General features: G+C 71.5%; 58 protein-coding genes and 1 pseudogene (1 of these 59 cut by a window edge). 36 read left to right on the top strand and 23 right to left on the bottom strand.

The window, feature by feature from the left end; translation table 11 throughout:
* The 3 genes from IE257_RS31105 to IE257_RS31095 all read left to right on the top strand — a co-directional run.
* On the top strand, window positions 1-1,341 hold the 3' portion of the coding sequence (locus tag IE257_RS31105; protein WP_189973183.1) for a serine/threonine-protein kinase. Its footprint begins 345 nt before the window's first position; 1,341 of the gene's 1,686 nt are visible here — the last part of the coding sequence; its start codon lies beyond the left edge, outside the window; its stop codon occupies window positions 1,339-1,341.
* A gap of 58 nt (window positions 1,342-1,399) precedes the next feature.
* On the top strand, window positions 1,400-2,416 hold the full coding sequence (locus IE257_RS31100) for a C40 family peptidase (RefSeq protein ID WP_189973182.1): 1,017 nt from the start codon (window positions 1,400-1,402) through the stop codon (window positions 2,414-2,416).
* A 202-nt stretch (window positions 2,417-2,618) separates the two neighbouring features.
* The gene (locus IE257_RS31095; RefSeq protein ID WP_189973181.1) at window positions 2,619-3,347 is read left to right on the top strand and encodes a phosphatase PAP2 family protein; all 729 of its coding nucleotides are present in this window, start codon (window positions 2,619-2,621) and stop codon (window positions 3,345-3,347) included.
* Window positions 3,348-3,535: 188 nt separating this feature from the next.
* Here IE257_RS31095 and IE257_RS31090 read toward each other — a convergent pair whose 3' ends face one another.
* A complete protein-coding gene (locus IE257_RS31090; protein ID WP_189973180.1) occupies window positions 3,536-3,748 on the bottom strand; it encodes a hypothetical protein in 213 nt (70 codons plus the stop codon).
* Window positions 3,749-3,824: 76 nt separating this feature from the next.
* Window positions 3,825-4,040: a hypothetical protein gene (locus IE257_RS31085; RefSeq protein ID WP_189973212.1), complete on the bottom strand. Its 216-nt coding sequence runs from the start codon at window positions 4,038-4,040 to the stop codon at window positions 3,825-3,827.
* Between the two features lie 131 nt (window positions 4,041-4,171).
* On the opposite strand from IE257_RS31085, the gene IE257_RS31080 reads away from it, so the two are divergent.
* Complete coding sequence (locus IE257_RS31080) at window positions 4,172-5,017, top strand: SCO4651 family lipoprotein (RefSeq protein ID WP_189973179.1); 846 nt, start codon at window positions 4,172-4,174, stop codon at window positions 5,015-5,017.
* Window positions 5,018-5,197: 180 nt separating this feature from the next.
* A complete protein-coding gene (locus IE257_RS31075; protein WP_189973211.1) occupies window positions 5,198-5,344 on the top strand; it encodes a hypothetical protein in 147 nt (48 codons plus the stop codon).
* A 114-nt stretch (window positions 5,345-5,458) separates the two neighbouring features.
* On the opposite strand, the gene IE257_RS31070 is transcribed toward IE257_RS31075, so the two are convergent.
* Window positions 5,459-5,785 (bottom strand): metal-sensitive transcriptional regulator, encoded by a 327-nt coding sequence (locus IE257_RS31070; protein WP_030387239.1) that lies wholly within the window; start codon window positions 5,783-5,785, stop codon window positions 5,459-5,461.
* 194 nt (window positions 5,786-5,979) lie between these two features.
* On the opposite strand from IE257_RS31070, the gene IE257_RS31065 reads away from it, so the two are divergent.
* Both IE257_RS31065 and IE257_RS31060 read left to right on the top strand, forming a co-directional pair.
* Window positions 5,980-6,600: a DUF47 domain-containing protein gene (locus tag IE257_RS31065; RefSeq protein WP_008742369.1), complete on the top strand. Its 621-nt coding sequence runs from the start codon at window positions 5,980-5,982 to the stop codon at window positions 6,598-6,600.
* Between the two features lie 5 nt (window positions 6,601-6,605).
* Entirely contained in the window at window positions 6,606-7,604 is a 999-nt protein-coding gene (locus IE257_RS31060) for an inorganic phosphate transporter (protein ID WP_189973178.1), read from the top strand.
* Between the two features lie 144 nt (window positions 7,605-7,748).
* Here IE257_RS31060 and pstB read toward each other — a convergent pair whose 3' ends face one another.
* From pstB to mshD, 7 genes are all read right to left on the bottom strand, one after another.
* Complete coding sequence (gene pstB, locus IE257_RS31055) at window positions 7,749-8,525, bottom strand: phosphate ABC transporter ATP-binding protein PstB (RefSeq protein WP_030387241.1); 777 nt, start codon at window positions 8,523-8,525, stop codon at window positions 7,749-7,751.
* A 30-nt stretch (window positions 8,526-8,555) separates the two neighbouring features.
* Window positions 8,556-9,638 carry a phosphate ABC transporter permease PstA gene (gene pstA / locus IE257_RS31050; RefSeq protein ID WP_189973177.1) on the bottom strand — a complete coding sequence of 361 codons (1,083 nt, stop codon included), beginning with the start codon at window positions 9,636-9,638 and terminating at the stop codon, window positions 8,556-8,558.
* Complete coding sequence (gene pstC / locus IE257_RS31045; protein ID WP_030387243.1) at window positions 9,638-10,627, bottom strand: phosphate ABC transporter permease subunit PstC; 990 nt, start codon at window positions 10,625-10,627, stop codon at window positions 9,638-9,640. The genes pstA and pstC overlap by 1 nt, the downstream gene beginning before the upstream one ends.
* A gap of 129 nt (window positions 10,628-10,756) precedes the next feature.
* Window positions 10,757-11,893: a phosphate ABC transporter substrate-binding protein PstS gene (gene pstS, locus IE257_RS31040; RefSeq protein WP_189973176.1), complete on the bottom strand. Its 1,137-nt coding sequence runs from the start codon at window positions 11,891-11,893 to the stop codon at window positions 10,757-10,759.
* Between the two features lie 247 nt (window positions 11,894-12,140).
* Window positions 12,141-13,115 (bottom strand): CHAD domain-containing protein, encoded by a 975-nt coding sequence (locus IE257_RS31035; RefSeq protein ID WP_189973175.1) that lies wholly within the window; start codon window positions 13,113-13,115, stop codon window positions 12,141-12,143.
* Window positions 13,096-15,375 carry an RNA degradosome polyphosphate kinase gene (locus tag IE257_RS31030; protein ID WP_189973174.1) on the bottom strand — a complete coding sequence of 760 codons (2,280 nt, stop codon included), beginning with the start codon at window positions 15,373-15,375 and terminating at the stop codon, window positions 13,096-13,098. Before IE257_RS31030 ends, IE257_RS31035 begins: the two co-directional genes overlap by 20 nt.
* 268 nt (window positions 15,376-15,643) lie before the next feature.
* Window positions 15,644-16,570 (bottom strand): mycothiol synthase, encoded by a 927-nt coding sequence (gene mshD, locus IE257_RS31025; RefSeq protein WP_189973173.1) that lies wholly within the window; start codon window positions 16,568-16,570, stop codon window positions 15,644-15,646.
* 170 nt (window positions 16,571-16,740) lie between these two features.
* On the opposite strand from mshD, the gene IE257_RS31020 reads away from it, so the two are divergent.
* Window positions 16,741-18,558 (top strand): bifunctional metallophosphatase/5'-nucleotidase, encoded by a 1,818-nt coding sequence (locus IE257_RS31020; RefSeq protein WP_189973172.1) that lies wholly within the window; start codon window positions 16,741-16,743, stop codon window positions 18,556-18,558.
* A gap of 89 nt (window positions 18,559-18,647) precedes the next feature.
* Here the strand turns inward: IE257_RS31020 and IE257_RS31015 are convergent, their stop codons facing one another.
* On the bottom strand, window positions 18,648-19,433 hold the full coding sequence (locus IE257_RS31015) for an alpha/beta fold hydrolase (protein ID WP_189973171.1): 786 nt from the start codon (window positions 19,431-19,433) through the stop codon (window positions 18,648-18,650).
* A 122-nt stretch (window positions 19,434-19,555) separates the two neighbouring features.
* Between IE257_RS31015 and IE257_RS31010 the strand changes: the two genes are divergently transcribed.
* Together IE257_RS31010 and IE257_RS31005 are read left to right on the top strand one after the other, a co-directional pair.
* Window positions 19,556-20,125, top strand: coding sequence for a TetR/AcrR family transcriptional regulator (locus IE257_RS31010; protein ID WP_189973170.1), 570 nt, complete (start codon window positions 19,556-19,558; stop codon window positions 20,123-20,125).
* A 75-nt stretch (window positions 20,126-20,200) separates the two neighbouring features.
* The gene (locus IE257_RS31005; RefSeq protein WP_229920759.1) at window positions 20,201-21,097 is read left to right on the top strand and encodes a phosphatidylinositol-specific phospholipase C; all 897 of its coding nucleotides are present in this window, start codon (window positions 20,201-20,203) and stop codon (window positions 21,095-21,097) included.
* Here the strand turns inward: IE257_RS31005 and IE257_RS31000 are convergent.
* The 3 genes from IE257_RS31000 to IE257_RS30990 all read right to left on the bottom strand — a co-directional run bounded on the left by IE257_RS31000 (window position 21,077) and on the right by IE257_RS30990 (window position 24,621).
* On the bottom strand, window positions 21,077-22,513 hold the full coding sequence (locus IE257_RS31000; protein WP_189973169.1) for a sensor histidine kinase: 1,437 nt from the start codon (window positions 22,511-22,513) through the stop codon (window positions 21,077-21,079). The genes IE257_RS31005 and IE257_RS31000 overlap by 21 nt on opposite strands.
* Window positions 22,510-23,241 carry a response regulator transcription factor gene (locus IE257_RS30995; protein ID WP_189973168.1) on the bottom strand — a complete coding sequence of 244 codons (732 nt, stop codon included), beginning with the start codon at window positions 23,239-23,241 and terminating at the stop codon, window positions 22,510-22,512. Before IE257_RS30995 ends, IE257_RS31000 begins: the two co-directional genes overlap by 4 nt.
* A gap of 123 nt (window positions 23,242-23,364) precedes the next feature.
* Window positions 23,365-24,621, bottom strand: a complete 1,257-nt coding sequence (locus tag IE257_RS30990; protein WP_189973167.1) for a S1C family serine protease — start codon at window positions 24,619-24,621, stop codon at window positions 23,365-23,367.
* Window positions 24,622-24,762: 141 nt separating this feature from the next.
* Between IE257_RS30990 and IE257_RS30985 the strand changes: the two genes are divergently transcribed.
* A complete protein-coding gene (locus IE257_RS30985) occupies window positions 24,763-25,860 on the top strand; it encodes a DNA polymerase III subunit beta family protein (protein WP_229920758.1) in 1,098 nt (365 codons plus the stop codon).
* A 79-nt stretch (window positions 25,861-25,939) separates the two neighbouring features.
* Here IE257_RS30985 and IE257_RS30980 read toward each other — a convergent pair whose 3' ends face one another.
* The gene (locus tag IE257_RS30980) at window positions 25,940-26,962 is read right to left on the bottom strand and encodes a LacI family DNA-binding transcriptional regulator (protein WP_030728501.1); all 1,023 of its coding nucleotides are present in this window, start codon (window positions 26,960-26,962) and stop codon (window positions 25,940-25,942) included.
* Window positions 26,963-26,986: 24 nt separating this feature from the next.
* Complete coding sequence (locus IE257_RS30975; protein ID WP_189973165.1) at window positions 26,987-27,814, bottom strand: response regulator transcription factor; 828 nt, start codon at window positions 27,812-27,814, stop codon at window positions 26,987-26,989.
* 469 nt (window positions 27,815-28,283) lie between these two features.
* Between IE257_RS30975 and IE257_RS30970 the strand changes: the two genes are divergently transcribed.
* The 13 genes from IE257_RS30970 to ygfZ all read left to right on the top strand — a co-directional run bounded on the left by IE257_RS30970 (window position 28,284) and on the right by ygfZ (window position 37,979).
* A complete protein-coding gene (locus IE257_RS30970; protein ID WP_030387258.1) occupies window positions 28,284-28,538 on the top strand; it encodes a MoaD/ThiS family protein in 255 nt (84 codons plus the stop codon).
* A 10-nt stretch (window positions 28,539-28,548) separates the two neighbouring features.
* Window positions 28,549-30,012, top strand: coding sequence for a hypothetical protein (locus IE257_RS30965; RefSeq protein WP_189973164.1), 1,464 nt, complete (start codon window positions 28,549-28,551; stop codon window positions 30,010-30,012).
* Between the two features lie 63 nt (window positions 30,013-30,075).
* Window positions 30,076-30,792 (top strand): LmeA family phospholipid-binding protein, encoded by a 717-nt coding sequence (locus tag IE257_RS30960; protein WP_189973163.1) that lies wholly within the window; start codon window positions 30,076-30,078, stop codon window positions 30,790-30,792.
* 155 nt (window positions 30,793-30,947) lie between these two features.
* Window positions 30,948-31,037 carry an Ms5788A family Cys-rich leader peptide gene (locus tag IE257_RS39545; RefSeq protein ID WP_350875872.1) on the top strand — a complete coding sequence of 30 codons (90 nt, stop codon included), beginning with the start codon at window positions 30,948-30,950 and terminating at the stop codon, window positions 31,035-31,037.
* A 176-nt stretch (window positions 31,038-31,213) separates the two neighbouring features.
* Window positions 31,214-32,059, top strand: coding sequence for a sulfurtransferase (locus IE257_RS30955; protein ID WP_189973162.1), 846 nt, complete (start codon window positions 31,214-31,216; stop codon window positions 32,057-32,059).
* Window positions 32,060-32,123: 64 nt separating this feature from the next.
* Window positions 32,124-32,414 (top strand): DUF1416 domain-containing protein, encoded by a 291-nt coding sequence (locus IE257_RS30950; protein WP_030011783.1) that lies wholly within the window; start codon window positions 32,124-32,126, stop codon window positions 32,412-32,414.
* Between the two features lie 113 nt (window positions 32,415-32,527).
* Complete coding sequence (locus tag IE257_RS30945) at window positions 32,528-32,791, top strand: DUF3099 domain-containing protein (protein ID WP_189973161.1); 264 nt, start codon at window positions 32,528-32,530, stop codon at window positions 32,789-32,791.
* Between the two features lie 113 nt (window positions 32,792-32,904).
* A complete protein-coding gene (locus tag IE257_RS30940) occupies window positions 32,905-33,696 on the top strand; it encodes a hypothetical protein (protein ID WP_229920757.1) in 792 nt (263 codons plus the stop codon).
* Window positions 33,693-34,604: a hypothetical protein gene (locus IE257_RS30935; protein WP_229920756.1), complete on the top strand. Its 912-nt coding sequence runs from the start codon at window positions 33,693-33,695 to the stop codon at window positions 34,602-34,604. Before IE257_RS30940 ends, IE257_RS30935 begins: the two co-directional genes overlap by 4 nt.
* Entirely contained in the window at window positions 34,601-35,611 is a 1,011-nt protein-coding gene (locus IE257_RS30930) for a hypothetical protein (protein ID WP_229920755.1), read from the top strand. Before IE257_RS30935 ends, IE257_RS30930 begins: the two co-directional genes overlap by 4 nt.
* Before the next feature lie 280 nt (window positions 35,612-35,891).
* Window positions 35,892-36,464, top strand: coding sequence for a heme-binding beta-barrel domain-containing protein (locus IE257_RS30925; RefSeq protein WP_189973160.1), 573 nt, complete (start codon window positions 35,892-35,894; stop codon window positions 36,462-36,464).
* A gap of 69 nt (window positions 36,465-36,533) precedes the next feature.
* On the top strand, window positions 36,534-36,989 hold the full coding sequence (locus IE257_RS30920) for a Fur family transcriptional regulator (RefSeq protein ID WP_229920754.1): 456 nt from the start codon (window positions 36,534-36,536) through the stop codon (window positions 36,987-36,989).
* Window positions 36,990-37,010: 21 nt separating this feature from the next.
* On the top strand, window positions 37,011-37,979 hold the full coding sequence (ygfZ, locus tag IE257_RS30915) for a CAF17-like 4Fe-4S cluster assembly/insertion protein YgfZ (protein WP_189973159.1): 969 nt from the start codon (window positions 37,011-37,013) through the stop codon (window positions 37,977-37,979).
* 23 nt (window positions 37,980-38,002) lie between these two features.
* Here ygfZ and dtd read toward each other — a convergent pair whose 3' ends face one another.
* On the bottom strand, window positions 38,003-38,428 hold the full coding sequence (gene dtd / locus IE257_RS30910; protein ID WP_189973158.1) for a D-aminoacyl-tRNA deacylase: 426 nt from the start codon (window positions 38,426-38,428) through the stop codon (window positions 38,003-38,005).
* A gap of 136 nt (window positions 38,429-38,564) precedes the next feature.
* On the opposite strand from dtd, the gene IE257_RS30905 reads away from it, so the two are divergent.
* The 7 genes from IE257_RS30905 to IE257_RS30875 all read left to right on the top strand — a co-directional run bounded on the left by IE257_RS30905 (window position 38,565) and on the right by IE257_RS30875 (window position 43,273).
* The gene (locus IE257_RS30905; RefSeq protein ID WP_189973157.1) at window positions 38,565-39,164 is read left to right on the top strand and encodes an RsiG family protein; all 600 of its coding nucleotides are present in this window, start codon (window positions 38,565-38,567) and stop codon (window positions 39,162-39,164) included.
* 45 nt (window positions 39,165-39,209) lie between these two features.
* Window positions 39,210-40,454 (top strand): GNAT family N-acetyltransferase, encoded by a 1,245-nt coding sequence (locus IE257_RS30900; protein WP_189973156.1) that lies wholly within the window; start codon window positions 39,210-39,212, stop codon window positions 40,452-40,454.
* Window positions 40,455-40,502: 48 nt separating this feature from the next.
* On the top strand, window positions 40,503-41,264 hold the full coding sequence (locus tag IE257_RS30895; protein WP_372453138.1) for a putative protein N(5)-glutamine methyltransferase: 762 nt from the start codon (window positions 40,503-40,505) through the stop codon (window positions 41,262-41,264).
* 130 nt (window positions 41,265-41,394) lie between these two features.
* On the top strand, window positions 41,395-41,742 hold the full coding sequence (locus IE257_RS30890) for a DoxX family protein (protein ID WP_189973155.1): 348 nt from the start codon (window positions 41,395-41,397) through the stop codon (window positions 41,740-41,742).
* Window positions 41,743-41,839: 97 nt separating this feature from the next.
* Window positions 41,840-42,223 carry a helix-turn-helix domain-containing protein gene (locus IE257_RS30885; protein ID WP_052875667.1) on the top strand — a complete coding sequence of 128 codons (384 nt, stop codon included), beginning with the start codon at window positions 41,840-41,842 and terminating at the stop codon, window positions 42,221-42,223.
* 24 nt (window positions 42,224-42,247) lie between these two features.
* Complete coding sequence (locus IE257_RS30880) at window positions 42,248-42,790, top strand: hypothetical protein (protein ID WP_189973154.1); 543 nt, start codon at window positions 42,248-42,250, stop codon at window positions 42,788-42,790.
* Window positions 42,791-42,931: 141 nt separating this feature from the next.
* Window positions 42,932-43,273: a DUF2516 family protein gene (locus IE257_RS30875; protein WP_189973153.1), complete on the top strand. Its 342-nt coding sequence runs from the start codon at window positions 42,932-42,934 to the stop codon at window positions 43,271-43,273.
* A gap of 23 nt (window positions 43,274-43,296) precedes the next feature.
* On the opposite strand, the gene IE257_RS30870 is transcribed toward IE257_RS30875, so the two are convergent.
* From IE257_RS30870 to IE257_RS30860, 3 genes are all read right to left on the bottom strand, one after another.
* A complete protein-coding gene (locus IE257_RS30870; protein ID WP_189973152.1) occupies window positions 43,297-44,724 on the bottom strand; it encodes a PP2C family protein-serine/threonine phosphatase in 1,428 nt (475 codons plus the stop codon).
* Window positions 44,725-45,115: 391 nt separating this feature from the next.
* A complete protein-coding gene (locus IE257_RS30865) occupies window positions 45,116-46,165 on the bottom strand; it encodes a C40 family peptidase (RefSeq protein WP_229920753.1) in 1,050 nt (349 codons plus the stop codon).
* Between the two features lie 263 nt (window positions 46,166-46,428).
* On the bottom strand, window positions 46,429-47,250 hold the full coding sequence (locus IE257_RS30860) for a class I SAM-dependent methyltransferase (protein ID WP_189973150.1): 822 nt from the start codon (window positions 47,248-47,250) through the stop codon (window positions 46,429-46,431).
* Between the two features lie 218 nt (window positions 47,251-47,468).
* Between IE257_RS30860 and mshA the strand changes: the two genes are divergently transcribed.
* Together mshA and IE257_RS30850 are read left to right on the top strand one after the other, a co-directional pair.
* Window positions 47,469-48,839 (top strand): D-inositol-3-phosphate glycosyltransferase, encoded by a 1,371-nt coding sequence (mshA, locus tag IE257_RS30855; protein WP_189973149.1) that lies wholly within the window; start codon window positions 47,469-47,471, stop codon window positions 48,837-48,839.
* A complete protein-coding gene (locus IE257_RS30850; protein ID WP_189973148.1) occupies window positions 48,832-49,317 on the top strand; it encodes a type III secretion system chaperone family protein in 486 nt (161 codons plus the stop codon). The genes mshA and IE257_RS30850 overlap by 8 nt, the downstream gene beginning before the upstream one ends.
* Window positions 49,318-49,378: 61 nt before the next feature.
* On the opposite strand, the gene IE257_RS30845 is transcribed toward IE257_RS30850, so the two are convergent.
* Complete coding sequence (locus IE257_RS30845) at window positions 49,379-50,674, bottom strand: MDR family MFS transporter (RefSeq protein WP_189973147.1); 1,296 nt, start codon at window positions 50,672-50,674, stop codon at window positions 49,379-49,381.
* A 161-nt stretch (window positions 50,675-50,835) separates the two neighbouring features.
* On the opposite strand from IE257_RS30845, the gene IE257_RS30840 reads away from it, so the two are divergent.
* A complete protein-coding gene (locus IE257_RS30840; protein ID WP_030012610.1) occupies window positions 50,836-51,597 on the top strand; it encodes a phosphoglyceromutase in 762 nt (253 codons plus the stop codon).
* A gap of 194 nt (window positions 51,598-51,791) precedes the next feature.
* Here the strand turns inward: IE257_RS30840 and IE257_RS30835 are convergent, their stop codons facing one another.
* Window positions 51,792-51,941: a hypothetical protein gene (locus IE257_RS30835; RefSeq protein ID WP_184791560.1), complete on the bottom strand. Its 150-nt coding sequence runs from the start codon at window positions 51,939-51,941 to the stop codon at window positions 51,792-51,794.
* A 127-nt stretch (window positions 51,942-52,068) separates the two neighbouring features.
* Window positions 52,069-52,746, bottom strand: coding sequence for a phosphate signaling complex protein PhoU (phoU, locus tag IE257_RS30830; protein WP_030387284.1), 678 nt, complete (start codon window positions 52,744-52,746; stop codon window positions 52,069-52,071).
* Window positions 52,747-52,971: 225 nt separating this feature from the next.
* On the opposite strand from phoU, the pseudogene phoR reads away from it, so the two are divergent.
* Window positions 52,972-54,141, top strand: a pseudogene (gene phoR / locus IE257_RS30825) (two-component system sensor histidine kinase PhoR); the annotation flags it as partial.
* An 80-nt stretch (window positions 54,142-54,221) separates the two neighbouring features.
* The gene (gene phoP / locus IE257_RS30820; RefSeq protein ID WP_465270294.1) at window positions 54,222-54,893 is read left to right on the top strand and encodes a two-component system response regulator PhoP; all 672 of its coding nucleotides are present in this window, start codon (window positions 54,222-54,224) and stop codon (window positions 54,891-54,893) included.
* Window positions 54,894-54,923 lie beyond the last annotated feature (30 nt).

The following is a 54,923-nucleotide window of genomic DNA, read 5'->3' as shown; positions in this document are numbered from 1 at the left end:
CGGCTGCTCGCGGCCCTCGCGGAGGGGCTGGCGAGCGTGCACGCGTACGGGGTGACGCACCGGGACCTCAAGCCGCAGAACGTCATCCTGGGCGCGCAGGGGCCGCAGCTCATCGACTTCGGCATCGCGCGGGGCGTGGGCGAGACGGCGCTCACGCAGGACGGGCAGGCTCCGGGGACGCCGGGGTACACGGCGCCGGAGGTGCTGCTGGGCGCGGAGGCCGGGGCCGCGGCGGACGTCTTCGCGCTGGGCGCGACGCTGGCGTACGCGGCGACGGGGCGGCCGCCGTTCGGGACGGGCGTGGCGGCGACGGTGAGCTACCGGGCGGTGCACGAGCCGATCGACGTGGCGGGGGTGGAGCCGGGGCTGGCGGGGCTGATCGAGGCGTGCGTGGCGAAGGATCCGGCGGTGCGGCCGGATCCGGCCGAGGTCATCCGGCGGTGCGGGGTGCGGGACGCGCTGATCGACGATGCGGTGTACCTCGGGCTCGGCGCGCTGGGTGAGGCCGTGCCGGTGCACGAGATGCGGACGCAGGGCCCCGGTCTGGTGCACGGCTACACCCCGACCCAGGGCCTGGTCACCGCCGCGTTGCCGAAGCGCCGGCGGACGGGGGCCCTGGTGGCCGCCGGGGTTGCGCTGGCTGTGGTGGGAGCCGTGGCGGTGTGGAAGCTGCCGCTGGGGGGTGAGGGAGGTCGGGAGGGCGCGGCCGGCCGGGCGGGCGGACAGACGCCTGCCGGACAGACGCCTGCCGGACAGACGCCTGCCGCGCAGACGCCTGCTCCCGGCGGTCAAAGCTCCGGCGCCCCGGCGGCGCAGTCGCCGACGGGTCCGCCAATGTTCATCAGGCAGACCGAGCCAAATCTTGACGACTACAACCCCATTCACCGCAGCTGCACCAGGGGCGAGGAGGAGCACGGCATCCTGGACTTGCAGACCGCGCTGCCCCGGTCCATGGACGACCCGCAGCTGAAGTCGGGCAAGGTGGAGATCGGGTACAGGGTCAAGAACGCGCTCCCCGACGTACCGCCGTACTACGTGGCCGTCGTCGTGAAGCCGCAGCACGAGGTCGACGAGAACGGCCGGTCCACCGACGTGACCGACAATCGCCAGCTCGGTTTCCTTGCCAAGGCCCGGGACCTGTACGAAGGTGACGAGGTGGAGTGGAAGTACGTCACGTACCCGGACGACTTCTCCATGCAGCTGAACGGCAGGACCGTCAAGGCGCCTCCGCTCTCGCAGGATCCCGGTGGCTGGACGGTGGTGTTCCGGCATGCCGTCTCGGATACGGAACACAGGAGCATTGCCTGCGAGGGCTTCGACAGCGGGCCGCAAAAGGGATAAATCCGACACGTAGCGGCGAATCCCGGTGAAAGACCGTTCGATGGGGGAGGGTTGACGGGTGCGCAGATTCTGGGTGATCAGCGGGATCAGCTTCGGAGCGTGTCTGTGCTTCGTCGCTCTCCTCGTGGTCGGCACGTACTCCGCCGCCGCGGGCATCGCGACCGGTGGCGGCCGCCCCGTTGGGCTGGCCCAGGGAGCGGTACCCGGGAAGTACCAGGCGCTGGTGCAGAAGTGGGGCGTTCTCTGCCCGACCCTGAGCCCGGCCGTCCTGGCCGCCCAGCTCTACTCCGAGAGCGGCTGGGACCCGCACATCGTCAGTCCCGCCGATGCGCGCGGCATCGCCCAGTTCATCCCCGGCACCTGGGCCACGCACGGGATCGACGGGGACGGCGACGGCGACCGTGACATCTGGGACCCGAACGACGCCATTCCCTCGGCCGCTTCGTACGACTGCGAACTCGCGCGCTACGTGAGGAGGGTTCCCGGAGACCCCGTCACGAACATGCTGGCCGCCTACAACGCGGGGCCCGGTGCGGTGATGCAGCACCAAGGGGTACCTCCGTTCCGCGAGACCCAGGGGTACGTGAAGGCCATTACCACTCTGGCCAAGAGTTTCGAGCGGCCCGTCGGGCGGGTGGCGCCCTCGCAACAGGCGGCCGGGGCCATCTACTTCGCGCAGAAGCAGCTCGGGACGCCCTACCTGTGGGGCGGGAACGGGACGCCCGATCAGGACGGGCGGTTCGACTGTTCCGGGTTGACCAAGGCCGCGTACGAGACCGTGGGGATCGAGTTGCCGCGGGTGGCGAACGACCAGTACAACGCCGGGCCGCATCCCTCGCGCGATCAACTCCTGCCCGGTGATCTCGTCTTCTTCTCCGACGATCTGACGAACTCCCGGGAGATCCGGCACGTCGGGCTGTACGTGGGCGGCGGTTACATGATCAACGCCCCTTATACCGGTGCCGTCATCCGCTTCGACAAGATCGACACCCCCGACTACTTCGGTGCGACGCGTGTCACCAAGGATGGTGCGGAGGCCCTTCCGGCGCGTCCCGCCACCGGTCGGGCATCGTAGTAACTCACCGTAAGGCAAAGGCCCTGAGCTGCGACGATGAGTCACTCTTCGATAACGTTGGAGTGATCATTGCGTGGAGAATGGAACGTAGGAGCCAGAACGGGCGTTCCATGAACGCGGGGGTTGATCAAGCGGGAGCGGAGGGGCGCACACAGGGGTGCGTCCGCAGGGGACCACGGCAAGGGCAAGGGGCCGCATCACCATGGCTGGACTCACAACAGGTGGGCCGAACGTGGATGTCAGCCTGCTGTACGAGATCAACGGAGCCGCCCGGCATGCTCCGGCGTGGCTGGACCGGGTCGTGAGCCTGGTCGGGGAGTACGGGATCCTGCTCGCCCTGGTGCTCCTGGTCCTGTGGTGCTGGCACGGTGCCCGCCGGCAGGAGGAGGCCGTCGCCGTCGAGTCCATCGCCGCGCTCGTCTGGGCCCCGCTGGCCGCCGGGCTGGCGCTGCTCGTGAATGTGCCGCTGCGTGAGTTCGTCGGCCGGCCGCGGCCGTTCATGCAGCACGAGGGCCTCCAGGTGCTCGATCCCGGCTTCGGTTCGGGGCTCGGGCACACCGAGTTCTCCTTCGTCAGCGGCCACAGCACCCTCGCGATGGCCCTGGGCGTAGGCCTGTTCGTGGCGAACCGGAGGTTCGGCCTCCTGGGGATCGGGCTGGCCTTCGCCGAAGGCCTCTGCCGCGTCTACATGGGCCTCCACTACCCGACCGACGTCATCGGGGCCTTCGCGCTCGGCACCGCCGTGGTGCTGCTGCTCGCGCCGCTCGCGATGGCGGCGCTGAACCCGGCGGTGCGGGCGGTGGCCCGTTCCCGGCGCGCCGGCCGGCTCGTACGGGCCAAGGGCCGCGCGCTGCCCCTGCCGGTCGATCTGCCGCAGGCGCAGACCCCGCCCGCGGGGCAGCGTACGCACGAGAGCGACCTCGCCGCCTGATGTGAAGGCGGCCGGCCGGGTTCAGGTCTGCGCGTACGAGTTCCACACGGCGAGCAGCACGGCCGCCAGCAGGCACAGCACCGCCGCCCCGAAGCACATCCGGACCGCAGTCGGCCGGGACCGCGGCCGCCGCGCGGGCCGTGGCCGTGGCCGGGGTCGGGGTCGGATCCGGGGTCGGGGTCGGGACGTCATGGATCGCCGCCGTCGGCGTCGCGGCGGTACCGGGAGCGCAGCCACCAGCCGGTGGCCACGGCCGCGGCGGAGGTGAGTCCGATGGCCAGCGCCACGTCGGCCGGGCTGTCCGCCGAGCCCATGGGTCTGGCCCAGGCCGCGGCGGCCGGCGTGAGTGCGATGAGCAGGGCCCAGAGGAGGGCCGCGAGGCGGGCTGCGGATCCTGGCATGAGTCCAGGGCAGCGGCTGCGGCGGACCCCGGCCAGCCGGGCGGTCCGAACGGCCTAGGAAGACGCGGCCCGACCCCTACGGCGCCGTGTGGCGGGCCGCGTCCTTGCGGGCCAGGTCGCGGGAGCGGCGGGCCGGACCGCTCCAGCCGCAGGTGCAGACGGCGAGACAGAACGATCCGCGGTCGGCGGTGGATGTGGTGTGGCCGGTCGGCGGCTCCGGCTGCGCGCCCGGCCGCGGGAGCGGCAGGGAGTCGAGCGGAGGGACCGGTGTCGCGTCGGTGTGCGGTTCCACGGATCCACGGTACCGGGGCCGCCGCCGGGCGGGGAGGGCGCGTCCCCGTGACGGGAAACCCCGGACCTCGTTAAGCGGAGCGGGTGGGGGCCTCGGGCAAGCAGCGGTCATGCGTTGGGGGTTGGCAGGCGATGGTGGTTCACCAGCACAGGCGTCTACGCGGGCGTGCCGGTGAGGCGGTGCTCGCCGCCGGCGTCGCCCTGGCGGTCACGGCGATGAGCGGGTGCGCGGGCGACGGGAACGACGACCGGCCCCCGGCGGCGGACGCGGCGGCGGACGCGGCGGCGGTGGTCCGCGGGGCCGCCGACGCATTGGCGAGGACCGGCAGCGCCCGGGCCCGTACGGCCATGGAGATGGCCACCGGCGGGACCCGGGTCACGATCCGCGGCGAGGGCGGGGTGGACTTCAAGAACCGGATGGGGCAGCTCCTGGTGATGCTCCCGGCCGATGTGAAGGGCAAGGCCGAGCACCGGCCCATCACCGAGCTGCTCGTGCCGGGCGCGCTGTACATGAAGAACCGCGGCGCGGGCGTCCCGGACGACAAGTGGGTCCGGGTCGACACGACGACCCTCAGCGACGGGAACCTGGTCACGGGCGGGGCCACCGATCCGCTGGTCGCGGCCGAGTTGCTGCGGGGCGCGCAGCAGGTGACCTACGTGGGGGAGACCGAGGTGGCGGGTACCAAGGTGCGCCACTACCGGGGGACCACGGACATCGGGCGGGCGGCGGCGAGCGCGTCGCCGGGCGTGCGGGGGGCGCTGGAGGCGGCGGCGAAAGGGTTCAGCAAGGATGCCGTGCCGTTCGACGCGTACCTGGACGAGGAGGGGCGTCTGCGGAAGGTGAGGCACCGGTTCACGTACGTCAACAATGGCGTGATCGATGTGTCGTCGACCACGCTGCTGTACGGATTCGGGACGCCGGTGACCGTCGTATTGCCCGCAACCGGGGACATTTACGCCGGGAAGATCGCCGACTAGTGGGGATGGTGGGGGCGGGGCGGCGCGATCGGGCCATGGCCCGGTATCCGGAAATGGTCCATCCGTGTCATGCGGGGGGAGGCGCGGCCTCCCTACGCTGAGAAGTCGGGCGCCGGCGCGTGGTGCGGTGCGGTAGGACCGAAGACGGCCGGTGGCCGGTGGCAGATTGAGGTGACACGCGTGACTCCCGCAGGCGGTACGACGGTGCAGGACCACGTGGCTCTCGCCGAGATCGAGTTGTGCGGTGAGCTGATCATCGCTGCGTCGGCGGCGGTCGAGGAGCGGTTGAGCCTGGACCGGATCGACGAGGTCCTGCTCGGCCGGTAGCCGCTTCGCCGCTCGCCTCCCGGCGGGCTCAGGGTGCGGCGCCGTTGCCGGGGATCCGCCCCGGACCCCGCGCCTCGAACGCCGGCGGGGCCGGGATCGGCCGGGCCGGAGCGGTTACGTGCGCAGGAGGCGGGCGATGGCCTTGGTGGCCTCCTCGACCTTGGCGTCGATTTCCGTGCCGCCCTTGACCGCCGCGTCGGCGACGCAGTGCCGCAGGTGTTCCTCCAGCAGCTGGAGCGCGAAGGACTGCAGTGCCTTGGTGCTCGCGGAGACCTGGGTGAGTATGTCGATGCAGTAGACGTCCTCGTCGACGAGCCGCTGGAGGCCGCGGATCTGGCCCTCGATCCGGCGCAGTCGCTTGAGGTGCTCGTCCTTCTGGTGGTGGTAGCCGTGGACGGTCCCGGAGCCCTCCGCGGAGCCCTCCGCCTCGATGGTCGTCATACGTCCTCCCGTGGTCCGGAACGAGGGATGCATACCCCTCATGGGTATAGGATACCGGGCCCTGCCGAACAGGGCAGGGGTCCGTGGTCCTCACTCTGCCTGATGGAGGACACTGGGGAACGGCCGGTTAGCCGTGGCCGGGGGATGCGCCTAGCATCAGCCTGACCGAATCCAATGCACCCCGAGGACCTCACGTGCGATTTCGTCTGACCCCCAGGGAGACGAGCTTCTACGACATGTTTGCCGCATCCGCGGACAACATCGTCACGGGCTCCAAGCTCCTGATGGAACTGCTCGGAGCGGACTCCTCCGCCCGGGCCGAGATCGCGGAGCGGATGCGGGCAGCGGAGCACGCGGGGGACGACGCCACTCACGCGATCTTCCACCAGCTGAACTCCTCCTTCATCACGCCGTTCGACCGCGAGGACATCTACAACCTGGCCTCGTCGCTCGACGACATCATGGACTTCATGGAGGAGGCGGTCGACCTCGTCGTCCTCTACAACGTCGAGGAGCTGCCCAAGGGTGTGGAGCAGCAGATCGAGGTCCTGGCGCGCGCGGCCGAGCTGACCGCCGAGGCCATGCCGCACCTGCGGACGATGGACAACCTCACCGAGTACTGGATCGAGGTCAACCGCCTTGAGAACCAGGCCGACCAGATCCACCGCAAGCTGCTCGCCCAGCTCTTCAACGGCAAGTACGACGCCATCGAGGTGCTGAAGCTCAAGCAGATCGTCGACGTGCTCGAAGAGGCGGCCGACGCGTTCGAGCACGTCGCGAACACGGTGGAGACCATCGCGGTCAAGGAGTCCTGAACCTCGTGGACACCTTTGCTCTGGTCGTGACCATCGGTGTCGCGCTCGGCTTCACATATACGAACGGTTTCCACGACTCGGCGAACGCGATCGCGACCTCCGTCTCGACGCGGGCGCTGACACCGCGCGCGGCGCTGGCGATGGCGGCCGTGATGAACCTCGCCGGCGCCTTCCTGGGCAGTGGCGTGGCCAAGACGGTCAGCCAGGGCCTGATCGAGACGCCCCACGGCAGCACGGGGATGTGGATCCTCTTCGCGGCGCTGGTCGGCGCGATCGTCTGGAACCTGATCACCTGGTACTTCGGACTGCCTTCGTCCTCCTCGCACGCCCTCTTCGGCGGCATGGTGGGTGCGGCGCTGGCCGGCGGCACCGAGGTGATCTGGTCGGGTGTGCTCGACAAGGTCGTCATCCCGATGTTCGTCTCGCCGGTCGTCGGCCTGGTCGTCGGTTACCTGGTGATGGTGGCCATCCTGTGGATGTTCCGCCGGTCCAACCCGCACAAGGCCAAGCACGGCTTCCGTATCGCGCAGACGGTGTCGGCTGCCGCGATGGCGCTCGGACACGGTCTCCAGGACGCGCAGAAGACGATGGGCATCGTCGTGATGGCCCTGGTCATCGCCGATGTGCAGAGCGCCGACGCGGCGATCCCGGTCTGGGTCAAGGTCGTGTGTGCCGTGATGCTGTCGCTGGGTACGTACGCGGGTGGCTGGCGCATCATGCGTACGCTCGGCCGCAAGATCATCGAGCTGGACCCGCCGCAGGGCTTCGCGGCCGAGACCACGGGCGCCTCGATCATGTTCGGCTCGGCGTACCTCTTCCACGCGCCGATCTCCACCACCCACGTGATCACCTCGGCGATCATGGGTGTGGGCGCGACCAAGCGTGTGAACGCGGTCCGCTGGGGCGTCGCCAAGAACATCATCCTGGGCTGGTTCATCACGATGCCGGCCGCGGCCCTGGTCGCCGCGCTCAGCTTCTGGATCGTGAACCTGGCCTTCGGCTAGCGGGACCCCGCCCCGCCCCGCCGCCGAGCGGAGCAGGGTACGAAAGCGGGCCGGCTCCCCCCACCCAGGGGGAGCCGGCCCTCTTTCTTTCTTTCGCCTTGCGGTGGCACCGCCATGCAGCACCGCAGGACGCCTGTCCCGGGTTTAGCCGAAGCGACCCGAGATGTAGTCCTCGGTCGCCTGGACGGACGGGTTCGAGAAGATCCGGTCCGTGTCGTCGAGCTCGATGAGCTTGCCGGGCTGGCCGACGGCCGAGAGGTTGAAGAAGGCGGTGCGGTCCGAGACGCGGGCCGCCTGCTGCATGTTGTGCGTCACGATGACGATCGTGAAGCGCTCCTTGAGCTCGCCGATCAGGTCCTCGATCGCCAGCGTGGAGATCGGGTCGAGGGCCGAGCAGGGCTCGTCCATCAGCAGGACCTGGGGCTCGACCGCGATGGCGCGGGCGATGCACAGACGCTGCTGCTGACCGCCGGAGAGGCCGGAGCCGGGCTTGTTCAGGCGGTCCTTGACCTCGTTCCAGAGGTTGGCGCCCTGGAGCGACTTCTCGACGATGTCCGTGAGCTCGGACTTCTTGAAGCTGCCGTTCAGCCGCAGGCCCGCCGCCACGTTGTCGAAGATCGACATGGTGGGGAAGGGGTTCGGGCGCTGGAAGACCATGCCGACGGTGCGGCGGACCGCGACCGGGTCCACGCCGGCGCCGTACAGGTTCTCGTCGTCCAGCAGGACCTTGCCCTCGACGCGGCCGCCGGGGGTGACCTCGTGCATGCGGTTGAGGGTGCGCAGGAAGGTGGACTTGCCGCAGCCGGAGGGGCCGATGAAGGCCGTCACGGAGCGGGGCTCCACGGTCATCGAGATGTCATCGATGGCCTTGTGGGTTCCGTAGAAGGCGGACAGTCCGGAGACGTCGATTCGCTTCGCCATGAGGGGTCACTTCGCTTTCATACAGTCGCGTCAGCGACCGGTCTTGGGAGCCTTCCAGCGGGCGATGCCGCGGGCCACCAGATTGAGGATCATGACGAAGGCGATCAGGACGAGCGCTGCGGCCCATGCCCGGTCGTAGGAGGGTTCACTGCCGACCTTGTACTGCTCCCAGATGTAGAGGGGGAGCGAGGACTGGGCGCCTTCGAAGGGGTTGCCGTTGATCAGCTGGGTGCCGAAGACCAGCAGCATGATCGGTGCGGTCTCGCCGGCGATGCGGGCGACGGCCAGCATCACGCCGGTGGAGATACCGCCGATGGCGGTGGGGAGCACGACCTTGAGGATCACGCGCCACTTCGGCACACCGAGGGCGAGAGCGGCCTCGCGCAGCTCGTTCGGGACGAGCTTGAGCATCTCCTCGGTGGAGCGGACCACGACCGGCATCATCAGGATCGACAGGGCCATCGCCCCGGCGAAGCCGGACGGGCCGAAGCCGAGCATCAGGTTCCAGGTCGTCAGGATGAACAGACCCGCGACGATGGAGGGGATGCCGGTCATCACATCGACGAAGAAGGTGACGGACCGGGCGAGGCGGCCCTTGCCGTACTCGACCAGGTAGACGGCGGTCAGCAGGCCGATGGGGGCCGCGATCAGCGTGGCGAGGGCGACCTGCTCGATGGTGCCGAGCAGGGCGTGGTAGACGCCGCCGCCCTCGTCGAAGCTGGTCACACCGTTCATGGAGTGGCTGAGGAAGTTGCCGCTCAGCAGTTCCAGACCGCGGCTGATCGTGGTCCACATCAGCGAGAGCAGCGGGATGACCGCGAGGACGAAGCAGACCCACACGAGGGAGGTCGCGACACGGTCCTTGGCCTGGCGGCGGTTCTCGACCACCGCGCTGGCGGTGTACGTGATGCCGATGAACAGCAGGCCCGCGATGAGTCCCCACTGGACCTTGCTGCTCAGGTCGAGGGCGAGGCCGAGGCCGCAGCCGAGGGCGATCGCGAGGACCGCGATGCCGGCCGGTGCCCAGCGGGGCAGGCCGCCGCGGGTGAGGCTGGCGGGGGCGGCGGACTTACGGGCCCGGGTGGGCCGCTGGTCCTGGATTGCGTGGCTCATCAGGCGTTCGCCCCCGAGAAGTCCTTGCGGCGAGCGATGATCAGGCGAGCTGCACCGTTGACCAGCAGGGTGAGCAGGAAGAGGACGAGACCGGAGGCGATCAGCGCGTCCCGGCCGAACTCGTTGGCCTCGTCGAACTTCGCGGCGATGTTCTGCGCGAAGGTACCGCCGCCCGGGTTCAGGATGTGGCCGGAGATCAGGAAGCTCGGGGAGAGGACGGTCGCGACGGCCATGGTCTCGCCGAGCGCGCGGCCGAGGCCGAGCATCGAGGCGGAGATGACACCGGAGCGGCCGAAGGGCAGCACCGACATCCGGATGACCTCCCAGCGGGTCGCGCCGAGGGCCAGGGCGGCCTCCTCGTTCATGCGCGGGACCTGGAGGAAGACCTCGCGGCTGACGCTGGTCACGATCGGCAGGATCATGATCGCGAGCAGGATGCCGACGGTGAAGAGCGAACGGGCGACGCCGACCTGGGTCTTCTCGAACACGTACGTCCAGCCGAGGTACTCGTCCAGCCAGAGGTTCAGGCCGTTCAGCTGCGGGACGAGGAAGAGGGCGCCCCAGATGCCGTAGATGATCGACGGCACGGCTGCCAGCAGGTCGACCACGTACGCGAGGGGCGCGGCCAGCTTGCGCGGCGCGTAGTGCGAGATGAACAGGGCGATGCCGACAGCGATCGGAACCGCGATGGCCATCGCGATGATCGAGCTGACGACGGTGCCGAAGAGCAGGACGGCGATGCCGAAGACGGGCGGGTTGGCCGAGGCGTTCCAGTCGAAGGTGGTGAGGAAGTTCCCCTCGTTCTTCGACAGGGCGATCGTGGCGCGGTAGGTGAGGAAGGCGGCGATCGACGCCATGATCACCAGGAGCAGGATGCCGGAGCCCTTGGAGAGCCCGGCGAAGATCTTGTCACCGGCGCGGCCGGTGGACCTTCCGCTCTTGGCGACAGGCGGAGCCGTGTCTATCTGGGTGGGTGTGGTGGAAGCCATGGTCTTTCCGGTCTGTGTGGGGGGCAGGCCCCCTGGCGGCGGTGCACCGGATTCCCCCGGGTGAAGGGGAAGGGCCCCCGAGGTGTCGGCTGCCCGGACGGGGGTGGCCGACACCTCGGGGGTCAGGATTTAGCCGAGGGTGTTGATGACTTCGCGAACCTTGGCGTTGATCTCGGCCGGGATCGGCGCGTAGCCGTTGTCGAGGAGGACCTTCTGGCCCGCGTCCGAGGCGGCGTAGTTCAGGAAGGACTTCACGGTCGGGAGGGTCTCGGCCTTGTTGCCCTTGTCGCAGACGACCTCGTAGGTCACCAGGACGAGCGGGTAGGCACCCTCGGCCTTGGTGGTGTAGTCGAGCTTCAGGGCCAGGTCGGAGCCGGTGCCGGAGATCTTGGCGGCGGCGATGGCCTTGGAGGCGTTCTCACCGGTGGCCTTGACCGGGGCGGCGGCGCCCGTGTTCAGGTCGACGGTCTTGATGCCCTGGGCGCTGGCGAAGGAGAGCTCGAAGTAGCCGATCGCGCCGTCGACCTGCTTGACCTGGGCGGCGACACCCGCGGAGCCGGAAGCGGCCTGGCCGCCCGGGGCGGCCCACTTCTTCGCGGCCTCGTGCGGCCAGGCGTCGGGGGCGGCGGCCTTGAGGTACTTGGTGACGTTCTCGGTGGTGCCCGAGTCGTCGGAGCGGTGGAAGGCCTGGATGGCGGTGGAGGGAAGCGTGACGCCGGGGTTCAGCTTCTTGATCGCCTCGTCGTCCCACTTCTTGATCTTGTCGTTGAAGATGTTGGCGATCGTGGCGGCGTCGAGGTTCAGCTTCTCCACGCCGGCGACGTTGAAGCCGAGCGCGACGGGGCCGCCGACCATCGGCAGGTCGATGCCCTGACCACCGGTGCAGATCTTCTTCGACTCCTCGACCTGCTCCGGCTTCAGCGCCGAGTCGGAGCCGGCGAAACCGACGGTGCCCTGGTTGAAGGCGACGATGCCCTCACCGGAGGAGGAGGACTTGTAGTTGACCTCGACGCCGGAGCAGGCGGCCATGTAGTTCTTGATCCACAGCTCGATCGCGTTCTTCTGCGCGGAGGAGCCGGACGCCAGGAGCTTGCCCTTGGCGTCGTCGCACTTGATGTCGCCCGCGGCAGCCGCGGAGGGCTTCGCCGAGCCGTCGGTGCCCTTGGTGTTGTCGTCCGAGCCGCACGCCGTGAGGACCAGGGCGCCGGACACGACAAGCGCCCCGAGGGCGGAGGCACGAAGCATGTTCTTGCGCTGAAGCTTCACTTTTCGGGTGTTCCTTCCAGAAGCCGCCGGCCGCTTTCTGTGTCGGGGCGGCGTGCGAAGAGGACTGCGTCGGTGGTGCGCGGCTGAGCTGCTCCGTCTGCAAGCGACTCGCTCCGTGCATCACCGAAATTAGGCAGAACAGGTGAAGCAGCCGACCGGGCCAAGTGAACGGGCGGTGAACCGTGGCGGACGACCCGGTGCGCCCCCGGTCGATCGCACGCTGCCGTCATCATCCGTTACCCGTACGTTATCTCGGCGTGACCGCGGGCTCGGGAAGCCAGATGTGGTGGAAATCCAGCCGCGCGGCTTCGACCTCGTGGCGCTGGTCGGCGTGCAGGACGCCGAGGGCGTACGCCGTGGCCGGGGCGATGCGCGGGGTGCGGGCCGCCGCCGCCGAGGCGGTGGCCGCCTCGGCCGCGTCTCGGTGGCGGTCCAGGGCCTCCCCCGCGGCCGCCGGCCGGCTCACGTCCTCGCCCAGCGCCTCCCGCGCGTACCGGTGGACCCGCAGCAGGCGGCGTACCTCGTGCCAGGGGCCGTCGTGGTCCGCGTTGTACGGGTGGGCGGCGTCCACCGGGGGCAGCGCGGAGACCGCCGCCGACAGCCGGGTTTCGGCCACGGTCGCCAGGGGGACCAGTACGTCCGTCACCCGCCCCCGGGCCGCGACCGAGTCCAGCGGAACCTCCGAGGCCAGTACCGCCACCGCGTCCGCCACCGCGTGGAAGCGGGAGGAGCCGAGCGCCTGGAGGGTGGCCGAGTGGGCGCGGGTGCGGGCCAGGGTCAGCTGGCGCTCCAGCAGGGCGCCCGCCCGCGCCGAGCCCACCGTCAGCGCGCCGGCCGCGCCGGCCGAGCCGGCCGAGCCGCGCGGAGCCGGCAGTTCCGGGGAGCCCGACAGCCGGTGCAGGGCGTCCATCAGCCGGGTCAGCCGGGCCGCGTACGCGTGCTCGTCCGCCAGGGTCGAGGAGAGCCACACCAGCTCGGTGCGCAGCCCGTCGGCCCAGGAGGACTCGGTCACCACCCGGAAGGTGGCCAGGGATCCGCTGATGCGGCGCGCAGCCCCCCGCAGGCTGCGCGCCGCGTCGTTTCCTTCGGCGGCGTCGGCACCGCTCTCCTCGTGCAGGCGCAGCCCGCGGAGGAAAGCGGTGGCCTGGGCGCGCAGGTACGCGCCGAGCACGTCACCCGCGTCCGCCGTCGCCGTAATCGGGTCATGATTTGGCTGAGCCACGCCGGCGCCTCCGGGCGTCTATGAGCGTCTCCTGTACGTGCCGCAGCGGCAGGCCGTCCGCGTCCGTGCTGTGCCGGGTCCACTCGCCGTCCGGGCCCAGGTGCCAGGAGGAGGTGGCGTCGGACATCCCGGTTTCCAGCATCCGGTCCAGTGCCGCGCGGTGGGCCGGGTCGGCGACCCTGACCAGTGCCTCGATGCGGCGGTCGAGATTGCGGTGCATCATGTCGGCGCTGCCGATCCACACCTCGGGTTCGCCGCCGTTGCCGAAGGCGAAGACCCGGGAGTGCTCCAGGAAGCGGCCGAGGACCGAACGGACCCGGATGTTCTCCGAGAGCCCGGGGACTCCGGGGCGCACCGCGCAGATCCCGCGCACCCAGATGTCGACGGGCACGCCCGCCTGGGCGGCCCGGTAGAGCGAGTCGATGAGGGCCTCGTCGACGATCGAGTTCATCTTGAGCCGGACGTACGCGGGGCGGCCGGCCCGGTGGTGGGCGGCCTCCTTGTCGATCCGCGCGATCAGTCCGTCCCGCAGCGAACGGGGCGCCACCATCAGCCGGCGGTAGGTCTCGCGGCGCGAGTAGCCGGACAGCCGGTTGAAGAGGTCGGAGAGGTCCGCGCCGACCTGCGGGTCGGCGGTGAGCAGCCCGAGGTCCTCGTAGAGCCGGGCGGTCTTGGGGTGGTAGTTGCCGGTGCCCACGTGCGAGTAGCGGCGCAGCTGGTCGCCCTCCTGGCGGACGACGAGCGACAGCTTGCAGTGGGTCTTGAGGCCGACGAGCCCGTAGACGACGTGGCAGCCGGACTCCTCCAGCTTGCGCGCCCACTTGATGTTGGCCTGCTCGTCGAAGCGGGCCTTGATCTCGACGAGTACGAGGACCTGCTTGCCGGAGTCGGCCGCGTCGATCAGGGCGTCCACGATCGGGGAGTCGCCGGAGGTGCGGTAGAGCGTCTGCTTGATGGCGAGGACGTCCGGGTCGGCGGCGGCCTGCTCCAGGAAGGCCTGCACCGAGGTGGAGAAGGAGTCGTACGGGTGGTGCAGCAGGACGTCCCGCTCGCGCAGGGCGGCGAAGATGTCGGGCGCCGACGCGGACTCGACCTCGGCGAGGTCGCGGTGGGTGCCGGCGACGAACTTCGGGTACTTCAGCTCCGGGATGTCCAGCGAGGCGATCCCGAAGAGGGCGGTCAGGTCCAGCGGACCGGGCAGCGGGTAGACCTCGGAGGCGTTGACCTTCAGCTCCTGCACCAGCAGGTCCAGTACACCGGGGTCGATGGACTCCTCGACCTCCAGGCGCACCGGGGGGCCGAAGCGGCGCCGCATGAGCTCCTTCTCCAGGGCCTGGAGAAGGTTCTCGGCGTCGTCCTCCTCGACCTCCAGGTCCTCGTTGCGGGTCACGCGGAACATGTGGTGCGCGAGCACCTCCATGCCGGGGAACAGCTCCTCCAGGTGCGCGGCGATGACGTCCTCCAGCGGGACGTAGCGCTGCGGGGAGGCCTCCAGGAAGCGGGAGAGGAGCGGCGGGACCTTGACCCGGGCGAAGTGGCGGTGGCCGCTGACGGGGTTGCGCACGACCACGGCCAGGTTCAGGGAGAGGCCGGAGATGTACGGGAACGGGTGCGCGGGGTCCACGGCCAGCGGAGTCAGCACCGGGAAGATCTGGTTGCGGAACAGGGTGAAGAGGCGGGCCTGCTCCTTCTCGGTGAGATCGGGCCAGCGGATCAGGTGGACGCCCTCCTCGGCGAGTGCCGGGGAGATGTCCTGCTGGAAGCAGGCGGCGTGCCGGGCCATGAGCTCGCGCGAGCGCGTCCAGATGAGGTCCAGCACCTCGCGGGGCTGCAGGCCCGAGGCCGAACGGGTGGCGACACCGGTCGCGATGCGCCGCTTGAGGCCGGCCACGCGGACCATGAAGAACTCGTCGAGGTTGCTCGCGAAGATCGCCAGGAAGTTGGCGCGCTCCAGCAGCGGGGTCGTCGGGTCCTCGGCGAGCTCCAGCACCCGCTCGTTGAAGGCGAGCCAGCTGCGCTCCCGGTCGAGGAAGCGGCCCGGGGGCAGCTCGTCGCCGTCCTTGTCGTCGTCGTAGGCGTCCAGATCGGCGTCGAGATCGGGTTCGAGGTCGACGTGCGGGCGGTGCGCGGAGATGGAGCCTATGCGGGCATGGGCTCCGGTGACGGCCCGGCCGGGGGCGGAGCCGGAGGGGTTGCCGGGGGTGTGAGACGGGTGCTGGGCGGGGACCTCGGTGGGACCTGCGCTGGGCTGGTGGCTCATGACTCCATTCTTCCGCGCACGCGGGAGGACAGGCACGTCGGAAGAGTCGGCCGTCAGTCGGAGTCGGGGCTGCATTGGGGGAGAGTCGCAAGCGCTTCTGAATGCCTGGTTAATGGCGTGTGGCTTCCCGGGTCCGGCGTGGTGCACGGACCGCCTCCCGGCGGGGGTGGCGGGGGCCGGTGCGCCCCGGCGTGCGCGTGCGCGGGCCGTTGCGGGGCTCCGCCGGGAGGGGTCTCGGGGGTGGGAAGGGTCGCGGGGGCGGGAGGGGTCAGCTCTCCGTGCGGTACATCAGGTCGACCTCGTGGGTGGTGAAGCCGAGGCCCTCGTATACGGAGAGCGCCGCCGGGTTGTCGGCGTCCACGTAGAGCATGGCCGTCGGGAGGCCCTGGGCCGCCAGGTGGCGCAGGCCGATCGCCGTGAGGGCCTTGCCGAGGCCGCCGCCCTGGGCGCCCGGGCGGACGCCGACCACGTAGACCTCGCCGAGCCGCTCCGCCGCGTGGACCTTCGTCCAGTGGAAGCCGACGAGCTCCCCGTCGCGCTCCGCGAGGAAGAAGCCCTTGGGGTCGAACCACGGCTGAGCGATCCGGTCGTCGAGGTCGCGCTGGGCGAGCGAGCCCTGCTCGGGGTGATGGGCGAAGGCGGCCGCGTTCGCCGCGAGCCAGGCGGTGTCGTCGGTGCCGGGCACGAAGGTCCGTACGGTCACGCCCGGCGGGAGCACCGGCTCCGGCAGCGGGTCGCCATCGGCCAGTGGCCGGCGCAGCTGGCGGAGCTCGCGGAAGAGGGTCAGGCCGAGGACCTGCGCGAGGTGCCGGGCGGCGGACTTGCCGCCGTGGGCCCATACCCGCAGCCGCTTGCCGGAGGCGGCCAGCAGGGCCGTGCCCATCGCCCGCCCGTGCCCGCGCCCGCGCAGGGCCGGGTGCACGACGAGCTCGGCTGCCGGGGCCTCCACCGGGTCGGTGTCCTCCAGTTGGCCATAGGCCGCGAGCCGGCCGCCCTCGGTGAGCAGGAAGTGCCGGATCCCCTCGCGCGGTCCGCCGCGCAGCTGGAGCCGTCCCTGTTCGGAGACGGCGGTGGTGCCGTCCGTGCGCGCCGCGTCCTCGATGAGTTCGAGTACGGCGCTCGCCTGTTCCCCCGTCAGCTCGTCGAGGGTCTGAATCTGCCGTCCCGGTTCCAGGGCCGCTGCTGCGTCAGTCATGGCACGAGCCTACGACCGCCGTGGGGAAGGGGCGGAGTGCGGGCGCGTGGTCGGTGCTTCTTCTGCACGTAACCAACGCGATACCCGTTACCCCCTGGTAGAGCTACGCGCGTTGACCATAGGCTTCGGCGGACCTCCCATGTCCTACCGCTGTCACATAAGGGGACTAAATGTCAGCGACGCCACAACGGCACCGCCGAACCCGCCGGTTGACCCTCGCCGCTCTCGCCGTCACGGCCGGAGCCGGCGCGATGGTCGCGGCCGCACTTCCGGCCGGTGCCGCGAGTGGTGGCGGTTCGGCCAAGAGCCGGACCGTCGATGTGCAGATGCTGTCGTTCAACGACTTCCACGGCACGCTGGAGCCCCCGCAGGGTTCCTCCGGCAACGTGACCGAGCGTCAGGCCGACGGCACCACCAAGTCCATACCCGCGGGCGGGGTCGAGTACCTCGCGACCGGCCTGCGCGAGGCCCGCAAGGGTCATGAGTACTCCGTCACGGCCGCGGCCGGTGACATGATCGGCGGCAGCCCGATGCTGTCCGGGCTCTTCCACGACGAGCCGAGCATCGAGGCGCTGAACAAGCTGGGCCTGGACGTGTCCAGCGTCGGCAACCACGAGTTCGACGAGGGCAAGGCCGAGCTGCGCCGCATGGCGTACGGCGGCTGCCACCCGGTCGAGGGCTGCTTCGAGTTCGGCAAGGACTTCACGGGCGCCCAGTTCCAGTACCTGGCCGCCAACGTCACGGACGAGAAGACCAAGCGTCCGATGATGTCGCCCACGTACGTCTGGAAGAAGGGGGACGTGAAGATCGGCTTCATCGGCGTCACCCTGGAGGGCACTCCGGACGTCGTGACCGCCGACGGCGTCAAGGGCCTCAAGTTCGGCGACGAGATCGAGACGATCAACAAGTACGCCGCCGAGCTGAACAAGCAGGGCGTGAAGTCGATCGTGGCGCTGATCCACGAGGGCGGTCTGCCCGCCAACGGCGCGTACAACTACGACTGCAACGTCCCGGGCGCCGGCGCCGGCATCTCGGGCGCGATCGTGGACATCGCCAAGAACGTGGACTCCAAGGTCGACGCGCTGGTCACCGGTCACACGCACCAGGCCTACGCCTGCAACATCCCCGACCCGGCGGGCAACCCGCGTACGGTGACCTCGGCCGCTTCCCTCGGCCGCCTGTTCACCGACACCACCCTCACCTACGACCGGCAGACCAAGGACATCGTCCGTACGCCGATCGCCTCGCCCAAGCCGGTCAACAAGGTCGTCACCCGGGACCAGACCAAGGCCGCGGACATGACCGAGCTGATCCAGCGCTGGAACGCGCTGGCGGCCCCGATCGCCAACCGCCCGCAGGGCTTCATCTCGGCCGACATCCCCGGCCGCGGCTCCGAGGCGCCCGAGAAGCCGCTCGGTGACCTGATCGCCGACGCGCAGCTCGAGGCGCTCGCCCCGGCGGACAAGGGCGGCGCGCAGCTGGCCGTCATGAACCCGGGCGGCATCCGTTCGGACCTCGCCTACAAGGCCTCGGGCAGCGAGGGCGACGGTGTGGTGACGTACGGCGAGTCCTTCACGGTCCAGCCGTTCACCAACATGATGAACATCGTCGACCTGACCGGCGCGCAGCTCATCACCGCGCTCCAGCAGCAGGTCAGCGGCCCGGTCAACGGGGCGAACCCGAAGATCCTGCAGGTGTCGAAGGGCTTCACGTACACCCTGGACATGACGAAGGCGGGCGTCGACCGCATCGTCGTCGACTCGGTGAAGCTGAACGGCGCGGCCATCGACCCCGCCAAGACCTACCGGGTCGCGATGAACGAGTTCCTCGCGGGCGGCGGTGACGGCTTCACCGTCCTGAAGGAGCACAAGAACAAGCTCGTGGGCGCGTCCGACCTGGACTGCTTCAACGACTACCTGACGAACAACTCCTCGGCGGCGGCCCCGATCGCCCCGCCGGCGGCGAACCGGATCACCGTCATCAAGTAATACGCGCGTGCGGTAAGCCCGGAGGGGCGGTGGGCCGGTCGGCCCGCCGCCCCTCCGGCGTTTCCCCGTGCCCCCCCGTGGCGTGGGGATCAGAGGGTGGCCAGGAACGCCTCGACGGCTCCGTGGAAGCCTTCCGGGTCCGTGAACGGCACGAAGTGGTCGCCGTCGAGGGGCGTGTACGAGGTCTTCGGGCGCCTGGCGGTCATCGCGTCGGCCACGGCCTGCCCGAGGGCCTGGCTGCGGGTGCCGTGGATCAGCAGGGCCGGGCAGGTGCTCGCGAGCCAGGTGTCCCAGTGGTCGCCCTCGCAGGCGCGGATGGAGTCGAGCATGTCCTGCGGGTGGTAGGCCAGGCGCCAGCCGCTTCCGTCCGGGAGCGGGCGCATTCCGTGGGCGATGAAGGGCGCGGCGGTCGGCCCGGCGGCGGCGAGGAGTTCCTCACGGGTGGGGGCGGTGCAGGGGAGGCCGTCGAGGAAGTCGTACCAGTTCGGTCCGGTGGGGATGCGGATCTCGACGGTGGCGTCGACGCCGATGAGTGCGGAGATCCGGTCGGGGTGGGCGGCGGCCAGGTGGTAGGCGTTGAGCCCGCCGACGGAGTAGCCGAGGAGGGCGACGGGCGCGTCGAGGCCGAGGTGGTCGAGCAGGGCGACGGCATCGCGTACGTAGCCGTCGCGGTGGTAGTCGGACGCGCGGTCGGAGTCCCCGTGGCCGCGCTGGTCGGGGGCGATGACCCGCCACCGGCCGCGCAGGGTCTCGGCGAGGCCGGTGAAGGCGGCGCCCTCCGACATGCCGCCGTGGAGTGCGAGGAGCGGGCGGCCGGGGCCGCCGAAGTCCAGGTAGGAGAGGGCACGGTCGTCGATCTTCAGCTCGTGGCGCATGGCTCTGGCCTCCCGTTGGTCCGCGGATCTTCCGATGGCTGAAGCCTGCCAGGATTTGGGCAAGCGCGCCATACATACGTCTCGCGCGCTTGCCCAAGTTGGTGCGCGGCTACGATCCCCGCATGGGAAATCGCGAGGACCTGCTGGCCGGAGCCCGGCGCTGCCTGGAGGAGAAGGGCTACCTGCGCACGACCGTGCGCGATATCGCCACGGCCTCGGGGGTGAGCATGGCCGCGATCGGCTACCACTTCGGATCCCGGGACGCCCTCCTCAACCAGGCCCTGTTCGCCGCCATGGAGGAGTGGGCCGCGGGGTCCGGCCGGCTCACCGGTGAGGGCGAGAGCGCGGGGGAGCGCTACGCCGACACCTGGGACCGCAAGATCCGCGACTTCGGCGAGATGCGCTGGCTCTGGCTGGCCTCCGTCGAGGCCTTCGTCCACGCGCAGTCCTCGCCCGAGCTGCTCGCGATCCTCGCCGAGGGGCAGCGCCGCAACCGCCGGATGGTGGCCGCGGCCCTGCGCGGGGTGCCGCCGGAGGAGGTCTCCGAGGCGGATGTGCGGTCCCTCGGCTCGATGCACATCGCACTGCTCAGCGGGGTGATGGTGCAGGCCCTGACCGATCCGGAGCAGGCGCCCGACGGCCGCGAGCTCCTGCAGGGGCTGAGGTCCATGGTCGAGTTGCTCGAAAGCTGACCCCTACCGACAGGTAGCAAAGCTGACGTGTGCACGCCATAATCCGGCCATCACCGGGTCGGCAAAGGGGCGGGCATGGGCATCGGCATGGGCACGGGCATGGGTACGGGGATGGACCGGCGGGCGTTTCTGGTCGGAGCGCTGGCCGCGGGCGCGGCCGTCGGACTCGCAGCCGCACCCGCCTCGGCGGCGGCACTCGGCACCCAGGACTGGATGGCGGGCCTCGGCGACTCCACCGCCCTCCAGCGGATGACGATCCCCGGCACCCACGACTCCGGCGCCACCAAGGGCGGCCTCTATGTCGCCTGCCAGAACACCTCGATCGCCCAGCAGCTCGACTCCGGAATCCGCTTCCTCGACGTCCGCTGCCGGGTCACCGGCGGCTCCTTCGCCATCCACCACGGGTCCTTCTACCAGGACCTGATGTTCGGGGACGTCCTCGTCGCCTGCTGGAACTTCCTCGCCGCGCACCCCTCCGAGACGGTTCTGATGCGCGTCAAGCAGGAGTACTCCGGGGAGAGCGACGCCACCTTCCGCGCCGTCTTCGACGACTACCTGAACAACCGCGGCTGGCGCCCCCTGTTCCGGATCGCCGACTCCCTGCCCACCCTCGGACAGGCCCGCGGCAAGGTGGTCCTGCTCGCCGACAACGGCGGCCTGCCGGGCCTGCGCTACGGCGACGGCAACGTCTTCGACATCCAGGACGACTGGAACGCCGAGCCCTTCGCGAAGCGCGGCATGATCGAGAACCACTTCCGCAAGGCCGTCCAGCAGCCCGGCAAGCTCTTCGTCAACTATGTCAGCACCTCGGCGTACATGCCGCCGCGCTGGAACTCCGACCGCCTGGGCCCGCAGGTCCACGGTTTCGTCGACGGCGGGGAAATGGCCGGCCGGACCGGGCTCGGCATCGCCGCGATGGACTTCCCGAACACCCGCTCCGGCCTGGTCGCATCACTGATCCGGCACAACTGACGGATCGGAGGGCGGCGGCATCGGCGCCCCCGGAATGCGGAGCACCGCCTCCGTACCCGCCCCGCCGTCGGCCGCCGCCCGAAGTTCCGCGCTGCCGCCCGCGCGCGCCACCGTACGGGCCACGATCGACAGGCCCAGTCCGCTGCCGGGCAGCGCACGGGCCGACTGGGACCGCCAGAACCGCTCGAAGACGTGCGGCAGCTCCTCGGCCGGAATGCCCGGGCCGTGATCCCGTACGGCCAGCCGGCCCGCCCGCAGCGTCACCTCGACGGTGCCGCCCGGCGGGCTGAACTTCACCGCGTTGTCCAGGACGTTGACCACGGCCCGCTCCAGCGCGGCCGCCTCGCCCCGTACGTACCAGGGCCGCAGGTCCGAGTCGAAGCGGAGCTCCGGACCGCGCAGCCGGGCCCGGGACAGCGCGGACCCGGCGATCTCGTGCAGGGCGACCACCCCGAGCGGGCCCGGGGAGGCCGCGTCCGGCCGGGACAGCTCCTGCAGATCGCCGATCAGCGAGGCCAGTTCCGTCATCTGCGCCTTGACCGAGGCCAGCAGCTCGCGCCGGTCGTCGGGCGGGATGGCCCGGCCGGTCTCCTCGCTGCGCGCGAGCAGTTCGATGTTGGTGCGCAGCGAGGTCAGCGGGGTGCGCAGCTCGTGCCCGGCGTCCGCGATCAGCTGAGCCTGGCGCTCCTGGGAGGAGGCGAGGGCCGCCGTCATCGAGTTGAAGGACCGCGACAGACGGGCGATCTCGTCGTCCCCCTCGTCGGGGATCCGCACGGTCAGGTCCTCGGTCCGGGCGATGTGCTCGACGGTTCCGGTCAGTTCGTCGACGGGCCGCAGCCCCGTACGGGCCACCCACAGGCCGGCCGCGCCCGCGCCGACCACACCGATGCCGCAGACCAGGAGCAGCACCCAGGCCAGGGTGGACAGGGGCTTGTCGATGTCGTCGAGCGGCTTGGCCACGGTCAGTGCGGCGGCCCGCCCGTCGAGCAGGGCCGGCTGGGTGTAGACGCGGACCGCCACGCCGTCGGAGGTGGTCGCGTCGTAGAGGGCGGCCCCGCGCCGCCGCTGGGCGACCTCCAGGTCGGTCTCGCTGATCCGCAGGGTGCTGCGGCCGTCGACCCAGCAGTGGCTGCCGTCCGGCCGCACGATCTGCACCTGGGCGCTGAGGTTGTTGGCGGGCCGCTCCGGCAGCGCGCCCGTGACGGACACGCAGCCGAGCGAGCGGTAGACCTGGTTGGCCTGCGCCTCCGCGTTGGTGGCGCGCAGCGAGCTGTCCAGCTGGTCGCGCAGCTGGGTGCGGACCATCACCCAGGACACCGCCGCCACGCCCGCGACGGCCAGCGCCACCGCCACCGTGACCAGCAGGGCGAGCCGGGAGCGCAGCGGCAGTGTGCGGAATCTGGCCGCCGGGCTCATTCGGGCCCGCCCTCGCCGGCCCGCAGGGCGTAGCCGACCCCGCGCACGGTGTGGACCAGGCGCGGCTCGCCGCCCGCCTCGGTCTTGCGGCGCAGGTACATCACGTACACGTCCAAGGAGTTGGAGCTGGGCTCGAAGTCGAAGCCCCAGACGGTCTTGAGGATCTGCTCGCGGGTCAGGACCTGGCGCGGGTGCGCGAGGAACATCTCCAGCAGGGTGAACTCGGTCCGGGTCAGCTCCACCGGCCGCCCCGCCCGGGTGACCTCGCGGGTCGCGAGGTCCATGCGCAGGTCGCCGAAGGTCAGGGCGTCCTCCCGGGGCTCGGCGCCGGCCTGCGGGGCCGCGTAGGAGCTGCGGCGCAGCAGGGCGCGGACGCGGGCGAAGAGCTCGTCGAGCTCGAACGGCTTGACGAGGTAGTCGTCGGCGCCCGCGTCGAGGCCGGTGACGCGGTCGCCGACGGTGTCCCGTGCGGTGAGCATCAGGATCGGTGTGACGCTGCCGCCCGCCCGCAGCCGGCGGGCGGCCGTCAGCCCGTCCATCCGGGGCATCTGGATGTCCAGGACGATCAGGTCGGGGTCGTACGAGGCCGCCCGGTCGAGGGCGTCGATCCCGTCGACGGCGGTCTGTACGGCGTACCCCTCGAAGGCGAGGCTGCGGCGCAGGGCCTCGCGGACGGCCGGCTCGTCGTCCACGACGAGGATCCGCGCTTCGCCTTCGGCGGGGTTCATGGATGGGTCTCCCAGGGGTGGTGGTCGGCCGGCGGGTGCGGCACGGGACGGCGCCTCCAGCCTCGCACGGACGGGCCGGGGGACGGGCCGACGGACGGGCCGACGGACGGGCCGACGGACGGGCTAGAAGACGGTGCCGAAGCCGTTCGCGGCGCCGCCGGTGCCGTTGCCGGTGTCCGAGGAGCCGGCCCCGCCCGGGCCGCCCTTGCGGAGGGAGTCCAGGTCGGCCTTGATCGTGTCGACCGGGATGGCGAAGCCGAGGCCGACGCTGCCGGCGGCGGAGCTTCCGGTCGAGGGCGAGTAGATCGCGGAGGGCATGCCCACGATCTCGCCGTTCATGTTGACCAGGGCGCCGCCGGAGTTGCCGGGGTTGAGGGAGGCGTCGGTCTGGAGCGCCTTGTACGAGGTGGTGTCGGAGCCGGTGTCCCCGTTGAACTGGCGGCCGCCGAAGGAGAACGGCCAGCTGTCCTCGCCCTGCTGCCGGTTCTGCGGGGAGTGCTGCTCCGACTTCGGCACCTTCACCTCGCGGTTCAGCGCGGAGACGATGCCGCTGGTGACGGTGCCGGTGAGACCGTCGGGGGAGCCGATGGCGACCACCTGGTCGCCGACCTTGACGCCGCCGGAGCTGCCGAGCTTGGCGGGCTTGAGCCCGGACGCGCCCTGGAGCTTGATCAGGGCGAGGTCCTTGTCGGGGTCGGTGCCGACGATCTTGGCGGAGTGCTTCTTGCCGTCGCTCATCGTCACCTGGATCTCGGAGGCTCCGCTCACCACGTGGTTGTTGGTGACGATCTCGCCGTCGGCGGTGATGACGATGCCGGACCCGGTGCCCTGACCCGATCCGGTGCGGACGTCGATACGGACGACCGAGGGGCTCACCTGCTCGGCGACGCCGGCGACGGTGCCGCTGCTGGACTGCGAGACGTTGGTGCCGTTGACCCCGCCGGAGGTGCCGGCCTGCCGTTCCATCAGCTGCTGGACGGCGGCCGCGGTGCCCCCGCCGACCAGGGCCGCGGCGAGCGCGACGGCGGCCAGCAGGGCGACGGGCCGCTTGGCGCGGGGTGCGGGGGCGGCGGCGTGGGCGGGCTGGCGCGGGCCGCCGCCCTCTGCGGCGCCGCCGGTGGCGGTCGCTCCCGGGACCGTCTCGCCCCGGATGACCGGCGGCTGGTGCGCCTCGTGCCAGCCGGGTGCGGCGGGCGGGTACGCGGGCGGCGGCGGGTAGGCCGCGGCCGGGTCCTGGGCCGGGGCCGGGGCGGCTGCCCCGACCCCGGCCCCGTGCGCCAGCCGGTCCCGCCCGCGCTGCCAGTCCTCGCCGAACGGCGCGTGCTGGGCCGGGCTGTTCTCCTGCGGGTACTCGCCTTCGCGGCGGAAGCTCTCGGTCATGACTATGACTCTGTCCACCGATCATGAGAGCTTCCTGAGTCCGGCCTGAGAAGCCCGACAGAACCGCGTATGACCGATATAAGGACCGGCCTTGACCCTCGACCTGGTGGAGGTCCCAGAGTCACGGGCGTGGAGAGCGAGATGCACAGCATTGGCGAGATGGGCCGGGACAGCGGGCTCGGCGTGAGCGCGCTGCGGTTCTACGACCGCGCCGGCGTCCTGGTGCCCGCCCGGGTGGATCCGGTGACCGGATACCGCTGGTACGCGCCCGAACAGCTCGACGAGGCCCGGCTGCTGGCCCGGCTCCGGCAGGCGGGGATGCCGCTCGCGGACGTCCGGCTCGTCCTGGCGGGCTGGGCCGGCGCGGACTCCGGGGACAGCGGTCTGGTGCCCCGGCTGCTGGACGGTCACCTGCGACGGCTCGAACGCGAGCTCGCCGATGCGCGCGGGGCGCTCTCCACGGTTCGCGCGCTACTGGAACACAAGGAGAGCAGCATGACCACGACCACCGCCCCGACCCGCACCGCCCGGCTCACCGTGCCCGCCGCGGAGTTCGCGGCCGCGCTGGACGCCGTACGGTTCGCCGTCGGCAACGACCCCGAGCTGCCGGTGCTCGGCGGGATCCTCTTCGACGTGGAGGGGGCGGACCTGCACCTCGTGGCCACCGACCGCTTCCGGATGGCGGTGGCCTGCGCGTCCACCGGCGGCCACGCCGGCGAACGGGTCCAGGTGACCGTGCCCACCCCGCTGGCCGATGCCATGCGGGCCCTGCTGACCGACGGGAGCGAGGCCGTCCTCACCGTGGACGGGGACGCGGTCGAACTGCAGACCCAGGGCCGCCGGGCCGCCGGACAGGCCCTCGGCGAGGAGTTCCCCGACTACCGCCGTCTGACGAGGCTCCCCGAGGGGCGCCGCATCACCCTGGACGTACCGGCCCTGCGGCGGGCCCTCGCCGGGCAGGACGGCGAACGGTGCGCGCTCGTCCTGACGGACACGGTGGTTGTCGCCGTCGACCCCGCCGTCGACTCCGCCGACGACCGCGACGGCACCGGGGCCGCCGGGGGCTTCGACGCCGCGGGCGACCGGGTCGGGGTCAACCCCGCCTTCCTCCTCGACGCGCTCGCCGCCGGGGAGGAGATGCAGCTGGAGTACGTCGGCCCCCGGGCCCCGCTGGTCCTGCTGCGGCCGGGCACCGAGGACACGTTCTCCCTGCTGATGCCCTGCACGCTCGACGCCTGACCCGGCGGACCCGACCGACCGGGCGGACCCGACCGACCCGGCGGACCCGACCGACCCGACCGACCGGGCGGACCCGGGGTCAGCGGCAGCCGCAGGAGCGGCGGATCACCAGCGCCGACGGGAACTGCTTCAACCGTTCCCGTCGGGAGCCGGCCACGCGCAGGCCGTCGTCCAGAACCAGGTCCACCGCCGCGCGGGCCATCGCCGGGCGGTCCGAGGCGATCGTGGTCAGCGGCGGGTCCGTGAGGGCGGCTTCCTTGACGTCGTCGAAGCCGGCGACGGCCAGTTCCCCGGGCACGTCGATGCGCAGCTCGCGCGCGGCCCGCAGCACACCGATCGCCTGGTCGTCCGTGGCGCAGAAGATGGCCGTCGGGCGGTCGGGCCGCGCCAGGACCTCCAGGGCGACCGTGTACGCGTCGTAGCGGTTGTACGGGGCCTCGATGAGCCGGCCCTCGACCGAGCGACCGGCCTCCTGCATGGCCCGGCGCCAGCCCTCGACGTGGTCGGCGACCGGGTCACCGACGGACGGGGTGTTCTCGACGCCGCCGATGCAGGCGACGTACTCGTGCCCGTGCTCCAGCAGGTGGCGGGTGGCGAGCTGGGCGCCGCCGATGTCGTCCGTGACCACGGCGACGTCGTCGATCGCCTCCGGGCGCTCGTGCAGCAGCACGATCCGCGCGTCCCAGGCCTCGATCTCCGACGCCGCGCGCTCGCTCATGCCCTGGCTGACCAGGATCAGGCCCGACACCCGCATGCCGAGGAAGGCCCGCAGGTAGTGGACCTCGCGCTCGTCCCGGTAGTCGGAGTTGCCGACGAGCACCATCTTCCCGCGCTCGGCGGCGGCCTGCTCGACCGCGTGCGCCATCTCCGCGAAGAACGGCTGACGGGCGTCCGGGACGATCATGCCTATGAGGTCGGTGCGCCGCGAGGCCATCGCCTGGGCGACCCGGTCCGGGCGGTAGCCCAGGTCCTTGATCGCGGCGAGGACACGCTCGCGCGTGGCCGGGGCGACCGGCCGGGGTCCGTTGTTGATGACGTAGCTCACGACGGCGGTAGACGTACCCGCAAGTCGTGCAACGTCATCCCGCGTCACCTTGGCCACGCGCGGCAGTCTACGCGGGGTGACCTACCTCTGGGCAGGGCGTCCGGCCGAGTGGATGCTCACAGGGTCTTCGGCCGATCGGGTGACGGCCGCGGCCGTCGCATCGGCCGGCTGCGCGGCGGCGGAAGCGGCGACCTTGGCGGCCGCCTGGGCCGCGGCCTCCGCCGCCGCCCGCTCGACCTTCTCCGGCGTGACGAAGCGGTAGCCGACGTTGCGGACCGTGCCGATCAGGGACTCGTGCTCGGGGCCGAGTTTGGCGCGCAGCCGTCGTACGTGCACGTCGACCGTGCGGGTGCCGCCGAAGTAGTCGTAGCCCCAGACCTCCTGCAGCAGCTGGGCGCGCGTGAAGACCCGGCCCGGGTGCTGGGCCAGGTACTTGAGCAGCTCGAACTCCTTGAAGGTGAGGTCGAGCACCCGCCCCTTGAGCTTGGCGGAGTACGTGGCCTCGTCCACCGACAGATCACCGTTGCGGATCTCCATCGGGGAGTCGTCCGAGCCGAGCTGCTGACGGCCGGTGGCCAGCCGCAGCCGCGCCTCGACCTCGGCGGGGCCGGCGGTGTCCAGCAGGACGTCGTCGATGCCCCAGTCGGCCGTGACGGCCGCCAGGCCGCCCTCGGTGACGACGAGGATCAGCGGACAGCCGGGTCCCGTGGAGCGGAGCAGCTGGCACAGCGACCGCACCTGCGGCAGGTCGCGGCGGCCGTCCACGAGGATGACATCGGCTCCCGGGGTGTCCACCAGGGCGGGGCCCTCGGCCGGGGCCACCCGGACGTTGTGCAGCAGCAGGCCGAGGGCGGGCAGCACCTCGGTGGACGGCTGCAGGGCGTTGGTGAGCAGCAGGAGTGAGCTCACGACCGACCACCTGCCCGGGTCGGACGGTGGTGCACGGTTCGCTGGTCCATCACGTCGGTTCCTCCTCGGTCCCGTCGAGGACGTGCGCGGTACTGCTTCGTACGGCTTGCCCGGTGTCCCTGCGGTCCCCGCGCCCTGGGGTCCGCATGGATACCACTGTTCTCGGTTCGTTCAACGCGCTGAAAGCACAAAAGGACCCGGGGGCAACGTTGCCCGGATCCTCTCGCCAAGCAGAATAGCCCACCCGTCGATGCGTGGCCGAGGCTTCTTCCTCTTCCGCTTCTGTGGTTCATGCCACCTCACGACCGGTGTATGCCCGGGTTTCACCGGATCGGGGGCCCGCCGAGCGGTACCGCTCGGTCACCCGGGCGCACACCCGGCGCGTCGGGGCACGCCGGGCACGCCGGGCTCGGCGGTGGGAGGGGCCATCATGGAGGCCGACGGTAGAGAGCCGACGATAGGAGCTGCAGTGGCAACCGGAACCATCCGCTACTGGGCGGCGGCCAAGGCCGCGGCCAAGACGGCGGAGGAGCCGTACTCGGCGGGCACACTCGCCGAGGCGCTCGACGCCGTGCGGGAGCGCCACCCCGGGGAGCTGACCCGGGTCCTGCTGCGCTGCTCCTTCCTCGTGAACGACGAGCCTGTGGGCAAGCGCCCGCATGATTCCGTCCCGCTGACCGAGGGGGGCACCGTAGAGGTCCTCCCGCCGTTCGCGGGCGGGTGAGCGGGAGCCGATGAGTACGCCTGAGGAACAGCAGCGACAGCAGTACGCCCAGCAGCAGCAACAGCAGCAGCCGCCGCAGGATCCGTACGGGACCCAGACCTGGCAGTCCGACACCTGGGACACCAGCCACCAGCCGGTGCACCCGCCGCTGGGCGCGGTGCCCGGGCAGCCGGTCGCGCCCGAGGGCTGGTTCCGGGACGAGGCCCCGGCGCCTGCGCCCGCGCCGGCCCCGTGGCAGGACTATGCGCCGGAGCCGGTGCAGGAGGCGTATCCGCAGCAGGCGGTGGCTCCCGAGGGCTGGTTCCGCGGCGAGGCCCCTGCGCCTGCGCCTGCGCCGGCCCCGTGGCAGGACTATGCGCCGGAGCCGGTGCAGGAGGCGTATCCGCAGCAGGCGGTGGCTCCCGACGGCTGGTTCCGCGACGAGGCCCCGGCGGCCCCTGCGCCCGCGCCCGCCCCGGTGCAGGGCTGGCCGCAGGGCGCCGAGACGGCGTACCTGCCGCCGTACCCCGGCCCCGGTGCCGATCAGCAGCAGTCGCCGCCGGTCGAGCGGACCGCGTATCTGCCGCCGGTGGTGGCGGAGCCGGCCGCCGCCGAGCAGACCGCCTACCTCCCGCCCCAGGCGGCCGCCGCCCCGGGCGAGGAGCCGGCCGAGGCGCCCGGCGAGCCGCAGGAGATCACCTCCTGGTCCCCGCCCACCCTCGCCGGAAACACCCTGCGCGCCGTCGACCCCGCCCAGGCCCGTGCAGAGGGCCGGTCGCCGATCATCGACCCCGGCCCGCAGTCCGCCATACTGACCGCCGTCCTCGGGCTGCTGCTCGCCGGGACCGCCGCCCTCGGGCAGTACGCCCTGCTCCTGCCGCTGATCGCCCTCCAGGGCCTCACCGCGGCCGGCTGGTTCCGCCTCAACGGCATGTGGCCGGCCCGCCAGGGCATCGCTCTCGCCTTCGCCGGAGCCGTCGTCGCCGACGCGGCCGTGCTCGCGGTGGACTCCTCGTACGGACCCGGCGCGATCGTCGGCACCCTCGGTGCCTGGGTGCTGCTCACGCTCGTCCTCCAGCTGCGCAGCCACGCCGATCCCGACGAGCGGATGTACGGGCTGATGGCCTCGGTGGCCTCGGCCGCCCTCGCCATCATCTGCGCGGGCTACCTCGCGGCCGACTCCGCCGCCGCCACGGTGGGCGCCGCGGCCGTCGCGGTCGCCGTCTTCGCCCGTGCGCTGCCGCTGCCCACGGTCCCTTCGGTCGGCGTCTCGCTGGCCGCGGCCGCCGGCGCCGGTATCGCGGTCGGCGGGATGACCTCGGTCGGTGTGGGCGGGGCCCTGATCGGTCTCGTCGCCGGGGTGTGCGCCCTGGTCGGACTGCGGGTGGCCGCGTACGACTACCCGTCGAAGTTCGTGCACATGACGGCCGGTGTGGCGCTGCCGCTCGCGGCAGCCGCGCCCGCCGTGTACCTGATCGGCCGGGTGGTGGGCTGATCCCTGCCCGACAGGGGGCATGGTCAACTAGAACGCACGTACCGACTAGTAGGGGGAGGGAACGTGCGTTTCCTGCGCGTCGTTGTGATCATCGGAGTGGTGCTGGGGGGCCTGTTCGTGGGCGTGGACCGCTGGGCGGTCGGATACGTCGAGAACCGGCTGGCCGACCGAATACAGGCGCGGCAGGGCCTGGCCGGTTCCTCGGAGGTGGAGATCGACGGGTTCCCCTTCCTCACCCAGTTGATCGGCCGGGACCTGGAGCGGGTCGACCTGAAGCTGCGGGGCGTGGAGGTCGCCGCCGAGGGCCGCAAGACGCGGCTCTCGGAGCTGGACGCGAGCTTCCGCAGCGTGAAGCTGAACGGTGACTACAGCGGCGGGACCGCCGCGCGGGCCGAGGGCACCGCGCTGATCACGTACGCCGACCTGACGGCGGCCTCGCAGACCGGCGCGACCCTCTCCTACGGCGGGGCGCCCGGCAAGGTGAAGGTCACCGCGTCGGTGGAGGTGCTCGGCAAGACGCTGACGCACAGCGTGGTGTCGACCGTCACCCTGGAGGACGCGCCGGACGGGAAGGGCGGCAAGATCGTCCGGGTCCGTGCCGACGAGGTGCCCGGCGGGAGCGTTCCCGGGGTCGAGAAGCTGATCCGCCGGAAGACCGACTTCGACGGCAATCTCGACGCTGGCATGCCGGCCGGACTGCACCTGTCGTCCCTGACCTCGGACGAGGCCGGTGTGCACCTCACTCTGGGCGGCTCGAACGTGGTGGTGGCCGGATCGTGAGACAGTGCGGTCCGATCCGCAGAAGGGCGGGCCGTACGCGAGGTCCCGGGGGCGGCGCGGCGGCCGCCCGGGGCGCTCACGTCCCAGAATCCGGACGATCCTGTCTCGACATATGACACACCGGTGACAGGGCGGCCGATTCGTCCCTACGATCCATGGCTATGAAGCATCAGCAGGCGGACCTCACGAAGCGACGGGCAGTAGACCTGTGTCGCGTCGCCGCCATGCTCTGTCGATCCATGTGACCTGTGAGCGCATCCGCTCCATCGACCGGACGACGGCCCCACGGCCCTTCCCGCGTGACCGCACCAGCCTCCTGATTCCCTGACGCCTCCCCGCGCAGGACCTCGAGCGCACCCGTAGGCACGCAGCACGCGTTATCCGCACAGCCCCGCCGCACACTGCCCCGGAGGAGAACACCATGAGCCGCAGCGACGTCCTTGTAGACGCCGACTGGGTCGAGGCCCACCTGAACGACGCCAACGTCGTGATCGTCGAGGTGGACGAGGACACGTCCGCGTACGACAAGAACCACATCACCAACGCCGTCCGGATCGACTGGAAGAGCGACCTCCAGGACCCGGTCCGCCGCGACTTCGTGGACCAGGAGGGCTTCGAGAAGCTCCTCTCCGCCAAGGGCATCTCCAACGACGACACCGTCGTCCTCTACGGCGGCAACAACAACTGGTTCGCGTCCTACGCCTACTGGTACTTCAAGCTCTACGGCCACCAGGACGTGAAGCTCCTCGACGGCGGCCGCAAGAAGTGGGAGCTCGACTCCCGCGACCTGGTCGACGGCAAGGACGTCCCGAACCGCCCGGCCACCGAGTACAAGGCCAAGGCCCAGGACACCACCATCCGCGCCTTCCGCGACGACGTCGTGGCCGCGATCGGCTCCCTGAACCTGGTCGACGTCCGTTCGCCCGACGAGTTCTCCGGCAAGCTGCTCGCCCCGGCGCACCTCCCGCAGGAGCAGTCGCAGCGCCCCGGCCACGTGCCGAGCGCCCGCAACATCCCGTGGTCGAAGAACGCCAACGACGACGGCACCTTCAAGTCGGACGAGGAGCTCACCGCCCTCTACGAGGCGGAGCAGGTCGACCTCGCGAAGGACACCATCGCCTACTGCCGCATCGGTGAGCGCTCCGCGCTCACGTGGTTCGTGCTCCACGAGCTCCTGGGCCAGGAGAACGTCAAGAACTACGACGGTTCGTGGACCGAGTACGGCTCGCTGGTCGGCGTGCCGATCGAGCTCGGCCCCAACAAGTAACCAGACCGACGACCGGGCACGCGACGCCCTCGTAGTACGACCTCTCTAGGACAGGACAGAGAACATGTGTGGAGCACAGATCGGCGGGCCCGACCTCGCGACCCTCAAGCCCGGTGAGACCGCGATCCAGGGTCAGATCACCAAGGACGGCGAGCCGGTCTCCGGTTACGTCCGCCTGCTGGACTCGACCGGCGAGTTCACCGCCGAGGTCCCGACCTCGGCCACCGGCCAGTTCCGTTTCTACGCCGCCACCGGCTCCTGGACGCTGCGCGCGCTCGTCCCGGGTGCCCAGGCGGACCGTGCCGTGGTCGTCGCCGAGGCCGGCGGCGTGACGGACGTGGCGATCGCGGTCTGAGCACCGCACATGTGATCGCCTGATCGATCGGCCGAAGGGCCGCACCCCCGGGGGTTGGACGCCACTGGAACGGGGTGCGGCCCTTCGTGCCGTCCCGGTCCTACTCTGGAGACATGTACGCCCGGCGCCGGCGCGCCTATTTCCTGCTCATGGGCGGATGCCTGGTCCTCTTCGTCTCCGCCTGGGCCTTCGTGCGCCTGTGGTCGGTCGAGGCCGCGGTGGCCATGTGCGTGGTCGCGATGGTCATCCCGCCGGTCGCCGCGATGATCGCGAATCGGCGCGGACCGGACGACCGCTGGTGGGACGACCCCTCGGGCGACCCGAAGTCCGACGAGTGGTGGGACGAACTGGACGGAAAGCGGCGTCACGAGGATTGAAACCTCGCGAGACGAGACCGTGATCTTCGTTCGTACAACTGCTCCCCTCAGGTGCGGGTCATGGGGTACGCGCGGGTAATCAACCTGCGCCTGCAGTCCTGTGGGGGACCCCTTTGGAACACGAACAGACCATCCCTGAGCAGCGGAAAGGGGAGGAAAGCGCACCGGAATCGGACGCTTCGGCCCCGCGCCGCCGGACGGGCCGCACGACCCTCCTGATCGCGGGCGCGGCCGCGCTCGGCGTCCTCGCGGGGACGATCACCGGCTACGCGGTCCAGTACCACCGCGAGCCCACGGCCCTGCCGCCGCTGGCCCAGCAGAAGATGGCCGCACCGAAGCCGCAGGCGATGAGCGACACCACGACCCGGCGCTCGATCAACGCCAACCGCTGGCACAAGGCGGACGAGGAACTGGCCAAGAAGCTGCTGGACGTTCCGGGCGGAGCGAAGAGTGACTTCTCGGGCGCCGTGTCCGTGGACATGTTCGCCGCCGGGTACTACAAGGAGGCCTCCGGCGGTCTCGGCGGACTCATCACCGACCGGATCCGGAGCATCGCCTCCGCGGACTGGACCGAGTCCGACCGGAACTTCGTCGAGATCAACCTGCTCCGGTTCAGCAACCGCAACGAGGCCGAGGACTTCCAGCTGGGCATCGAGCACTACATGCCCACCAAGGAGTACGCGGGCAACGCGGGCAAGGAGGTGCCGGGTGTTCCCGAGGAGTTCGGCCACATGTGGGTCGACTCGGAGGCGAACGAGAAGCCCGGCTACCACCCGCTGCGCAGCGGCCGTGCCGTCGTCCGCCGCGGCGACATCGTGGTGAGCATCCAGTACACGAACAACCGCGGCGAGGTCGACGAGAGCGTCCTGGCCGACCTGGCCAAGCGACAGATGGAGCGGCTGTGAGCGAGCAGCAGAACGTGACCGGCGCGGAGGCCGAGGTCCGGGTCGAGGACGAGGCCACGGTCGAGGCTGCAACGGAGACCGGGACCGGGACCGAGGCCGCGGGTGACGTCGCGACCCTGCCCGAGCCGGAGCAGCCGGCCGCTGCCGGTCCCGCGCCCAAGGTGAACCGCAAGGTGGTCACCCTGGTGGCGGCAGCCGTGGGCGCCGTCGTCCTCGTGGGCGCCGGCGTCGGGGCGGCGGCCGCGCTCGCCGGAGCCGACCGGACCTCGCCGACGCGGTACTGGCTGGCCGCGGACCACACGACCAGTGGTACGCAGGCCCCGGTGCCGTCCGTGCCCCCGAACGCGCTCACCGGCAAGCTGCTGCCGATGCCCAACGACTACTGGCCCGGCCCCGACATCGACAAGGAGGGCAACTTCTACTCCCTCTCGGGCGAGCGGGCGCTGGAGAGCTTCAAGGACGCCCGCAAGGGCCTGTCCAGCAGCGAGCGCACCGAACGGGACAAGGTGCTCGCCGACCTGAAGCTCAAGGGCCTGGCCGGGCGCAGCTACTCGCGCAAGGACGGCGTCGGCGGCGGTGTCGTCGCCGAGATCCAGCTCGTCCAGGCCGACCCGGCACAGCTCGCGAAGTTCGGTGAGTTCGCCGGGAAGCTGATCGCGCTCGGCGGTTCCGCCGGCGAGGCGCCGAAGGTGGACGGCCACCCGCAGGCCAAGTGCTCGGTGAACCCCATCGTCATCGAGAAGAAGGACAAGAAGAACAAGATCGACGCCCTCGACTGCCTGGCCGTCGAAGGAGACGTCATGGTGAGTTTCCGGATGTACGGGAGCGAGGGATTCGTGGTGAAGGACGCCGCGGGCCTGTTCAAGCAGCAACTCGACCACCTCAAGTCCCCCGGAGAGTCCGCGTGAGCGAGCAGACCACCACCGCGGCCACCGAGCCCGAGCCGGTGCCCGCGGCGACGCCCGAGCCTGCTGCGGAGGCACCCGGGACCGTCACCGAGACGGCATCCGGGACTCTCGGCGATACGGCCGCCGAGACCGCCGGCGAGACGGCTGCCGAGACCGTCACCGACGCGGGCGCCGAGACCGTCGAGGCCCCCGAGGCCGTGCCGGCCCCGCCCAAGGACCGGCGCAAGCTGTTCGCCGCCCTGCGCTGGACCGCCGCAGTCGCCGTCTTCGCCGCCGTCGGCACAGGGGTCGCGTACGGGATCACGGTGCCCGAGCGCACCGACATCCCCGGCCTGGCCACCGAGGGGGACGGCCGCTGGACGTTCCCGGCGCTGTCCCGGCCGGCCCTGCCTGCGGGTGCCCCCCTGCCCCAGGGCCCGGACAACAAGGACGGGACGCACTACGCGCCCCTCAGCGGTCTGCTGCTGCCCGCTCCCGTGGGCGCCAAGGCCGACGACGCGGTCAAGGCGGACGAGGACGGGGCGGTGTCGGTCGACACCTTCCTGGAGGAGTACACGCCCGACACTCGCGAGAAGCTGAAGCAGTCCCTCGAATGGGACGGGCTGCGGCAGATCACCGGCCGGGGCTGGACGACGTCGGACGGCACGCGCACGCACGTCTACCTGCTGCGCTTCCACTCCTCGGGCTTCGTGGACGCGTTCAAGGGCTGTGACAGCAACATGCGGCTGAACGGGGTCTCGGCCCTCGACCTGGACGACGTGTGGAGCAGGGCCAAGGGCACCCAGATGAACAGCACCACGCTGGACTTCCCGGGGGCGGCCAACTTCGACGGCACCGAGCTCAGCGTCTACCAGGAGCTGAAGCCCCTCCTCGGCGAGGAGCAGACCAAGATCGGGTGCCTCCGGACGGGTGACGTCCTCGGCATGGTCATCCAGACCCGCAAGGGCGAGGTGGCCCCCGTTCCCTTCCACCAGAGCGTGATCCTGCAGAGCCAGCTGCTGAGCTGACCGACGGGACCGGCGGTACGGGCCGACGGGTACGGGCCACCTCGCAGAGTGCGCCCGGCCCCGGGCCAGTAGGCTTGGGGACCGGCCCGTACCCCCCGAACGAATTCCGAGGAGCACCCCGTGCTTGAGGCAGTCTTCACCTCCCTGCTGGTCCTGGTCTGCGTCGGCGTCATGGCCTTCACCGGCCTGGCCGTCAAGAAGCTGTACCAGGGTCAGCGCTGAGCGTCCGCCCAGCTGACCGCCCCGGAACCCCTCCCACAGATCGCCTGAGCAGCCATTCATGATCCAGATCCCGTCCGACCTGAACCCGGGCCTCGTCCCCCTCGCCTTCCTCCTCGGCAACTGGGAGGGTGCGGGCGTCTTCGACTTCCCCGGTGAGGAGAAGTGCAACTTCGGCCAGGAGGTCGTCTTCAGCCACGACGGCCGGGACTTCCTGGAGTACACCTCCCACTCCTGGGTCCTCGACTCCGAGGGCAACAAGGTGCGCCCGCTGGAGTCCGAGTCGGGCTACTGGCGCATCGACAAGGACCGCAAGGTCGAGATCGTCATGGTCCGCGACCAGGGCGTCGTCGAGGTCTGGTACGGCGAGCTCGCCGACCAGAAGCCGCAGATCGACCTGGTCACCGACGCGGTCGCCCGTACCGCGGCCTCCGGCCCGTACAGCGGCGGCAAGCGGCTCTACGGCTACGTGAAGAGCGACCTCATGTGGGTCGGCGAGAAGGCCACGCCGGATGTCGAGCTGCGTCCGTACATGTCGGCCCAGCTGAAGAAGGTCGTCACGCCCGAGGAGGTCGCCGAGATGGCGCGCAACCTCCCGGACATGCCGGACGACGGCATCGCCTTCTTCCGCTGAGTCCACAGGCAGTGCGAAAGGGGACCGCGGGATCGCCCGGGGTCCCCTTCGCGCGCATACACTGACCGGGTGGGGAGCAGCGTGGACACCGAAGGCTCTGACTGGAAGAGCGACCTGCGGCAGCGCGGATACCGGCTGACACCGCAGCGCCAGCTCGTGCTGGAAGCGGTCGACGCCCTGGAACACGCCACCCCGGACGAGATCCTCGTCGAGGTGCGCAGGACCGCCTCCGGGGTCAACATCTCCACCGTCTACCGCACGCTGGAGCTCCTGGAGGAGCTCAAGCTGGTCTCGCACGCCCACCTCGGGCACGGGGCCCCCACCTACCACCTCGCCGACCGGCACCACCACATCCACCTGGTGTGCCGCGACTGCGCCGAGGTCATCGAGGCGGATGTGGACGTGGCCGCCGACTTCACGGCGAAGCTCCGCACCACCTTCGGTTTCGAGACCGACATGAAGCACTTCGCGATCTTCGGCCTGTGCCGGGAGTGCGCCGCCAAGCAGCGTGCCGCTCAGCCGTAGCAGGGTCGTACGCTTGGTCCCATGACCAGCAGCCCCTTGCTCCATCTCCCCGGCGCCGTACCGGCCGAAGGCCGTGACGAGGGCGTCGCCGCCCACTACGGCGAGCTGTACGGCGAACAGCGCTCCCTCGCGGAGGGCCGCGGCTTCGTCGACCTCTCCCACCGCGGGGTCGTCACCGTCAGCGGGCCGGAACGCCTGAGCTGGCTGCACCTGCTGCTCACCCAGCACCTGACCGAGCTGCCGGCCGGGCAGGCCACCGAGGCGCTGATCCTCTCCGCCAACGGCCACATCGAGCACGCGCTCTACCTCGTCGACGACGGCGAGACCACGTGGGCGCACGTGGAACCGGGCACCCAGGCCGAGCTGATCGCCTACCTGGAGTCCATGAAGTTCTTCTACCGCGTCGAAGTCGCCGACCGCACCGAGGAGTTCGCGGTCGTGCACCTGCCGGCCGGCTCCATCGCGGAGGTCGCCAAGGAGCACGTCGTACGGGAGACCGCGCACGGCCGGGACGTCTTCCTGCCCCGCGCCGAGCTGGAGTCCTTCGCCGCCGGGCACGGCCCGGCCGCCGGACTCCTCGCGTACGAGGCCCTGCGCGTCGAGGCGCACCGGCCGCGGCTGGGCCTGGAGACCGACCACCGGACGATCCCGCACGAGCTGGGCTGGATCGGCACGGCCGTGCACCTGCAGAAGGGCTGCTACCGCGGCCAGGAGACGGTGGCCCGCGTCCACAACCTGGGCAAGCCCCCGCGCCGCCTGGTCTTCCTGCACCTGGACGGCTCGGAGGTGCTGCTCCCGGCGCACGGCACCCCGCTGCGGCTGGCCGCGGACGGGGAGGAGGGCCGCCAGCTGGGCTTCGTGACCACTGCCGTCCGCCACCACGAGCTGGGCCCGATCGCGCTCGCACTGGTCAAGCGAAACGTGCCGGTCGACGCGCCGCTGCTGGCCGGGTCGACGGCTGCCGCCCAGGAGGTCGTCGTAGCCCCGTAAGGGGTCCTGGACGTCAGGACGTCCTAGACGTCGATGACGATGGTGAACGGGCCGTGATTGGTCAGCGAGACCCTCATGTCCGCGCCGAACCGGCCCGTCGCCACCGTCGCGCCCAGCGCGCGCAGCTGCGCCACGACCTCGTCGACCAGCGGCTCGGCGACCGGGCCGGGAGCCGCCGCGTTCCAGGTGGGGCGGCGGCCCTTGCGAGCGTCGCCGTAGAGCGTGAACTGGGAGATCACCAGCAGCGGTGCGCCGTTGTCGCTGCAGGACTTCTCGCCCTCCAGGATCCGCACGGACCACAGCTTGCGCGCCAGCACCGCCGCCTTCTCCGGGGTGTCGTCGTGGGTCACCCCCACCAGCACGCACAGCCCCTCGCCGACGATCTCGCCCACAATCGCGCCGTCCACGACGACGCTCGCGCCGTCCACCCTCTGCACCACTGCTCGCATACCACCTGTGTACCAGGCTTGCACCCGTCCGGGGCCGATCGGGTGGCGTGGGACTGCACCCGGGCCACGGAGAGTGGCACGATGCACGCAGGCGGTGCGGGTGCGCCGCACCGGTCGAGGGGACGGACTCGTTCGTATGAATACTTCTGGTACCTCCGTACCTGCATCACCCGCCTCCGTCGCAGCTGCCGCGGCAAGACCACCCGCGCAGCGCACGGCCGAGACGCAGGGGCAGCCGGCCCCGGCGATCGCGCTCGGACTGCCGGAGCTGCGCGCCCTGCGCCGCGACGCGCAGCGCGACGAGGCCGATCTGAGCTATGTACGCAGACTGCTCCAGGGCCGCATCGACATCCTGCGGGCCGAGCTGGCCCGGCGGGCGGACCCCGAGGCGGCCCGGCGGACGGACCCCGAGGCGCCGGTGGTGGACCGGCTCTCGGTGATCCTCGCCGACGCACCCTCCAGCCGCAGCGCCTCCGCCCGGCACGTCACGCTGGGTACCCCGCACAGCGAGGAGTACCGGCTGCTGGCGGCGGAGATGCTGTCCGACGTGGAGCTCTCGGACCTCGGCGCCCGCACGGACAACGAGCTGCACGACGGGCTGGGCCGGCTGGTGCGCTACGAGCAGCAGGTCTCGCGGCGCCGCCAGCAGCTCCAGCGCACGGTGGACGACTGCACTGCCGAGATCACTCGCCGGTACCGGGAGGGCGAGGCGCAGGTGGACGACCTGCTGGCGTAGAAAATCGGGCGACCGGCGGCGGTCGGAAGATTAGCGTGGGCGGCTATGACTGCTGACGTCCGGCCGATCGCCGAATCCGAGCTCCCCCACTGGCTGCGCACGGTGCACACCGGCTTCCTGACCACGAGCCCGGTGAGCGACGCCGACATAGCGCAGCGGGCCAAGTACAGCGACTTCTCCCGGATGCTGGGAGCGTTCGACTCCGACAGCGGGCGCTGTGTGGCTGCCCTGCGCTCCTTCCCGCAGGAACTGACCGTGCCCGGCGGGGCGGCCGTCCGCACCAGCGCCGTCTCCAACGTGGGCGTGCTGCCCACCCACCGCCGCCAGGGTCTGCTGACCCGGATGATGGCCGCCGAGTTCGCCGCGGCCGCGGCGCGCGGCGACGCGCTGGCCACGCTGATCGCCGCCGAGTACCCGATCTACGGGCGCTACGGCTTCGGGCCCGCCACCTCGTTCGTGGAGTGGGAGATCGACGTACCGCGCACCGGGCTGGACCGGAGGCTGTCGGCGCCCGTGGACGGCGGGCGGATCGAGCTGGTGGACGTGGAGGAACTGCGGCGGGTGGGGCCCGGGCTGCACGAGCGGCTGCGGGCGGTCACGCCCGGGGTGGTCAACCGCGACGAGCGCTGGTGGAGCCTGGCGACGGGCCTGGAGCAGTGGTCGTACCGCCCCTACAAGGACAAGTTCCACGCCGTGTACCGGACGGCGGAGGGGGAGGCGGCCGGCTTCGTCGTCTACAGCGCCGACGACCACTGGTCGGACGCGAAGGTCCCGCTGAACACCGTGCGGGTCCGCGACCTGGTGGCGCTCACCCCGCAGGCGGAGCGGGCCCTGTGGCAGTTCCTGTGCTCCATCGACTGGGTGCAGAAGGTCCGCACCGGCTACCGGGCCCCCGACGACCTCTGCCCGCAGCTGCTGCCCGACCCGCGGTCGGCCCGGATCGTCTCCGCGGCGGACTTCCTGTGGGTGCGGGTGCTGGACGTCGTACGGGCGCTCGGCGCGCGGACGTACGAGGTGCCCGGGGTGCTCGTCCTGGAGGTCACCGACGAGGGGGGCCCGGCGGCCGGCCGCTACCGGCTGGACGCGGGCGCCGGCACGTGCGAGCGGACGTCGGAGGCGGCGGACCTGCGGCTGGACGTAGCCGCGCTGGGTTCCCTGTACCTGGGCGACACGTCGGCGGCGCGGCTGGCCGCGCTGGGCCGGGTGGGCGAGGAGCGGCCGGGGGCGGTGGCGCTGGCGGACGCGGTGTTCCGTACCGCGCGCCGCCCGTGGTGCCCGGACATCTTCTGATCCCGGATCCTTGATCACTGACCGATCGTTCACCGAGGACTGAGGCATTTGACGTCACTTGTGGAATCCCTGCGGGCCGCAGGCTGCGTGTTCGCCGAGGAGGAGGCCGAGCTCCTCACCGGGGCCGCCGCCGACGCCGACCACCTCGCGGAGCTGCTGGCCCGCCGCGTGGGCGGCGAACCGCTGGAACACGTCGTCGGCTGGGCGGAGTTCTGCGGTCTGCGCATGGAGGTCGGCGCGGGGGCCTTCGTACCGCGCCGGCGCACGGAGTTCCTGGTGCAGGAGGCGGTGGTGCTGGCCCGGCCCGGCGCGGTGGTGCTGGACCTGTGCTGCGGGGTCGGCGCCCTGGGTGCGGCGGTGGCCGCGCAGCTGGTGGGCGGCGTGGAGCTGCACGCGGCGGACATCGACCCGGCGGCGCTGGCGTACGCGCGGCGCAACGTGGCCCCGTACGGCGGCCGGGTGTGGGAGGGCGACCTGTACGCCGCGCTCCCGTCGTCGCTGCGCGGCCGGGTGGACGTGCTGGTGGTCAACGCCCCGTACGTGCCGACGGAGGAGATCGGCCTGATGCCGGCGGAGGCGCGGGAGCACGAGCCGCTGGTCTCCCTGGACGGCGGGGCCGACGGTCTGGACGTCCACCGCCGGGTGGCGGCCGGAGCCCTGCCCTGGCTGGCCCCGGGGGGCCGGCTGCTGATCGAGACGAGCGCCCGCCAGTCCCCGTCGACGGCCTCGGCGCTGGCCTCGGCGGGCCTCGCGGTCCGGGCGGTCACGTCTGAGGAGCTGTACGCGACGGTGGTGATCGGAACCGCCTGACGCGCGGCCGGCGAGAAGTTTCCGCGCGCGGGCTGTCACATGTGCGGGGCGGGGCGGGTCAGTGGAGTGAAGCAGGCGGGAAACCGACCGGGACGAGTCCGTCCCGGGGCCCGCCCGAGGGGAGCGTCAGATGTCCACCACCGCTGTTGTCCTTGCCCTGGTCGGCGCGTTCATGGTCGGGTTCTCGGCGGCCTCGGTCTTCCTCGGGGCGAAGTGGGTCGTCGAGCCGCTGGCCGCGTACGGGGTTCCGCGTACGTGGTGGACCTGGCTCGGCGTCGCGAAGGCCGCGGGGGCGGCGGGCCTGGTGGCGGGAGTCTTCGTCCCGGCGATCGGCATCGCGGCGGCCCTCGGCATCACCCTCTACTTCGCGGGGGCGGTGCTCACGGTGCTCCGGGCGAAGTCCTACGCCCACGTGGCCTTCCCGGTGATCTACGCAGCCCCGGCGGTGGCCACCCTGGCCCTCGCGATGGGCGGCTGAGCCCCGGGCGGGGTGGGTGGCGCGGGGTCGGGGGTCGGTGGGAGATGTTGCAAGCAGGGCGCTTGCAATAGTTAGCAGAGTCGGGCAGGATCACAGCATGGCATCGCTCAACGTCGGAAATCTCGGCGAGTACCTCCGTGAGCAACGGCGGCAGGCTCAGCTCTCGCTGCGCCAGCTGGCCGAGCAGGCGGGGGTGTCGAATCCGTACCTGAGCCAGATCGAGCGCGGGCTGCGCAAGCCGAGCGCGGACATCCTGCAGCAGCTGGCCAAGGCGCTGCGGATCTCCGCGGAGACGCTGTACGTGCAGGCCGGGATCCTGGATGAGCGGGACCCGGACGAGGTGGAGACGCGAGCCGTCATACTCGCCGACCCGTCCATCAACGAGCGGCAGAAGCAGGTGCTGCTCCAGATCTACGAGTCGTTCCGCAAGGAGAACGCGCTCGAAGCGCCCGCCGACGAGATGCCGTCGAAGACGAACTGAAGTTGATCCGGGAGGACCAGCAGCATGGCCATCGCCGATGACCTGAAGAAGACCCTCACCGACCCCACTCCCCTCTACTTCGCCGCGGGCACGGCCGACCTGGCCGTGCAGCAGGCCAAGAAGGTGCCCGACCTGATCGAGCAGCTGCGCGCCGAGGCCCCCGCGCGCATCGAGGCCGTGAAGAACACGGACCCGAAGGCCGTACAGGAAGCGGTCACCGCCAAGGTCGCCGAGGTGCTCGGCGCGATCGACCCGAAGAAGCTCGGGGAGACCGCCCAGGACCTGGCGCTGCGCGGTGTCGGCGTGGCCGCCGAGTACGCGGTGCGCGCCAAGGAGACCTACGACAAGGTCGCCGAGCACGGCGAGCAGGCCGTGCGCAGCTGGCGCGGCGAGGTCTCCGCGGAGATCGTCGACATCGCCGTGGCCGTCGAGCCCGAGGCCGAGGCGGAGCCGGCGAAGGAGCCGGTCGCCGAGGCCGCCGCCGACGAGAAGCCCGCGGCCAAGAAGTCCCCCGCGCGCAGGACCACGGCCAAGAAGGCCTCGGTCACGGCGGACGACGCGAGCTGAAGCACGGCCGCATGAGCGACGGCGGGCCGGGCACCCTTCAGGTGCCCGGCCCGTTGTGGTTCATGAGGGCGTCCGTGCCGGTAGCGTGGAGACGGGCGGCATCCGAAGTGCGAAGAAGAAGCTGAGAAGGCGGTCGAAGCGATGTTGATGGAAGGGTTCGATCGAGGCGTGATCCCGTTCCTCGGGCTCGCCATGCTGGTGCTCGCGGTCGTGGCCTTCGTGTTCGCGCTGGTGGCGCGGGACGACGCGTACCGGGCGGCCGACAAGCAGAGCAAGACCTTCTGGCTGGTCATCCTCGGCGTCACCGTCGCCGTGGACTTCTTCCTCGGGATGCTGTTCCTGCAGATCGCCGGTCTCGTCGCGACCATCGTGTTCTTCGTGGACGTGCGCCCCGCCCTCAAGCAGGTCTCGGGCGGCGGTGGCGGCCGGCGCGGCGGCAGCAGCAGTGACGGCCCGTACGGGCCCTACAACGGCGGACGGTAGCCGCACCGCCCGTCCCCGGCCGTTCAGCCCTCGGCGCGGGAGAGCAGCACCACGGCCACGTCGTCGGTGAGCTCGCCGCCGTTGAGCCGGCGGGCCTCGGTGACGGAGGCCTCCAGCAGGCCCTCACCGCTCAGTCCGCGGTCCAGGTGCCGGTTGATCATGTCGACCATCCCGTCCTGGCCCAGGCGCTCCTTGCCCTCGCCGATGCGGCCCTCGATCAGCCCGTCGGTGTAGAGCATCAGGCTCCAGCTGCCGCCCAGCTCGACCTGGCGGCGCGGCCAGCGGGCCCGGGGCAGCAGGCCGAGGGCCGGGCCGCTGTTCTCGTACGGGAGCAGCCGCGCGCGGCGGCCCGGCCGGGAGATCAGCGGTGCCGGATGGCCGGCCAGGCAGAGTCCGGCGCGGCGGCCGTCCGGGGCTATGTCGACCGTGCACAGCGTCGCGAAGATCTCCTCGCAGGGCCGCTCCACCTCCAGGACCTCCTGGAGGGTGGCCAGCAGGTCGTCGCCGCAGAGGCCGGCGAGGGTCAGGGCGCGCCAGGCGATGCGGAGCTCGACGCCGAGCGCGGCCTCGTCGGGGCCGTGGCCGCAGACGTCGCCGATCATGGCGTGGACGGTGCCGTCGGGGGTGCGGACGGTGTCGTAGAAGTCGCCTCCGAGCAGGGCTCGGCTGCGGCCGGGGCGGTAGCGGGCGGCGAAGCGGAGGTCGGAGCCCTCCAGGAGGGGCGTGGGGAGCAGACCGCGTTCGAGGCGGGCGTTCTCCTGGGCGCGCAGTTTCGATTCTGCGAGCTTGTACTGGGCGATGTCCGCCCGTTTTCTCTCCACGGCGTAGCGGATGGCGCGGCTCAGCAGCCGGCCGTCCAGCTCGTCCCGGAAGAGGAAGTCCTGGGCGCCGACCCGGACGGCCTCGGCGGCGCGCTCGGCATCGTCCTCGCCGGTGAGGACGAGGACGGCGTGGTGCGGGGCGAGGCGCAGCACCTGGCGGAGGGCGAGCAGCTGGTCCACGGCGGTGGTCGTGGTCGTGCCGGTGGCCGTCGCCGTGGCGGTGGCCGCGACACCCGGCATCCGGGCGCTGGTGTCCGGGAGGGACAGGTCCAGCAGGATGCAGTGCACGTCGGGCGTGAGCAGCCGCTCGGCCTCGGTGAGGTTGCGGGCGGTGCGGAGCCGGATGCGGTGGCCGTCCGCGTCGAGGATCTCGGGGACGGTGAGGCCGCCGGCCGGGTCGTCCTCGATGACCAGGAGGGTCAGCTGGCTCGTGTGCGGGGCCGGGGCCGGGGCCGGGGCCGGGGTCTGTGGCACCGGAGTCTGTGGCGCCGGGGGCTGGGTGGGGTGAGGGAGCTGAGGGGTCGCCTGCGCGACGCCCGTGCCGGTTGCGGCCGGGGCGGCGGTGTACAGAACGGCCTGACCGCTCTCCGTGGCCGGGGTGTCCCTCTGCCGCGGTACGGGTACGGGCATCGTCTCCGGTTCCTTCCCTCCCCCCGAGGGTGCGCTCGTCCGGCAGACCCTAGCGGTCCCGGCCCGGCGAACGGAATGCCGTTCTTGGTGAGCGCCTCCGGCATATGCGGCTATCGCGGGGGAAAATCGGCCTCACTGGATGACAAAGGTCACGGCGGGGCCGCGTTCAGTCCCGTCCATCGAGACGTCCCCGAGCCCCACCGGGTTGCCTCCGCCGCCCGAAATCGAGGGGCTCCGCCCCGGACCCCGCGCCTCGAACGCCGGTGAGGCCGAATTTTCGCCCCGCCGCGCCCTCTCCAGCCTCTCCGGCGTTTGAGGAGCGGGGCCCGGAGCCCCGGTGGGGCCGGAACGGGGCCGCACCGTACGGGACCGCCGAGCGACCCCGCAGGGGCTACGCGTCGGGGCGGACCACTGCCTTGATCGGCATCGAGCCGGCGCCCGCCATCGTCACGTTCCGGCCGGGCCGCGGCGCGTGGACCATCGCACCGTCGCCGACGTACATCCCCACGTGGCTCGCGTCGTCGAAGTAGATGATCAGGTCGCCCGGCCGCATGTCCTTCAGCGCGACCTTCGGCAGCAGCCGCAGCTGCTCCTGAGAGGTGCGCGGGATGCCCTTGCCCGCTGCGCGCCAGGCCTGCGAGGTCAGCCCGGAGCAGTCGTAGGAGTCCGGACCGACGGCGCCCCATTTGTACGGCTTGCCCATCTGGGCGGTGGCGAACTGCACGGCCAGCCTGCCGGCTTCGGTCGCCTTGCCGTTGACGTCCTTCATCGCGCCCGTCGACAGCCATGCCGTCTGAGCCTTGTACTGGGCTTCCTGCTCCAGCTGGATCAGCCGGGCCTTCTCCTCGGCCTCCAGCTTGCTCTCCAGCTCCTCCGCGGCCTTGATCTTCTCCTCGATCTGCTTCTTGGACTCCTCCGACTTGATGCGGTTGGCCTCCAGGGTGGCCCAGCGCTCGCCCGCCTCCGTGGCGTAGCGCTGCAAGTCCGCCTGGGTCCGGTCCAGTTCGGAGAGCAGGCCCGAGGTGGCCTTCTCGCCCTGGCGCAGCCTGCCGGCCCCGTCGAGGAACTGGTTCGGGTCGTCGCTCAGCGCCAGCTGCGCGCCCGGCGGCATGCCGCCCGAGCGGTACTGGGCGCGAGCGGCGGCGCCCGCCCGGTTCTTCAGGGCGGCGATCCTCTCCTTGCCGGCGACGACGAGCTTGGCGATCTCGACGATCTTGTCCGACTGGGCCTTGGTCTCGGCCTCGGCGAGGTTGTAGGCGTCGGTGGCGGTGCCCGCCTGCCGGTACAGCCCCTCGATCTCCTTGCGGACCTGCTCCAAGGACTTGCTGCCCGGCTCGGGCAGTGGCGCCGCAGGGGCGGCCGGTGAGGCCGGGGCCGCGGGGGCCGCCGGAGCCGCGTACGCCATGCCCGTCGCGAGGCCCGGCGCCGTCAGCACCGCCATCGTGCACACCAGCACGAGCGAGCTCGCGCCGCGTCGTCGCCCTACGGCTCCCATGGTCCCCCCAGGCACCCGAGCCAGACCTGGTATCAGATCTGACTATTCATCAGTAACTTGTCACCGCCATCGGGATGGTGCCACGAGTCGATGAATTCCAACACCCTTGTGGACGGCGTCCCGATCTTGTCCGCCCCAACGGACCCCTGCCCCCGGCTCCTCACGGCTCAACGGATCACCCGAGCCGCCGGTTCCCCACCCCGCCGCATTCACCCCACCGGGCGCAACGCCTCCCAGGGCAGCGTCAGTTCCCCTTGCCGCCACCGCCGGGGACCGTCCACCAGCGGCCAGTCCCCGGCGAGCGCCCGCGCCGTCCGGATCCAGCGCTGCCGCGCCCCGTAGGCGGCGTACGGGGCCGCAGCCGCCCAGGCCCGGTCGAAGTCCCGCAGGAACGCGTGCACCGGCTCGCCCGGCACGTTCCGGTGGATCAGCGCCTTCGGCAGCCGCTCCGCCAGGTCCGAGGGGCGCTCCAGGGAGCCCAGCCGGGTCGCGAACGTCACCGTGCGCGCCCCCTCCGGCCCCAGCGCCACCCACACGTGCCGCCGCCCGATCTCGTCGCAGGTCCCCTCCACCAGCAGCCCGTCCGGGGCCAGCCGCGCGCACAGCCGCGCCCACACCTCCGCGACCTGCTCCTCGTCGTACTGGCGCAGTACGTTCGCCGCGCGGATCAGCGCCGGCCGGGCCCCGCCGTCCAGCGGCACCTCGAAACCGCCGTGCCGGAAGCTCAGCCCCTCCCGCTCGTACGGCTTCGCCCCCGCCACCCGCGCCGGCTCGATCTCGATGCCGACCACCCGCACCCGCGGGGCCGCGTCCCGCAGCCGCGCCAGCAGCTCGACCGCAGTCCAGGGCGCGGCCCCGTAGCCGAGGTCGACCGCGACCGGAGCCTCCGCGCGCCGCAGCGCGGCCCCGTGGGTGGCCGCGATCCAGCGGTCCATCCGGCGCAATCGGTTCGGATTCGTCGTCCCGCGCGTCACCGAGCCCACGGGGCGGCCGGGCGCGCGGCGGGAGGACGGGGTACTGCGGGAGGCCATGAGCCGAGAGTAAGCGGAGGGTCCGCACACCATGAAAATCCCGCGACGCGCCCATGGGGACGAGGAAACCCGCAGGAAAACCGTGCAGCCCGGAATGCGGGAGACAGCCATCCGGGTTGCACTCCTTGCAGGGCGCCTTCCGCGCTCCCGCCGTCATGCCGTCCGGCATGCCGTCCGAGCGTCGTGCGCGCGCCGTCCGAGCCGAGAGGACTGGTCCCTTGAGCCAGTACGTGTCCCGCCTCAGTGGTCGCCTCGCCGCCGCCCGTGCCACCCGGTACGAGCCGCCCCGCCTGCGCCTTCCGGCCGTCGGCCACCACCGCAAGCCGCGCCGCGTGGCCATGCTCAGCGTGCACACCTCACCGCTGCACCAGCCCGGCACCGGCGACGCGGGCGGCATGAACGTCTACATCGTGGAGCTGGCCAAGCGGCTCGCCGCGATCAACATCGAGGTCGAGATCTTCACCCGGGCCACCACCGGCGGGCTGCCGCCCGTGGTCGACCTGGCCCCCGGTGTCCTCGTACGGCACGTGGACGCGGGCCCCTACGAGGGCCTCGCCAAGGAGGAGCTCCCCGCCCAGCTGTGCGCCTTCACCCACGGCGTGATGCAGGCCTGGGCCGGCCACCGCCCCGGCTACTACGACCTCGTCCACTCCCACTACTGGCTCTCCGGCCACGTGGGCTGGCTCGCCGCCGAACGTTGGGGCGTCCCCCTCGTGCACGCCATGCACACCATGGCGAAGGTCAAGAACGCGGCGCTGGCCGAGGGGGACACGCCCGAGCCCGCCGCGCGGGTCATAGGCGAGACCCAGATCGTGGCCGCCGCCGACCGGCTCATCGCGAACACCGCCGAGGAGGCCGACGAGCTCGTCCGGCACTACGAGGCCGACCCCGCCAAGGTGGCCGTCGTCCACCCCGGCGTGAACCTCGACCGCTTCACGGTCGGCGACGGCCGGGCCGCCGCCCGCGCCCGCCTCGGCCTGCCGCAGGACGCCGTCATCCCGCTGTTCGCCGGGCGGATCCAGCCGCTGAAGGCCCCCGACATCCTGCTGCGCTCCGTCGCCGTCATGGTCGACCAGGACCCCTCGCTGCGCCGCCGCCTCTTCGTCCCCGTCGTCGGCGGCCCCAGCGGCAGCGGCCTCGCCAAGCCCGAGGGCCTGCAGAAGCTCGCCGCGAAGCTCGGCATCGCCGACCTCGTGCACTTCCACCCGCCCGTCGCTCAGGACGGGCTCGCCGACTGGTTCCGGGCGGCGTCCGTGCTGGTCATGCCCTCCTACAGCGAGTCCTTCGGGCTCGTCGCGATAGAGGCCCAGGCCGCCGGCACGCCGGTGCTCGCCGCCGAGGTCGGCGGGCTGCCCGTCGCTGTCAACGACGGGGTCACGGGGATCCTCGTACCCGGGCACGACCCGGTGGACTACGCGCGTGAGCTGCGGCGCTTCGTGGACGAGCCCGGGCTCGCGGACCGGATGGGCGCGGACGCGGCGCGGCACGCGCAGTTCTTCGGCTGGGACACCGCGGCGAGCGGCACGGCCGACGTCTACACCGCGGCCATGCATGATCATCGCCGTCGCGTACGCTCCCACCATGGCTGACACCGCCGAGATCATCGAGAGCGCGCTCACCGCCGCGGAGCTGAGCTGGGAGAGCCCCGAGAAGGGGTCCTACGTCGTCCAGCTCCCCGGCACCCGCAAGCTGAGCACCACCTGCTCGCTCAAGGTCGGCCGGCACTCGCTGTCGGTCAACGCCTTCGTGATCCGCCACCCCGACGAGAACGAGGCGGGCGTCCACCGCTGGCTGCTGGAGCGCAACCTCAAGCTGTACGGCATGGCGTACGCGGTGGACCGCCTCGGCGACATCTACCTGACGGCCCGGCTCCCGCTGTCGGTCGTCGACCCGGAGGAGCTGGACCGGCTGCTCGGCACGGTCCTGGAGGCGGCGGACGGCTCCTTCAACACCCTGCTGGAGCTGGGCTTCGCGAGCGCGATCCGGCGCGAGTACGAATGGCGGGTCTCGCGCGGCGAGCCGACCTTCAACCTCGACGCCTTCAAGCACCTCACGCGCCCGTCCTGACCCCGCGCTCTCACGCGTCGGCGGTGGCGGGAGCGGCGGCGCCGCGGGTCCGGAGCCGCGCTCACCCCTCCGCGGCGGCCGGAGCCGGCGCGGACGCCGGTGCGGGAGCACCCGCACCCGCACCCGAGGCCCCGGCCCCGGCCACACCCCCGTCACTCCGGGGGAGGTTCCGCATCAGCAGCCAGTAGCCGACGGCCGCGACCGTGCCGAGGCCGGCCGTGGTCCCCCAGAGCCAGGGCGCGCCGAACCGGTCGATGACCGTGCCCGCCAGCAGCGGCGCCACCAGCGAGGCCACCGCCCACGACAGCGTGTACACGCCCTGGTAGCGGCCGCGCCCGTGCAGCGGGGAGAGCCGGACGACCAGGCTCATCTGGGTCGGCGAGTTGATGATCTCGGCCAGGGTCCAGACGCAGACGGTCAGGGCGAGGGCCCCGACCGAGCCGCCGAAGGCCGTGAGGCCGAATCCGTACCCCGCCAGCAGCGCCGAGAGCACCAGCAGCTTCTGCGGATCGCGGTGTTCGATGAATCGGGTGACGGGGATCTGGAGCAGCACGATCAGGATGCCGTTGACGGCGACGACCAGGCCGTAGTCGGTGGTGGAGAAGCCCGCCGCCCCCATCGCCAGCGGCAGTCCGAACGCCCCCTGCATGTAGATCAGCGAGATCAGGAAGGACAGCCCGACCACGCCCATGTAGCGCCCGTCGCGCAGCACCGTGCCCAGGCCGACCTCCGCCTCGACGGCCGTCTGCGTCGCTGCCTTCTCCGGGCGGGACTCGGGCAGCTTCACGAAGACCAGCACCGCGCAGGTCAGCGTCAGGGCCGCCTCGCCCAGGAAGCCTGCCAGGTAGCTGTGCTGCGCGATCAGGCCCGCCACCATGGAGCTGATGGCGAAGCCGAGGTTGATGGCCCAGTAGTTGAGCGCGAAGGCCCGTACGCGGTCCTCGGGGCGGACGATGTCCGCCATCATCGCGGCGACCGCCGGCCGGGAGGCGTTCGAGGTCATGCCGACGAGCAGGGCCACGGCCGCGATCGCCGCCGGGTGCTCCATGAAGCCCAGCAGCGCCACCGAAAAGGCGGTCGAGGCCTGGGCGGCCAGCAGCGTGGGACGGCGCCCCAGCCGGTCGGTCATCACACCGGCGACGAGGGAGGAGATGACCCCGCCCAGCCCGTGGAGGGCGACCACGAGTCCCGCGAAGGAGGCCGAGTAGCCGCGGTCGACGGTCAGGTACAGGGTCATGAAGGTGGCGACGAAGGCCCCGAGGCGGTTCACGAGGGTGCTCGTCCAGAGCCACCAGAACGCGGGCGGCAGCCCCGAGACGCTCTCCCGGGCGGCTTGTCCGATACGGGCAGCGGACATGGAAAGTTCCCCCCGGGGCATCAGTATGTAAGCGTCTCTCTTGCAGTGGGCACATTACGATTGCCGAGGATCCGAGCGCCACTCGATTGACGCGGGCCGTCAATCCGCCGGCACCCGGCACCGCGCGCGAGCCCGCCCGGGCGTCCATTAGGCTCGTGCGCATGGCCGACGCACCGTACAAGCTGATCCTCCTCCGCCACGGCGAGAGCGACTGGAACGCGAAGAACCTGTTCACCGGCTGGGTGGACGTCAATCTCACCGAGAAGGGCGAGAAGGAGGCGGTCCGCGGCGGTGAGCTGCTCAAGGACGCCGGCCTGCTGCCCGACGTGCTGCACACCTCCCTCCAGAAGCGCGCCATCCGCACCGCGCAGCTCGCGCTGGAGGCCGCCGACCGCCACTGGATCCCGGTGCACCGCTCCTGGCGCCTGAACGAGCGCCACTACGGTGCGCTCCAGGGCAAGGACAAGGCGCAGACCCTCGCGGAGTTCGGCGAGGAGCAGTTCATGCTGTGGCGCCGCTCGTACGACACCCCGCCGCCGGTCCTGGAGGACGGTACGGAGTTCTCGCAGTCCGCGGACCCGCGCTACGCGTCGATCCCGAACGAGCTGCGCCCGCGCACGGAGTGCCTCAAGGATGTCGTCGAGCGCATGCTGCCGTACTGGTACGACGGCATCGTCCCGGACCTGCTGGCCGGCCGCACGGTCCTGGTCGCCGCGCACGGCAACTCCCTGCGCGGTCTGGTCAAGCACCTGGACGGCATCTCCGACGCCGACATCACGGGCCTGAACATTCCGACCGGCATCCCGCTCGTCTACGAACTGGACGCCGACTTCAAGCCCCTCACCCCGGGCGGCACCTACCTCGACCCGGACGCCGCCGCGGCGGCCATCGAGGCGGTCAAGAACCAGGGCAAGAAGAAGTAAGAAGAGTGATCATGCCCCTGACCCGCACGCATGGTGCGGGTCGGGGGCTTTCGTCTGCGCCGGTGCGTAGGATTTCGTGAAGATCGGCTCAGGGGGAGCCGCTCCGCGGCGGTTCCCTGTGCGGGTACGCGAAAGGCCCCGGCCGAAGAGACTCGGGCGGGGCCTTCGTGCGCGTGTGCAGCCGGTGGCGGCGGTCAGCCGCCGCACTGGCAGGGGGCGCCGGACTGGCAGCCGCAGCCGCAGCCCGAGCCGCAGCCGCAGGCCGCGAGCAGGGGCAGCCGCAGCGGCTCCGGCCGCGGCGGCTCCGCCTGCTCCGGGGTGATCGGGACGGGGGAATCGGGCATGGTTCCTCCTCGTAGAGCGGTGCCCCGCGGCATACGGGACTTCGTACGACGACCGCTCTCGCCCTCATTGATGCCCAGCCGTACCGGCGCGTCAACGGCGCATTGGGGCTCGGACGGGATGCCCGGCTCAGACCCCGTCGACCTGGGTCGGCTGCTGGAGGTCGTCCGCGTGCTCACCCGTCACCAGGTAGACCACGCGCTTGGCCACCGACACCGCGTGGTCCGCGAAGCGCTCGTAGTAGCGGCCCAGCAGGGTCACGTCCACCGCGGTCTCGATGCCGTGCTTCCAGCGGTCGTCCATCAGGTGCTGGAAGAGCGTGCGGTGCAGCTGGTCCATCTCGTCGTCGTCCTGCTCCAGCTGGAGGGCGAGGTCGACGTCCTTCGTGATGATGACCTCGGCGGCCTTCGCCATCAGGCGCTGCGCCAGCTGCCCCATCTCCAGGATGGTGGCGTGCAGGTCGCGCGGCACGGCTGTGTCCGGGAAGCGCAGCCGGGCGAGCTTCGCCACGTGCTGGGCCAGGTCCCCGCTGCGCTCCAGGTCGGCGCTCATCCGCAGCGAGGTCACCACGATGCGCAGGTCGGTGGCCACGGGCTGCTGGCGGGCCAGCAGGGCGATGGCGCGCGCCTCCAGGTCGTGCTGGAGGTCGTCGACCTTCTGGTCGGCGGCGATGACGCTCTCGGCGAGCTTCAGGTCGGCGTCGAGCATGGACGTCGTGGCCCGCCCGATCGCGGAACCGACCAGCCGGGCCATCTCGACGAGGCCTTCTCCGATCGAGTCCAGTTCCTCGTGGTACGCGTCGCGCATGTCTCGTGTCCCTCTCTCGACCTACTGCTGCCTACTGCAAGCACTGCCCTGGACGGGCCGGGGCGGCCATCGGCCCCCACGTTGACACGGTGAGCCGCAAACGCGTCCGACTCCGGCATCCCAAGTGAATCAACCCGGTCGCCAGGGTGAACTCTGGGCGACGAGTGTTCGAGGTGCCACCCGAACGGCTGTGGAAGTGTCGTCCGGCCTGCTTAACCTGGATCCATGGACGTGAACGCGGCGGTCGCCGCAGCTGCAGCGATCGCCGGTCTTTGCACCGGTGTGATCGCGATGCTGGCGTTCCGCTGGAGCGAGCGCGACCAGGCCCGCCCCACCCGGAGCTCCATGCGCCCCGACATCAATGCGGTGCTCCCGCCCGGAGTGGACACCGTCCTCTCCGTGCTGCGCTCCTCGGCGGTCGTACTGGACGAGGGCGACGCGGTGGTCAAGGCCAGCTCGGCGGCGTACGCCCTCGGACTGGTCCGCGGCGGCAAGCTGGCGGTGGAGCCCATGCTCCACATGGCCCGCGACACCCGCCGGGACGGGGAGATACGCCAGGTCGAGCTGGACCTGCCCCGACGCGGTACCGGCCGGGGAGAGGCCCTCGCGGTCTCGGCGCGCGTCGCCCCGCTCGGCTCCCGCCTGGTGCTCCTCCTGGTCGAGGACCTCACCGAGGCCCGTCGCATCGAGGCCGTACGCCGCGACTTCGTGGCCAACGTGTCGCACGAGCTGAAAACCCCGGTCGGGGCGATCTCCCTGCTGTCCGAGGCCGTCATGGACGCCGCGGACGACCCCGAGGCGGTCAGCCGCTTCGCCGGCCGCATGCAGATCGAGTCCACCCGGCTGATCAACCTCGTGCAGGAGCTCATCGACCTCTCCCGGGTACAGAACGACGACCCGCTGGAGGACGCCGAGCCCGTACGCGTGGACACGCTCGTCGCCGAGGCCATCGACCGCTGCCGCCACACGGCGTCCTCCAAGCAGATCACCATGGCCGCGGGCGGTACCGCCGACCTGCGGGTATGGGGCAACCGCGGGCAGCTCGCGGCAGCCCTCGGAAATCTGGTCGAGAACGCCGTCAACTACAGCCCCGCCCGCACCCGCGTCGGCATCGCCGGACGCAGGGTGACGGCTCCTGGGGGAGACTTGATCGAGATCGCCGTGACCGACCAGGGCATCGGCATCCCGGAAAAGGACCGCGAGCGCATCTTCGAGCGCTTCTACCGCGTGGACCCGGCCCGCTCCCGCGCCACGGGAGGAACGGGCCTCGGCCTTGCGATCGTGAAGCACGTGGCCGCCTCGCACGGCGGGGAGGTGTCGGTCTGGAGCTCGGAGGGACAGGGTTCCACGTTCACCCTGCGACTCCCCGAAGCGGCCGCGCCGGCCCCGGCGGCGGCCCCCGCCACCCACCCGACCCCTGCCTGAACCAGAACCGCTCCAGCCATTCCTGCCCCGGAGGTCCTTCCGTGACCCGAGTGCTCGTCGTCGAGGATGAGGAATCCTTCAGCGACGCCCTGTCCTACATGCTCCGCAAGGAGGGCTTCGAGGTCGCCATCGCCGCGACCGGGCCCGACGGGCTGGACGAGTTCGAGCGCAACGGCGCCGACCTCGTCCTCCTCGACCTGATGCTTCCCGGCCTGCCCGGCACCGAGGTCTGCCGGCAGCTGCGCGGCCGGTCCAACGTGCCCGTGATCATGGTGACCGCCAAGGACAGCGAGATCGACAAGGTCGTCGGGCTGGAGATAGGAGCAGATGACTACGTCACCAAGCCCTTCTCCTCCCGCGAGCTGGTCGCCCGCATCCGCGCGGTGCTGCGCCGCCGCGGCGAGCCGGAGGAGGTCACCCCGGCGGCGCTGGAGGCCGGCCCCGTACGGATGGACGTCGACCGCCACGTGGTCACCGTCGCCGGCGGCAAGGTGGACCTCCCCCTGAAGGAGTTCGACCTGCTGGAGATGCTGCTGCGCAACGCGGGCCGCGTGCTGACCCGCATGCAGCTCATCGACCGGGTCTGGGGCGCCGACTACGTCGGCGACACCAAGACGCTGGACGTCCACGTCAAGCGCCTGCGAGCCAAGATCGAGCCGGACCCGGGCGCGCCGCGCTACCTGGTCACGGTCCGCGGCCTGGGCTACAAGTTCGAGCCGTAGGCCGGACCCGGCCGCCGGGCCGCCGGAGCA

The sequence above is a fragment of the Streptomyces avidinii genome, from assembly GCF_014650695.1.
Lineage (GTDB): Bacteria > Actinomycetota > Actinomycetes > Streptomycetales > Streptomycetaceae > Streptomyces > Streptomyces avidinii.
The sequence above is the reverse complement of the archived record's forward strand: the minus strand, read 5'-3'. Positions and strand labels throughout refer to the sequence as shown.

Coding starts and splice junctions, on each gene's coding strand:
- IE257_RS31095 (WP_189973181.1), top strand. CDS start 2,619: ATGGCTGGACTCACAACAGGTGGGCCGAACGTGGATGTCAGCCTGCTG.
- IE257_RS31090 (WP_189973180.1), bottom strand. CDS start 3,748: ATGCCAGGATCCGCAGCCCGCCTCGCGGCCCTCCTCTGGGCCCTGCTC.
- IE257_RS31080 (WP_189973179.1), top strand. CDS start 4,172: ATGGTGGTTCACCAGCACAGGCGTCTACGCGGGCGTGCCGGTGAGGCG.
- IE257_RS31070 (WP_030387239.1), bottom strand. CDS start 5,785: ATGACGACCATCGAGGCGGAGGGCTCCGCGGAGGGCTCCGGGACCGTC.
- pstB (WP_030387241.1), bottom strand. CDS start 8,525: ATGGCGAAGCGAATCGACGTCTCCGGACTGTCCGCCTTCTACGGAACC.
- pstA (WP_189973177.1), bottom strand. CDS start 9,638: ATGAGCCACGCAATCCAGGACCAGCGGCCCACCCGGGCCCGTAAGTCC.
- pstC (WP_030387243.1), bottom strand. CDS start 10,627: ATGGCTTCCACCACACCCACCCAGATAGACACGGCTCCGCCTGTCGCC.
- IE257_RS31030 (WP_189973174.1), bottom strand. CDS start 15,375: ATGAGCCACCAGCCCAGCGCAGGTCCCACCGAGGTCCCCGCCCAGCAC.
- mshD (WP_189973173.1), bottom strand. CDS start 16,570: ATGACTGACGCAGCAGCGGCCCTGGAACCGGGACGGCAGATTCAGACC.
- IE257_RS31020 (WP_189973172.1), top strand. CDS start 16,741: ATGTCAGCGACGCCACAACGGCACCGCCGAACCCGCCGGTTGACCCTC.
- IE257_RS31015 (WP_189973171.1), bottom strand. CDS start 19,433: ATGCGCCACGAGCTGAAGATCGACGACCGTGCCCTCTCCTACCTGGAC.
- IE257_RS31010 (WP_189973170.1), top strand. CDS start 19,556: ATGGGAAATCGCGAGGACCTGCTGGCCGGAGCCCGGCGCTGCCTGGAG.
- IE257_RS31005 (WP_229920759.1), top strand. CDS start 20,201: ATGGGCATCGGCATGGGCACGGGCATGGGTACGGGGATGGACCGGCGG.
- IE257_RS31000 (WP_189973169.1), bottom strand. CDS start 22,513: ATGAGCCCGGCGGCCAGATTCCGCACACTGCCGCTGCGCTCCCGGCTC.
- IE257_RS30995 (WP_189973168.1), bottom strand. CDS start 23,241: ATGAACCCCGCCGAAGGCGAAGCGCGGATCCTCGTCGTGGACGACGAG.
- IE257_RS30990 (WP_189973167.1), bottom strand. CDS start 24,621: ATGACCGAGAGCTTCCGCCGCGAAGGCGAGTACCCGCAGGAGAACAGC.
- IE257_RS30985 (WP_229920758.1), top strand. CDS start 24,763: ATGCACAGCATTGGCGAGATGGGCCGGGACAGCGGGCTCGGCGTGAGC.
- IE257_RS30965 (WP_189973164.1), top strand. CDS start 28,549: ATGAGTACGCCTGAGGAACAGCAGCGACAGCAGTACGCCCAGCAGCAG.
- IE257_RS39545 (WP_350875872.1), top strand. CDS start 30,948: ATGGCTATGAAGCATCAGCAGGCGGACCTCACGAAGCGACGGGCAGTA.
- IE257_RS30955 (WP_189973162.1), top strand. CDS start 31,214: ATGAGCCGCAGCGACGTCCTTGTAGACGCCGACTGGGTCGAGGCCCAC.
- IE257_RS30950 (WP_030011783.1), top strand. CDS start 32,124: ATGTGTGGAGCACAGATCGGCGGGCCCGACCTCGCGACCCTCAAGCCC.
- IE257_RS30945 (WP_189973161.1), top strand. CDS start 32,528: ATGTACGCCCGGCGCCGGCGCGCCTATTTCCTGCTCATGGGCGGATGC.
- IE257_RS30925 (WP_189973160.1), top strand. CDS start 35,892: ATGATCCAGATCCCGTCCGACCTGAACCCGGGCCTCGTCCCCCTCGCC.
- ygfZ (WP_189973159.1), top strand. CDS start 37,011: ATGACCAGCAGCCCCTTGCTCCATCTCCCCGGCGCCGTACCGGCCGAA.
- dtd (WP_189973158.1), bottom strand. CDS start 38,428: ATGCGAGCAGTGGTGCAGAGGGTGGACGGCGCGAGCGTCGTCGTGGAC.
- IE257_RS30905 (WP_189973157.1), top strand. CDS start 38,565: ATGAATACTTCTGGTACCTCCGTACCTGCATCACCCGCCTCCGTCGCA.
- IE257_RS30900 (WP_189973156.1), top strand. CDS start 39,210: ATGACTGCTGACGTCCGGCCGATCGCCGAATCCGAGCTCCCCCACTGG.
- IE257_RS30890 (WP_189973155.1), top strand. CDS start 41,395: ATGTCCACCACCGCTGTTGTCCTTGCCCTGGTCGGCGCGTTCATGGTC.
- IE257_RS30885 (WP_052875667.1), top strand. CDS start 41,840: ATGGCATCGCTCAACGTCGGAAATCTCGGCGAGTACCTCCGTGAGCAA.
- IE257_RS30880 (WP_189973154.1), top strand. CDS start 42,248: ATGGCCATCGCCGATGACCTGAAGAAGACCCTCACCGACCCCACTCCC.
- IE257_RS30875 (WP_189973153.1), top strand. CDS start 42,932: ATGTTGATGGAAGGGTTCGATCGAGGCGTGATCCCGTTCCTCGGGCTC.
- IE257_RS30870 (WP_189973152.1), bottom strand. CDS start 44,724: ATGCCCGTACCCGTACCGCGGCAGAGGGACACCCCGGCCACGGAGAGC.
- IE257_RS30865 (WP_229920753.1), bottom strand. CDS start 46,165: ATGGCGGTGCTGACGGCGCCGGGCCTCGCGACGGGCATGGCGTACGCG.
- IE257_RS30860 (WP_189973150.1), bottom strand. CDS start 47,250: ATGGCCTCCCGCAGTACCCCGTCCTCCCGCCGCGCGCCCGGCCGCCCC.
- IE257_RS30850 (WP_189973148.1), top strand. CDS start 48,832: ATGGCTGACACCGCCGAGATCATCGAGAGCGCGCTCACCGCCGCGGAG.
- IE257_RS30845 (WP_189973147.1), bottom strand. CDS start 50,674: ATGTCCGCTGCCCGTATCGGACAAGCCGCCCGGGAGAGCGTCTCGGGG.
- IE257_RS30840 (WP_030012610.1), top strand. CDS start 50,836: ATGGCCGACGCACCGTACAAGCTGATCCTCCTCCGCCACGGCGAGAGC.
- IE257_RS30835 (WP_184791560.1), bottom strand. CDS start 51,941: ATGCCCGATTCCCCCGTCCCGATCACCCCGGAGCAGGCGGAGCCGCCG.
- phoU (WP_030387284.1), bottom strand. CDS start 52,746: ATGCGCGACGCGTACCACGAGGAACTGGACTCGATCGGAGAAGGCCTC.